Origin of the sequence: Collimonas sp. OK412, assembly GCF_900112135.1 — a bacterium.
GTDB classification, from domain to species: domain Bacteria; phylum Pseudomonadota; class Gammaproteobacteria; order Burkholderiales; family Burkholderiaceae_D; genus Collimonas; species Collimonas rhizosphaerae.
In genome coordinates this window covers 54,074-111,744 of the sequence record NZ_FOLC01000004.1, presented here as the reverse complement: position 1 = coordinate 111,744, position 57,671 = coordinate 54,074, and the positions used below count along the sequence as shown (strand labels likewise).

Annotated in this window: 49 protein-coding genes (2 of these 49 running past the window's edge); 21 read left to right on the top strand and 28 right to left on the bottom strand. The window is 60.3% G+C overall.

Annotation, left to right across the window (positions count from 1 at the left end; translation table 11 throughout):
* The 3 genes from BM062_RS06015 to BM062_RS06005 all read right to left on the bottom strand — a co-directional run.
* Positions 1-1,487, bottom strand: partial view of a glutamate synthase-related protein gene (locus tag BM062_RS06015; RefSeq protein ID WP_092394606.1) — the 5' portion only. 3,202 nt of this gene lie to the left of the window's left edge; 1,487 of the gene's 4,689 nt are visible here — the first part of the coding sequence; it begins with the start codon at positions 1,485-1,487; the stop codon falls past the left edge of the window.
* A gap of 178 nt (positions 1,488-1,665) precedes the next feature.
* The gene (locus BM062_RS06010) at positions 1,666-2,388 is read right to left on the bottom strand and encodes a transposase (RefSeq protein WP_092394603.1); all 723 of its coding nucleotides are present in this window, start codon (positions 2,386-2,388) and stop codon (positions 1,666-1,668) included.
* A 101-nt stretch (positions 2,389-2,489) separates the two neighbouring features.
* Positions 2,490-3,368, bottom strand: coding sequence for a LysR substrate-binding domain-containing protein (locus BM062_RS06005; RefSeq protein ID WP_092394600.1), 879 nt, complete (start codon positions 3,366-3,368; stop codon positions 2,490-2,492).
* A gap of 125 nt (positions 3,369-3,493) precedes the next feature.
* On the opposite strand from BM062_RS06005, the gene BM062_RS06000 reads away from it, so the two are divergent.
* Positions 3,494-4,567 (top strand): NAD(P)H-dependent flavin oxidoreductase, encoded by a 1,074-nt coding sequence (locus BM062_RS06000; RefSeq protein ID WP_092394597.1) that lies wholly within the window; start codon positions 3,494-3,496, stop codon positions 4,565-4,567.
* 17 nt (positions 4,568-4,584) lie between these two features.
* Positions 4,585-5,793, top strand: coding sequence for a YbfB/YjiJ family MFS transporter (locus BM062_RS05995; protein ID WP_092394594.1), 1,209 nt, complete (start codon positions 4,585-4,587; stop codon positions 5,791-5,793).
* 3 nt (positions 5,794-5,796) lie between these two features.
* Here BM062_RS05995 and BM062_RS05990 read toward each other — a convergent pair whose 3' ends face one another.
* From BM062_RS05990 to BM062_RS05965, 6 genes are all read right to left on the bottom strand, one after another.
* On the bottom strand, positions 5,797-6,027 hold the full coding sequence (locus BM062_RS05990) for a hypothetical protein (RefSeq protein WP_092394591.1): 231 nt from the start codon (positions 6,025-6,027) through the stop codon (positions 5,797-5,799).
* 5 nt (positions 6,028-6,032) lie between these two features.
* Entirely contained in the window at positions 6,033-7,526 is a 1,494-nt protein-coding gene (locus BM062_RS05985; protein ID WP_092394588.1) for an AMP nucleosidase, read from the bottom strand.
* 130 nt (positions 7,527-7,656) lie between these two features.
* Positions 7,657-8,328: a glutathione S-transferase gene (locus BM062_RS05980; RefSeq protein ID WP_092394585.1), complete on the bottom strand. Its 672-nt coding sequence runs from the start codon at positions 8,326-8,328 to the stop codon at positions 7,657-7,659.
* Between the two features lie 73 nt (positions 8,329-8,401).
* A complete protein-coding gene (locus tag BM062_RS05975) occupies positions 8,402-9,970 on the bottom strand; it encodes a thioredoxin family protein (RefSeq protein ID WP_092394582.1) in 1,569 nt (522 codons plus the stop codon).
* Positions 9,971-10,044: 74 nt separating this feature from the next.
* Entirely contained in the window at positions 10,045-12,768 is a 2,724-nt protein-coding gene (locus tag BM062_RS05970) for a TonB-dependent receptor domain-containing protein (RefSeq protein ID WP_092394579.1), read from the bottom strand.
* A 163-nt stretch (positions 12,769-12,931) separates the two neighbouring features.
* Positions 12,932-13,819 (bottom strand): HTH-type transcriptional regulator ArgP, encoded by an 888-nt coding sequence (locus BM062_RS05965; protein WP_092394576.1) that lies wholly within the window; start codon positions 13,817-13,819, stop codon positions 12,932-12,934.
* Between the two features lie 176 nt (positions 13,820-13,995).
* Here BM062_RS05965 and BM062_RS05960 point away from each other — a divergent pair, with 176 nt between their 5' ends.
* From BM062_RS05960 to BM062_RS05945, 4 genes are all read left to right on the top strand, one after another.
* Complete coding sequence (locus tag BM062_RS05960) at positions 13,996-16,386, top strand: penicillin-binding protein 1A (RefSeq protein WP_092394573.1); 2,391 nt, start codon at positions 13,996-13,998, stop codon at positions 16,384-16,386.
* Positions 16,387-16,390: 4 nt separating this feature from the next.
* Positions 16,391-17,014, top strand: a complete 624-nt coding sequence (locus BM062_RS05955) for a trimeric intracellular cation channel family protein (RefSeq protein WP_092394571.1) — start codon at positions 16,391-16,393, stop codon at positions 17,012-17,014.
* A gap of 147 nt (positions 17,015-17,161) precedes the next feature.
* A complete protein-coding gene (locus BM062_RS05950; RefSeq protein ID WP_092395077.1) occupies positions 17,162-17,866 on the top strand; it encodes a glutathione S-transferase N-terminal domain-containing protein in 705 nt (234 codons plus the stop codon).
* A 72-nt stretch (positions 17,867-17,938) separates the two neighbouring features.
* Positions 17,939-18,601, top strand: coding sequence for a YcbK family protein (locus tag BM062_RS05945; RefSeq protein WP_092394568.1), 663 nt, complete (start codon positions 17,939-17,941; stop codon positions 18,599-18,601).
* A gap of 43 nt (positions 18,602-18,644) precedes the next feature.
* On the opposite strand, the gene BM062_RS05940 is transcribed toward BM062_RS05945, so the two are convergent.
* Complete coding sequence (locus tag BM062_RS05940; protein WP_092394565.1) at positions 18,645-19,835, bottom strand: acetyl-CoA C-acyltransferase family protein; 1,191 nt, start codon at positions 19,833-19,835, stop codon at positions 18,645-18,647.
* A gap of 157 nt (positions 19,836-19,992) precedes the next feature.
* Between BM062_RS05940 and BM062_RS05935 the strand changes: the two genes are divergently transcribed.
* A complete protein-coding gene (locus BM062_RS05935) occupies positions 19,993-20,175 on the top strand; it encodes a hypothetical protein (RefSeq protein WP_139220003.1) in 183 nt (60 codons plus the stop codon).
* A gap of 24 nt (positions 20,176-20,199) precedes the next feature.
* Here the strand turns inward: BM062_RS05935 and BM062_RS05930 are convergent, their stop codons facing one another.
* Together BM062_RS05930 and BM062_RS24955 are read right to left on the bottom strand one after the other, a co-directional pair.
* Positions 20,200-22,413: a LamG-like jellyroll fold domain-containing protein gene (locus tag BM062_RS05930; RefSeq protein ID WP_092395074.1), complete on the bottom strand. Its 2,214-nt coding sequence runs from the start codon at positions 22,411-22,413 to the stop codon at positions 20,200-20,202.
* Positions 22,414-22,597: 184 nt separating this feature from the next.
* The gene (locus tag BM062_RS24955) at positions 22,598-22,786 is read right to left on the bottom strand and encodes a hypothetical protein (RefSeq protein WP_139220002.1); all 189 of its coding nucleotides are present in this window, start codon (positions 22,784-22,786) and stop codon (positions 22,598-22,600) included.
* A gap of 251 nt (positions 22,787-23,037) precedes the next feature.
* On the opposite strand from BM062_RS24955, the gene BM062_RS05925 reads away from it, so the two are divergent.
* From BM062_RS05925 to BM062_RS05915, 3 genes are all read left to right on the top strand, one after another.
* Positions 23,038-23,742, top strand: coding sequence for a DUF899 family protein (locus BM062_RS05925; RefSeq protein ID WP_092394559.1), 705 nt, complete (start codon positions 23,038-23,040; stop codon positions 23,740-23,742).
* 53 nt (positions 23,743-23,795) lie between these two features.
* The gene (locus tag BM062_RS05920) at positions 23,796-24,704 is read left to right on the top strand and encodes a hypothetical protein (RefSeq protein ID WP_092394556.1); all 909 of its coding nucleotides are present in this window, start codon (positions 23,796-23,798) and stop codon (positions 24,702-24,704) included.
* A 150-nt stretch (positions 24,705-24,854) separates the two neighbouring features.
* Positions 24,855-25,415 (top strand): TVP38/TMEM64 family protein, encoded by a 561-nt coding sequence (locus BM062_RS05915; protein ID WP_175500904.1) that lies wholly within the window; start codon positions 24,855-24,857, stop codon positions 25,413-25,415.
* A gap of 20 nt (positions 25,416-25,435) precedes the next feature.
* Here the strand turns inward: BM062_RS05915 and BM062_RS05910 are convergent, their stop codons facing one another.
* The 3 genes from BM062_RS05910 to BM062_RS05900 all read right to left on the bottom strand — a co-directional run bounded on the left by BM062_RS05910 (position 25,436) and on the right by BM062_RS05900 (position 28,498).
* The gene (locus tag BM062_RS05910) at positions 25,436-26,356 is read right to left on the bottom strand and encodes a glycosyl hydrolase (protein ID WP_305763964.1); all 921 of its coding nucleotides are present in this window, start codon (positions 26,354-26,356) and stop codon (positions 25,436-25,438) included.
* Positions 26,357-26,760: 404 nt separating this feature from the next.
* The gene (ssb, locus tag BM062_RS05905; protein ID WP_092394553.1) at positions 26,761-27,255 is read right to left on the bottom strand and encodes a single-stranded DNA-binding protein; all 495 of its coding nucleotides are present in this window, start codon (positions 27,253-27,255) and stop codon (positions 26,761-26,763) included.
* A 46-nt stretch (positions 27,256-27,301) separates the two neighbouring features.
* Positions 27,302-28,498, bottom strand: coding sequence for an MFS transporter (locus tag BM062_RS05900; RefSeq protein ID WP_175500912.1), 1,197 nt, complete (start codon positions 28,496-28,498; stop codon positions 27,302-27,304).
* A gap of 247 nt (positions 28,499-28,745) precedes the next feature.
* Between BM062_RS05900 and uvrA the strand changes: the two genes are divergently transcribed.
* The 3 genes from uvrA to BM062_RS05885 all read left to right on the top strand — a co-directional run bounded on the left by uvrA (position 28,746) and on the right by BM062_RS05885 (position 33,723).
* Positions 28,746-31,610: an excinuclease ABC subunit UvrA gene (gene uvrA / locus BM062_RS05895; RefSeq protein ID WP_092394547.1), complete on the top strand. Its 2,865-nt coding sequence runs from the start codon at positions 28,746-28,748 to the stop codon at positions 31,608-31,610.
* A gap of 90 nt (positions 31,611-31,700) precedes the next feature.
* Positions 31,701-32,480, top strand: a complete 780-nt coding sequence (locus BM062_RS05890; RefSeq protein WP_092394544.1) for a phytanoyl-CoA dioxygenase family protein — start codon at positions 31,701-31,703, stop codon at positions 32,478-32,480.
* Positions 32,481-32,505: 25 nt separating this feature from the next.
* Entirely contained in the window at positions 32,506-33,723 is a 1,218-nt protein-coding gene (locus tag BM062_RS05885; protein ID WP_092394541.1) for an FAD-dependent oxidoreductase, read from the top strand.
* Positions 33,724-33,744: 21 nt separating this feature from the next.
* Here BM062_RS05885 and BM062_RS05880 read toward each other — a convergent pair whose 3' ends face one another.
* Both BM062_RS05880 and BM062_RS05875 read right to left on the bottom strand, forming a co-directional pair.
* Positions 33,745-34,899, bottom strand: coding sequence for a PepSY-associated TM helix domain-containing protein (locus BM062_RS05880; RefSeq protein WP_139220001.1), 1,155 nt, complete (start codon positions 34,897-34,899; stop codon positions 33,745-33,747).
* Positions 34,900-34,964: 65 nt separating this feature from the next.
* Complete coding sequence (locus tag BM062_RS05875; RefSeq protein ID WP_092395065.1) at positions 34,965-36,989, bottom strand: monovalent cation:proton antiporter family protein; 2,025 nt, start codon at positions 36,987-36,989, stop codon at positions 34,965-34,967.
* Positions 36,990-37,123: 134 nt separating this feature from the next.
* Here BM062_RS05875 and BM062_RS05870 point away from each other — a divergent pair, with 134 nt between their 5' ends.
* The 7 genes from BM062_RS05870 to hpf all read left to right on the top strand — a co-directional run bounded on the left by BM062_RS05870 (position 37,124) and on the right by hpf (position 42,759).
* Positions 37,124-38,155: a KpsF/GutQ family sugar-phosphate isomerase gene (locus BM062_RS05870; protein WP_092394535.1), complete on the top strand. Its 1,032-nt coding sequence runs from the start codon at positions 37,124-37,126 to the stop codon at positions 38,153-38,155.
* The gene (locus tag BM062_RS05865) at positions 38,155-38,736 is read left to right on the top strand and encodes a KdsC family phosphatase (protein WP_092394532.1); all 582 of its coding nucleotides are present in this window, start codon (positions 38,155-38,157) and stop codon (positions 38,734-38,736) included. The genes BM062_RS05870 and BM062_RS05865 overlap by 1 nt, the downstream gene beginning before the upstream one ends.
* On the top strand, positions 38,733-39,326 hold the full coding sequence (lptC, locus tag BM062_RS05860; RefSeq protein ID WP_092394529.1) for an LPS export ABC transporter periplasmic protein LptC: 594 nt from the start codon (positions 38,733-38,735) through the stop codon (positions 39,324-39,326). Before BM062_RS05865 ends, lptC begins: the two co-directional genes overlap by 4 nt.
* Positions 39,327-39,382: 56 nt before the next feature.
* Entirely contained in the window at positions 39,383-39,925 is a 543-nt protein-coding gene (gene lptA, locus BM062_RS05855) for a lipopolysaccharide transport periplasmic protein LptA (protein WP_092394526.1), read from the top strand.
* Positions 39,922-40,668 (top strand): LPS export ABC transporter ATP-binding protein, encoded by a 747-nt coding sequence (lptB, locus tag BM062_RS05850; protein ID WP_092394523.1) that lies wholly within the window; start codon positions 39,922-39,924, stop codon positions 40,666-40,668. Before lptA ends, lptB begins: the two co-directional genes overlap by 4 nt.
* Before the next feature lie 103 nt (positions 40,669-40,771).
* On the top strand, positions 40,772-42,253 hold the full coding sequence (locus tag BM062_RS05845; protein ID WP_092394520.1) for an RNA polymerase factor sigma-54: 1,482 nt from the start codon (positions 40,772-40,774) through the stop codon (positions 42,251-42,253).
* A gap of 155 nt (positions 42,254-42,408) precedes the next feature.
* Positions 42,409-42,759, top strand: a complete 351-nt coding sequence (hpf, locus tag BM062_RS05840; RefSeq protein ID WP_061532045.1) for a ribosome hibernation-promoting factor, HPF/YfiA family — start codon at positions 42,409-42,411, stop codon at positions 42,757-42,759.
* Positions 42,760-42,868: 109 nt separating this feature from the next.
* Here the strand turns inward: hpf and BM062_RS05835 are convergent, their stop codons facing one another.
* The 8 genes from BM062_RS05835 to BM062_RS05800 form a co-directional block, all read right to left on the bottom strand.
* The gene (locus tag BM062_RS05835; RefSeq protein WP_254784952.1) at positions 42,869-43,558 is read right to left on the bottom strand and encodes a DUF4197 domain-containing protein; all 690 of its coding nucleotides are present in this window, start codon (positions 43,556-43,558) and stop codon (positions 42,869-42,871) included.
* Positions 43,559-43,650: 92 nt separating this feature from the next.
* Complete coding sequence (locus BM062_RS05830) at positions 43,651-44,814, bottom strand: deoxyguanosinetriphosphate triphosphohydrolase (protein ID WP_092394514.1); 1,164 nt, start codon at positions 44,812-44,814, stop codon at positions 43,651-43,653.
* Positions 44,811-46,535 (bottom strand): bifunctional shikimate kinase/3-dehydroquinate synthase AroKB, encoded by a 1,725-nt coding sequence (aroKB, locus tag BM062_RS05825; protein WP_092394511.1) that lies wholly within the window; start codon positions 46,533-46,535, stop codon positions 44,811-44,813. Before aroKB ends, BM062_RS05830 begins: the two co-directional genes overlap by 4 nt.
* Positions 46,536-46,598: 63 nt before the next feature.
* Entirely contained in the window at positions 46,599-48,695 is a 2,097-nt protein-coding gene (pilQ, locus tag BM062_RS05820; protein WP_254784967.1) for a type IV pilus secretin PilQ, read from the bottom strand.
* 68 nt (positions 48,696-48,763) lie between these two features.
* Positions 48,764-49,312, bottom strand: coding sequence for a pilus assembly protein PilP (locus BM062_RS05815; protein ID WP_092394505.1), 549 nt, complete (start codon positions 49,310-49,312; stop codon positions 48,764-48,766).
* Positions 49,309-49,965 carry a type IV pilus inner membrane component PilO gene (locus BM062_RS05810; protein ID WP_092394502.1) on the bottom strand — a complete coding sequence of 219 codons (657 nt, stop codon included), beginning with the start codon at positions 49,963-49,965 and terminating at the stop codon, positions 49,309-49,311. The genes BM062_RS05815 and BM062_RS05810 overlap by 4 nt, the downstream gene beginning before the upstream one ends.
* Complete coding sequence (locus BM062_RS05805) at positions 49,965-50,663, bottom strand: PilN domain-containing protein (RefSeq protein ID WP_092394499.1); 699 nt, start codon at positions 50,661-50,663, stop codon at positions 49,965-49,967. The genes BM062_RS05810 and BM062_RS05805 overlap by 1 nt, the downstream gene beginning before the upstream one ends.
* Complete coding sequence (locus BM062_RS05800) at positions 50,663-51,742, bottom strand: pilus assembly protein PilM (RefSeq protein WP_254784950.1); 1,080 nt, start codon at positions 51,740-51,742, stop codon at positions 50,663-50,665. Before BM062_RS05800 ends, BM062_RS05805 begins: the two co-directional genes overlap by 1 nt.
* A gap of 374 nt (positions 51,743-52,116) precedes the next feature.
* Between BM062_RS05800 and BM062_RS05795 the strand changes: the two genes are divergently transcribed.
* Positions 52,117-54,489, top strand: coding sequence for a penicillin-binding protein 1A (locus tag BM062_RS05795; protein ID WP_254784949.1), 2,373 nt, complete (start codon positions 52,117-52,119; stop codon positions 54,487-54,489).
* A gap of 62 nt (positions 54,490-54,551) precedes the next feature.
* Here BM062_RS05795 and BM062_RS05790 read toward each other — a convergent pair whose 3' ends face one another.
* The 3 genes in view from BM062_RS05790 to BM062_RS05780 are tightly spaced (at most 28 nt apart) and all read right to left on the bottom strand, a layout consistent with a single transcriptional unit that may run on beyond the window.
* On the bottom strand, positions 54,552-55,688 hold the full coding sequence (locus BM062_RS05790) for a DUF2827 domain-containing protein (protein WP_092394491.1): 1,137 nt from the start codon (positions 55,686-55,688) through the stop codon (positions 54,552-54,554).
* The gene (locus tag BM062_RS05785; RefSeq protein ID WP_092394488.1) at positions 55,685-56,830 is read right to left on the bottom strand and encodes a DUF2827 domain-containing protein; all 1,146 of its coding nucleotides are present in this window, start codon (positions 56,828-56,830) and stop codon (positions 55,685-55,687) included. The genes BM062_RS05790 and BM062_RS05785 overlap by 4 nt, the downstream gene beginning before the upstream one ends.
* 28 nt (positions 56,831-56,858) lie before the next feature.
* Positions 56,859-57,671: the 3' portion of a DUF2827 domain-containing protein gene (locus BM062_RS05780; protein WP_092394485.1), read on the bottom strand. It continues 321 nt past the right edge of the window; only the last 813 of its 1,134 coding nucleotides appear in the window; its start codon lies off the right edge, out of view; the stop codon is at positions 56,859-56,861.

Here is a 57,671-nt window from a genome sequence, read left to right as displayed (position 1 = left end):
CCCATGGAGCCGATCGCTTCTTCAGCGGCGGCCGCCATCGGCGACATCAGGAACTTGATGTCTTCCTGGGTGTAGCCGAACAGCTGCTGGCGGTCCAGCAGCGGGATGGTCGAACCGGATTCGGACGGCTCCGATTTCAGCTCGTCCAGCTTGACCCGCACCGATTCAATCCATTGCTTGTACGGTTTGGCGTTGGCGAAGGTGTCTTTCAATTCCTTGTCGTCGATGATGCGGCCGGCGTCGAGGTCGATCAGGAACATCTTGCCTGGCTGCAGGCGCCACTTCTGGATGATCTTGGATTCCGGGATCGGCAGTACGCCGGATTCCGACGCCATCACCACGAAGTCGTCGTCGGTGACGATGTAACGCGCCGGACGCAGGCCGTTGCGGTCCAGGGTGCCGCCGATATGGCGGCCGTCGGTGAACGCCATCGCCGCCGGGCCGTCCCATGGCTCCATCATCGCTGCGTGGTATTCGTAGAAAGCGCGGCGGTTGTCATCCATGGTGGCATGGTTTTCCCACGCTTCCGGGATCATCATCATCATCGCTTGCGCGATCGGGTAGCCGGACATCAGCAGCAGTTCCAGCGCGTTGTCGAAACAGGCGGTATCGGACTGGCCTTCATAGATCAGCGGGAACAGTTTCTTCAGGTCGTCGCCCAGCACATGCGACTTCATCACGCCTTCGCGGGCGCGCATCCAGTTGAAGTTGCCCTTGACGGTGTTGATTTCGCCGTTGTGCGCCAGCAGGCGGTACGGGTGGGCCAGCGGCCATTCAGGGAAAGTATTTGTGGAGAAACGCTGGTGGACCAGCGCCAGCGCCGACAGGCAGCGTGGATCCTGCAGGTCCTTGTAATAGACGCCGACCTGGTCCGCCAGCAGCAATCCTTTGTAGACCACGGTACGCGCCGACATCGACGGCACGAAGAATTCCTTGCCGTGCAACAGGTTCAGCGCCTGGATCGCGTGGCCGGAAGATTTACGGATCACATACAACTTGCGCTCGAGCGCATCGGTCACCATGATGTCCGGGCCGCGGCCGATGAAAATCTGGCGGATCACCGGTTCCTTGTCGCGCACCGTAGGCGACATCGGCATCTCGATATCCACCGGCACATCGCGCCAGCCCAGCACGACCTGGCCTTCAGCCAGCACCGCGCGTTCGATTTCCTGCTCGCAGGCGATGCGCGAAGCATTCTCTTTTGGCAAAAACACCATGCCGACACCGAATTCGCCCGGCGGCGGCAAGATCACGCCCAGCTTCGCCATCTCTTCACGGTAGAACTGGTCGGGCACCTGGATCAGGATCCCGGCGCCATCACCCATCAGCTTATCCGCCCCGACCGCGCCCCGATGATCAAGATTCTTCAGGATCAGCAGACCCTGCTCAATGATCGAGTGACTCTTGTTGCCCTTGATGTGAGCAATAAACCCGACGCCACAGGCATCATGTTCATTAGCCGGATCGTATAAACCTTGCGCATGCATAACGTTGCTCCACCACTTTGAGAGTAAGGATATTAAGAATAGTGCAGACAGATCCAGACTTCAATCAAAACAATTAGGGTCAGAGTCAAATTATTCAGGTTAAATTTTGCACCAAAATTAAATAGGGACAGAGTCAAATTGGTGCATTTGATGGTTTTGTTGCCCTGCAGGTCATTTTTTATTTGCGCCCGGCCTGCGGATCAGCGACGTCGGCCAGAGTCTTGAAGGGACGCCCGCGCTTGGCCGGGCGCACCCTGAGAGTGCCCTGTTTTTCCAGGCTTGACTTGAATTTTTCCGTACCCAGCGGCCAACCCTTGTTGGTAGCATCAGCCAGTTGGCGCGCCTGGTCGGATGTGAGTGCTTGCTCTGCCATTTGCTTATAAGCAGCTTCGCGATCGAAGGGTGTGTTGCCTAGTGCCCAGTACAGGGCATGGTCCACCACCAGGGGATCCGCCTTGACGCCGACATGGTGTAGATAGCTCGACCACGGATACTCGCCAGCCGTTGCAACGATGCCTGCGCGCACCGGATTCTGGTCGATGTAGCAGCTGCACAACATGAAATAAGGCTCCGAATCGATCACCGTGGCCCTGTAGCGTCCTTGCCACAAAGTCCCGACACGTCCGTATTTTTGATTGAAATAAGGCACATAGAAGCGCCCTACCCACTGCATCATCCTGGCCAAACCCTCCGCATCGGAAGGCGTTGCCAGCAAATGCACATGATTGGTCATCAGCACGTAAGCGTGGATAGCCACCTTGTATTGCTTGGCCGCTTCGCGCAGGCGGGCAAGGAAATTCACATAATCTTCCGTCTCGCGGAAGATTGCCTGGCGATCAACGCCACGCTGGATCAGGTGATGCGGCTGGTTGGGAATGACGAGTCGGGGCAGGCGAGCCATGGCAGAAAGGGGTTATCTGATGATGTCCGCATTTTATCGAATAATTCGACTCTGACCCTATTTGATTTGCCTTAAACAATTTGACTCTGACCCTAATTGTTCTAATTGTTGGCGATGGCTTCGGTTTGCAGGATCTGGCTTAGGGCGTCGAAGGCTGGGGAGGTGTAGTCGTGGCGGCGGATCAGGTAGGTGGTGACTTGGCCTGCGGGGCCGATTGGGTAGGTGGCCAGGCTTTGGGTGTTGTTGTGCAATTCCAGGACGGACCGGGGGGCCAGGGCGATGCCGGCGCCGGCGGCGACGCAGGCTAGCATGGCGTGGTAGGAGCCTAGTTCCAGGATGCGGTCCGGGCGGCGGCCGGGGATGCTGCCGGAGGCTAGCCAGTTTTCGGCGTGGCGGCGGTAGGCACAGCCGTGTTCGAAGGCGACCAGGGTGCGGCTTTGCACATCGTCGGGACTGGCGATCGGCGGATGGTTGCGGGCGGCCAGCACGACCAGTTCTTCTGCGTACAGGGGCAGCATCTCGAACAAGGGGTCATCCAGCGGGCCTGCGACCAAGGCGGCGTCCAGGGTAAATGCACGGACCCGGTCTATCAGCTGCTGGGTGGCGCCGGTGCTGAGTTCCAGTTGCACTGCCGGCCATTCCTGGTGGAAACGCGCCAGCGGCAGCGGCAAACGGCTGGCGGCGGTGCTTTCCATCGAGCCGATGCGCAGGCGTCCTTGCGGCACCGCGGGCTGGACCGCCTCGCGCGCTTCGCCGGCCAGGTTCAGCAGGCGCTCGGCATAACCGAGCAAGGTCTCGCCGGCCGGCGTCAGCACCAGGCGTTTGTTATTGCGTGAAAACAGAGGCACGCCCAATGAAGTTTCGAGCTGGCGTATGCGTGTCGTCACATTCGACTGCACCCGGTGCAATTGCTCGGCCGCGCGCGTGATGCCGCCTTCCCGCACTACGGTGCGAAAAATTTCAAGAGATAGCAAATCCATAATTCATCTCATTTTAAGATGGGTAATATTTTTATTATTCATTTTTCAGAATGATCCTGTCAAGGTAGCATGCGCCATACCGGCTGTAAGCAATGCCACCTTTATCAGTTACCAGGAATATCGACATGACTGCCACCAAGAGAAATCCGGAAGCATTCGCGGCTGCGCTCGGCATCCGTTACCCGATCGTGCAAGGGCCGATGAACGGCGGTTCGCCGATTGAACTGGCGACGGCCGTCAGCAATGCCGGCGGCCTGGGTTCGTTCGCGGCCGCCCTGCTGTCGCCGGCGGCGATCATTGAAGCCGTGAAAAAAATCCGCACGCTGACTCAACAGCCGTTCAACGTCAATTTGTTCATCCTCGAACCGGTCCAGCCAAGCCATGCCGAAATCGAAGCGGCGCAAGCCCTGCTGCTGCCGTTCCGCACCGCGCTCGGCCTTGGTCCGGCGGCAACGCCGCAAAAATTCAGCGAAAACTTCCAAGACCAGCTGGCGGCGCTGCTGGAAGCGGCGCCGCCGGTGGTCAGCTTTACCTTCGGCATACTCGATGCCTCAACGGTGGCGCGGTTCCAGCGCAAGGGCTGCAAAGTCATCGGCACCGCCACCAGCGTCGCCGAAGCACAAGCCTGGGAACAGGCCGGCGCCGATTTCGTCTGTGTCCAGGGCGGCGAAGCCGGCGGCCACCGCGCGACTTTCCTGGGCGATGTCGAGCAATCCTGCATCGGCCTGATGACCTTGATTCCGCAAGTCGCTGCTGCAATCAAAACACCCGTGATCGCAGCCGGCGGCATCATGGACGGCAAAGGCATCGCTGCGGCCCTGCTGCTGGGCGCGCAAGCGGCGCAGCTTGGCACGGCCTTCCTGGCGAGTCCGGAATCCGGCATCGCGCCGGCCTGGCGCGAACAGCTGGCGAACGCCAAAGACGACAGCACGCGCATGACCCGCAGTTTCTCCGGCAGGTACGCGCGCGGCATCGTCAATACGTTCATGGAACAGATGCGGCCGCATGAAAGTACGTTGCCGGCTTACCCGGTCCAGAATGCACTGAGCGGCGAAATCCGCCAGGCTGCAGCCAAACAAGGCCGTCCGGAATTCATGTCGCTGTGGGCTGGCCAGGGAGTAGCGATGACGCGCCCCATGCCGGCAGCGCAATTGGTGGCTACACTGGCCGCTGAACTGCAAGCGGCAGGCGATCGCTAACCGCGGAAAGAAATCACTTGAGTAAAGACCTGCAAGCCACGGCAACCGAGACAGACCAGGGACGAGCGGCCTGGCGCATAGCGCTGGCCGGATTGCTGGCCCTGGCGGTAGCGATGGGCATCGGCCGCTTCGCCTTCACGCCGCTGCTGCCGATGATGCTGCACGACGGTATGATCAACCTGGCTGCCGGCGGCTGGCTGGCCACCGCCAACTATATCGGCTACCTGATCGGCGCCCTGCTGTGCATGGTGCTGCGGATCGACGCCACCCGCGGCATCAAGATCGGGCTCGCCAGCACGGTGCTGCTGACATTGGCAATGGGATTGCTGCAGTCGCCCATGCTATGGCTGCTGCTGCGCACGCTGGCGGGCATTGCCAGCGCCTGTGTGTTCGTGTTCGCATCCGGCTGGTGTTTGCAACGCCTGGCGCAATTGCACGCGCCGGCTTTGGGCGGCGTCATTTATTGCGGTCCCGGCCTCGGCATCCTGATCACCGGGCTGGCGACCAGCGCCATGGTGAACCTGCACTGGCGCGCTGAACACGGCTGGCTGCTGTATGGATTGCTGGCCTTGATATTGACCGCGCTGGTATGGTCCACCTTCTCGGGATCGACGGCTACGGCGGGCGCGCCGTCGCCGGCAGCGCATGGGCTGGAGCCGGCCCAGGTGGTGCGCCAGACGCGCGGCCTGATCCTCGCTTATGCGCTGGCCGGCTTCGGCTACATCATCACCGCCACCTTCCTGCCGGTGATCGCACGCCAGGCGCTGCCGGGCTCGAACTGGCCGGATCTGTTCTGGCCGCTGTTCGGCATCTGCGTCTCCATCGGCGCCTTGCTGGCGACCCGGCTGCCGACGCACTGGGACAATCGTTTGCTGCTCGCCGCTTGTTACCTGCTGCAAGCATGCGGCATCCTGATCGGCCTGGTCTCTCCGAGCGTGGCCGGTTTTGCGCTGGGCAGCATCTTGCTCGGCTTGCCGTTCACCGCGATTACCTTATTTGCGATGCGCGACGCCCGCCGCCTACGCGGCGATCACGCACGCAGCCTGATGGGATTGCTGACCGCAACCTATGGCGTAGGACAAATCATCGGGCCGCCGCTGGCGACGCGCCTGGTGCAAGGCAGCGGCAACTTCAGCTCGTCGCTGGCCACGGCGGCGCTGGCGCTGCTGGCCGGCGCCGCCTTGCTGGGCGCGATGTACAGGTACCGCGGCAAACCGGCCGCCTGACGCCTACTCCCCGGAAAATTCGGCGGCGGCCTTGGCTGTCCAGAGCGCCTTGTTATAGCTAGGGAACGGCTCATCGTAACTATCCACTGCACCGTCCTCGCCGACGAAATGCGTCCACCAGTCGGCGTCGTCCTGCACCAGGGCAATATCGCCGGGGCTGCAATGGTCGGCGATTGACTCGCCTGCAGCCAGCGTCACTATCCTGGTCCTCCTGTGCTTGATGACGGTAGGCACGACGATCAGCGGAACGCAGGTTCGCTGAAGCTGCGTAGCTTGCGGCTGTGCAGCTGCTCGACGCCTTGATTGCGCAGCAGTTCGAGCGCCTTGATGCCGATCTTCAGATGCTGGTTGACGCGCTGTTCATAGAAGCGGTTGGCCATGCCGGGCAGTTTGATTTCGCCATGCAAGGGCTTGTCAGAGACGCATAGCAAGGTGCCGTAAGGAACCCGGAAGCGGAAACCGTTGGCGGCCACTGTCGCGCTTTCCATGTCCAGCGCAATCGCCCGGCTTTGATTGAAGCGCAGCAGAGGCTTGCGATGGTCGCGCAGCTCCCAGTTGCGGTCATCGATAGACGCAACCGTTCCGGTACGCATGATGCGCTTGAGTTCATATCCTTCCAGCTGGGTGATGGTAGCCACTGCATCCTGCAAGGCCAGCTGCACCTCGGCCAGCGCCGGCACCGGCACCCACAGGGGCAAGTCGTCGTCCAGCACGTGATCGTCGCGCACATAAGCGTGCGCCAGGACGTAGTCGCCCATGCGCTGCGACGTCGACAGGCCGGCGCAATGGCCCAGCATGATCCAGCCGTGCGGACGCAGCACTGCCACATGGTCAGTGATGGTCTTGGCGTTCGAGGGACCGACGCCGATGTTGATCAGCGTGATGCCGGAGCCGTCGGCCCGCTGCAAATGATAGGCCGGCATCTGCGGCTGGCGCGCCGGCGCAACGCCGGTAAGCGCACGGTCGGCAGGCAGGTCGTCGAGGTTGGCGTTCCAGGTGGTCAGGTCGCCCGGTTCGACGAAGGCCGTGTATTGCTGGCGGTAGGCGCGCAGCTCGGGATCGCTGCTGGCTTGCATCAGCTCGCGCCCCATGCGGATGAATTCGTCGACGTAGAACGCGTAGTTGGTAAACAGCACATAGCGCTGGAAACGATCGGGCGAGGTCGCCGTATAGTGCTTCAGCCGGTGCAGGGAATAATCGATGCGCGGCGCGGTAAACAAAGCCAGCGGATGCGGATCGCCCGGCAATTCTTCCAACGTGCCGTTGACGATGCGGTCGTCCATGGTCGCCAGGTTCGGCAGGTCGAATACATCCGGCAACGTCCGCAAGTGGTCAGGATCGAGATTGCCCTCGACATGGATGCCTTCCGGGAAGGCGAAATGCACCGGGATCGGCATGTCGCTGACGCCGATTTCCAGCGGCACATCGTGGTTGTCGCGCAGCAGCTTGAACTGGCTGACCAGGTAATTGGTGTACAGCGACGGCCGCGTCAGCGTAGTCTGGTAGACGCCGGGGCCGTACACGAAACCGAAGGAATGGCGGGTATCGGCGCGGGTGTTGAATTCGGTCGTCACCCGTACAAACGGATAGCAGGCGCGCACCCGTTCGGTCATCACTTCGCCGTTGGCAAAGCGCTTGAAAGCCTCGCGCAGCAAGGCGGTGTGATGCTCATAGATTTCATGCACGCGGGCGACGGCGGCATGGGGGTCGGTGAATTGCTCAGTCGGGAACATTGAATCTCCGTAGCGATATCTGTACGCCAGGATCGCTGGCGTCATGGTCCGGACATATTTATCCGGACCTTACAGTTCAATTCTACTGGGATTGGAGCGAGATTGCGAAACTAAAGCCAAGCCGATGCCACTACTTGAGCAAATCGTACTTGCCGCCCTTTTCTATCGCACGCTGATAAGCCGGCCGCGCATGGATGCGCTGCAGGAAAGCGGACAACCTGGGCCGGCTGGCGTCCAGGCCGCCGCGCGATTGCGACGCTTCCAGCGGGAAGCTCATCTGGATATCGGCGGCGCTGAATTCTTCACCGGCAAACCAGGTTGATTTGCCCAGTTCGGCTTCCAGGAAATCCAGGTGCGTCTTGAGTTGCGGATCGATGTAGTTGCGCTGCACGCCGTTCGCAATGGAACGCGCCAGAGGCCGCAGCAAGGCCGGCATGGGCGGCCGGTCCAGGCGGCCGAAGATCAGCTTCATCAGCAAAGGCGGCATGGCCGAACCTTCAGCGTAATGCAGCCAATACGTGTAGCGCAGGCGGTCCTTGCCGCCGGCGGCCGGCACCAGGCGACCGGCGCCGTATTGCTGCACCAGGTATTCGATGATCGCGCCGGATTCGGCAATCGTGTTGTCGCCGTCGGTGATCACCGGCGATTTTCCCAAGGGATGGACCGCTTTGAGCGAAGGCGGCGCCAGCATGGTTTTCGGATCGCGCTGGTAAGGCTTGATTTCATAATCCAGCCCCAGCTCTTCGAGCAGCCACAACACGCGCTGCGAACGGGAATTGTTGAGATGGTGAACGATGATCATGGTCGGCAAGCCCCGGTCAGGTAAAAGGGAAAAACTGCAATCCCGCTAGCGTAACCGATTTGCTGCCGATGATCTAAACCCGCGTCGGATTCAGCAAACCCTGGCATGTCGCGCGCTGCGCATCTGCCGCAGGCAGCTTGGCGCACACCGTATCGAGCTGCTGGCGCAGGCGTCCCAGCACCGCCTGGTGCTTGCCATCGCCATTCCAGGCATTGAGTTTTTGCCCGAGGCGCTCCAGCACCGAACGGTTACGCTCGTAAAATGCATTCTGGGTGCCGCCCAGTTCTTGCAGCACGCCATGCGCGACCTTTTCTATGCGTCCTTCTTCTTGCGGCGCCAGCTCCAGCAAACCCGACAGATACGCTACGCCCCATTGCAGGCGCGTCGCCGGCCCCTGCGCCGCCTGGTAAGCCTGTTCATACCAGTTGACGGCGCCGCTCTTGTCGCCACGCTTCTTGGCGTTCGACGCCAGGCTCAGCATGAAGTAATACGGCGCGTGCGAACGCTTCAGTTCAGCCTTGAGCAGGTTGTCTGAATCGTCCAGCAGACCGGCATCGCTCAGGGCATGGGCGCCGGCGTTGATCACCGATTGCCGTTCATAGGCGTCGGTAGTAGCGCTATCGGCTTGCGCCACCCGTTGCCGCACGTCTTTCAGCAAAGCCGGCGCCAATGCGCCTTCCGGGGTGTCGATGCGCGCCAGCGACACTTGCACCGCCAGCGCGCCCAGGCGATCGGTCTTGGACAGTGTGCTGTCGTCGGACAAGCGCTGTGCAGCGCTGTTCCAGGCGGCGATCAGCTTGGCCCGGGACGGCGATTTCGGCACTGTCGCAAGCTGTACCAGCTCAGCCGGATAATTGGTCAGGATATCCATGTTCTCGCGCGCGGTATGGACATCGCTCACCGCCTTGGTCAGGCGCGCTGCCGCCGCCGTCTTGTCGACGCCGGCCGCGGCATCGCCAGGCTTGGTCGCAGCCGCCACCAGTGCACTCAAGGCCAGCCGGTTGGCGCTGTCGCCGGGAGGACAGGCTGCCGCCAGCTTGTTCAAGGCGGGCACCAGTTCCTTGCCGCTGACCAGCTGCTGTTCGTCGGTATCCCAGGAATAGAAAGCCAGCAGGCGCCATTCGTCCGCCGTCAGCTTGCCGCCGCTGAGCGCGGCCTGCAAGGTTTGCTTGACCGGGCGGTTGGCGCTGATGCCGAGCGTCAGCGTCTGCAGGTAGCGGTCGGCGTCGACTTCGCCCGGCAAACGGGTAATTTCGGTGCCGTCCGGCTTGAACAGGATCATGGTCGGATAACCGCGCACCTTGAAGCGCTCGCCGAGTTTCTGGGCGCCGGCGCTATCGCCGTCGATATGCACCGGTACAAAAAACCGCGAGCGTTCGATGAATCCGTGCCGGTTGAAAATCGTGGCCTTGACCTGGTTGCATGGCGGGCACCAGCCTGCGCCCCAATACAGAAACAAGGGCTTGTTATGCGCTTTGGCAAAAGCAAAAGCGGCATCGACGTCGCCGTCGTACCAGCCGATGCCGTCGGCAGCTGCCGCAGCGACGGGCTTGGATTCAGCGGCCGCCAGCGCCATGGCCGGGGCGGCACACATCAGCGTGGCGAATAGTGCGGCAGCGGCGGAAGCGGATAAGGTCTTCATCTTGTACTCAAATGGATAGTTGAAGCCGCATGGGGCCAGGCCAAACCTGCCCTTATGCGGCCATGAACGCTATATCACGAACCAAAGTGGTAATTGAATTCCAGCCATCCCTGGCGGCCATAGGGATTGTAGTTACCGGTAGGATAATACGGCCAACCGGCGGTATTGTCCTGCTTCACCGAATTGAACACATTGTTGACGATCAGCGCCACCGACGCCCGCGGCGTGATCTGGTAGCTGGCGCTCAGGTTGACCAGCGCGAACGGCGAGATGCGGCGGGTCTGGTCGGCGCTGGGCAAGCTGCCGTAGCGCGTGACTTGCACGGTGCCGGTCCATTTATCGCGCAGCCAGGTGACGCTGGCGTTGACCTTGGAGCCCCAGTCCGGATTGGTCAGCGAATTCAGCAAGTCCTGGTCAGGATCGCTGGCAAACTGCCGGTAGTGGTGGCTGAGCACCTTGGTGTAATTCGCCTTCAGCAGGAAATCGCCGGCGCCGCCCGCCTTGATGCGCCATTTGCCGCTCACATCCAGGCCGCTGGTGCGCTCCTGCGCCGCATTGATCGGATTGACCAGGATATTCTGGATAGCGTTAGGATTGAAAATCGCGTTGGCCGGGTTGCGCTGCACCCGCCTCAGCGCATCGACGCAGGTCGGCGAGTTGATGTCCAGCTGTCCTGCACGGCAATTCGCTTCATTGCGCAAGATGATGTCGGGGTCAAGGTTGGTGACCAGGTTGTCGATCTGGATGCGCCAGAAATCGGCCGATATGTCGAAGCTCGAGCTTGGCGACCACACCACGCCATAACTCCACGATTTGCCGTTCTCGGATTTCAGGTCCTTGCTGCCGGTCTGGACATAGTTCGCGCCCGGCGAATAATTATTGAATTCGCAGCCGGCCAACGGCTGTCCGGCCTGCTGGCAGCGGTAATAATCGGTAGTCGACGAATAGTAGCCGCGGGTGGTGGACGAATAGATGTAATTCATGTCCGGCGCGCGGAAGCTGGTGGCGTAGTTCCCGCGGAACAGCAGTGTCTTCACCGGACGGAATTCAAGCCCGGCGTTATAGGTGAACTTGCCATCGTTGCGGCCGGCAAAATTGTATTCGTCGTAACGGCCGGCGACGGTGGCGACCAATTCCTTGATAACCGGTATGTTCAGCTCCGTGCCCAGCGCATAGCGCTTGCGCGAACCGCTGGCGCCGTTCGCAGCTGCCTGGTTGTAGAACACGCCTTGGTTGATCTGCGGATCGGGCGTGTTGCTGAACCCCTGGCTGCCGAACTCGGTCACCGCCGCCAGGCGCACCGGCCCCGCCGGCAAATTGAACAGTTCGCCGTTGGCGCTCAGGCTCAAGGTCTGGGTCCAGGATTTATCGCGGCTGGTTGCCTTGCCGGTGATCGAATTGAACTGCTCCGGGGTCAAGGGCTGCGACAGCCTGCCAGGATCCGGCGCATAAATGGCGACGCCGTCAGCGTCGTAGCCGAGCCGCGGGCCGAGGAAAAAGCTGTCGACATTATTCAGCAGCAAAGGCGTGGTCTTGCGGCTGGTATAGGCGGAGATGTTGTAGGCCGCTTCATAGTTCCAGCTGCTGGTCGATGGAATATCGCCGCGTATGCCCACCGTCAGGTTGCCCGCGACGTCGTTCCAGCGACGGTTGAAGCGGGTCGCTCCGCCGATTTCTTCCGGCGAAATCCGGCGCGACCAGCTTTCGTTGGCGCCGCTGTTCTGATTGAAGAAATAACTGTTGCCGACCGCTTCCGAAGTCCAGCTCGGGCCGCGCGTATTATTTTGCGTCGAGTTAAAGCCCAGCATCAGGTCGCTGAATATTTCTGTCTTGGGAGTCAGCTGGTAACTCAGGCTGCCGTACAGGTTTTCGCTCTCGTTCTGGGTCATGGTAGTCCAGTAGGCGGGCTGAGCCTTGCCGCTGCCGCAATACGCACCGGATTTCGACTGCACCCTGACTACGCTGTCGTAGAACAGATTGCCGAGCTGGCTGCAGGTCGCGCCCGGATCGACATATTTTCCCGTGTCGACGTTCTGCCGCGACAGGATGCGGGTCGGGGAGGTGCCGCCGGCCGTGGTGGACGACATGAAATCGCGCTGGCGGCTCCAGATCGGATCGGTGCGGCTCAGCTCCACGCCGAACACCCCGCTCAGGTTGCCGCTGCCGCCGCCGCCGGTAAGCTGGATGCGCTGGTTGGCGCCGCCGCCGTCCTTGGTGCCGCCGGCCTTGATGTTGAAATCGAAACCGCTGACCTGCTTTTTGGTGATGATGTTGACCACGCCGGCAATCGCATCCGATCCGTAGATGGCCGAAGCGCCGCTGTTCAATATCTCGATGCGGTCCACCAGCGCCGACGGGATATTCGCCAGGTTGACGAAGTTGACCGAGCCGTCGTAGGCCACCGGATAGTCGGCGATGCGCCTGCCGTTGAACAGGATCAGCGTATGGTTCGGCCCCAGCCCGCGCAGGCTGATGGTATTCGCAGCCGGAGTGAAGGTGTTGCCGAAGTCGGCGCCCTGCGTCATGCCGGTATTCTGGGTCTGCGAACTGAGGGCGTCGAACACGTTGCGGTAGCCTTGCTTCTCGATGTCCTCGCCGGTGATCACCGTGACGCTGGTCGGACCCTCCTTGCTGGCGCGCGGAATGCGGGAGCCGGTGACCAGCACCGGTTTCGTGCCGCCGGCTGCCGCATCGCCGTCCGCGGCCTGGGCAAAGGCTGTCAGATAAGAATTCGGTATTGCATACGCGATCAGCAGCGCCAGCGCGGTTTGCGCCGGCAGGGTTTTGAATCTGTGCATGTATTGCTATTCCTTCCCATGTATTCTTTTGTAAAGAACTGTTGCGTTCTTTAATGGGAGACGAGAATATAGTAGACGGACGGCAATACAAACTGATGGTTTTACATATCCATATGCGCTGTGCGTCGATAGCGCGGTGCGCCGGAAGAATCGCGCGGACGGATTACTTCAGGACTTTTCTGGCAGCGGCGATGATCTGCCGCGACAGGTTTTCCATGCGCGGCGACTGCACCTTCCAGGTATGCCAGTACAACGCCAGTTCAAGCGGCCTGGACGGCGCCAGATGGGCCATTTCATTTTTGCCGGCGCTAGCCTTGAGCAGCAGTTCCGGCACCATGCCGTAACCAAGGCCGTAGCGGATCGCATTGAAATGCGATGCGGCGCCGGGCACGTAATGGCAAGGGTACGCTCCCTCCGGCAAGCCCAGCCGGTCCAGCAGGAAGGAAGACTGCAAAGTGTCTTTATGGGTATAGGCCACCACCGGCGCGCTGCGCGCCGCCTTGCGCGTCAGGCCGTCGGCGAACCATCGCTCGCGAAACGCCTCGGCCGCCACCAGCCAGTAGCGCATCACTCCCAATAATTCCGCCGTACAGCCGCGCATCGGTTTCGGTTCGGTGCTGATGCAGCCTATGGCCAGGCCGGTCTCCAGCAAGGTGTAAGTGTGGTCCTGGTCTTCCACGGTCAGGTCGAGCAGCACTTTTTCGCGTATCAGCACATCCGACAAGGCCGGGAAAAACCATGTGCCGATCGAATCGGCATTCAACGCCAGCACCAGTGTCAGCGGCGCATCCTGCTCCACCGCCAGCTCTGCCGCCAGGTCAGCTTCCAGCAATTGCGCGCGCTTCAGGTATTGCATCAGCCGCTGTCCCGTGCGAGTGGCGCGCGCGGGACGGCTGCGCACGATCAAGGCATTGCCCAGCATGCTTTCCAGCGCGTGCACGCGCTGCGATATCGCCGGCGACGTCAGGTGCAGCCGCAATGCCGCTTGCTCGAAGCTGCCGGTTTCGATCACCGCGCGAAAAGCTTCAGTGTGTTTCGGATTCAAGTTCATTCGATATTTCCTTTATTTCCCTTATTTCCATTAATAAGAAATATTTATCATTCATTAATAATACTTAATTTTATTAAACCCATGTTTTATTGAATGCACAATCCCCGCTCCCATCCAATCCGCAGCTGCCGACGATCCGTGATCGGCGGCGCCGGCGCCAAGTCACAGGAGCATCCATGAGGCAGCTTGCCGAACAACCGAAATCGGGCCTGGTCCGCCGTCTCAAATTCATGCTGGGCCTGGTTCTCGGGTTAACGCTGGCCGCCAGCCTCGCGCTTGGCTATTGGCTGCGGCAGGCGTGGCAGCAGCTTCCGGCCGTCGATCACCTGGCGCAATACAGTCCGGCATTGCCATTGCGGATCTACTCCAGCGAAGGCGTGCTGCTGGCGGAATACGGCGAGGAGCGTCGCGAATTCCTGCCTATCGCCCAGATTCCCTTGCGCATGCGCCAGGCGCTGCTGGCCATCGAAGACGCACGCTTCTACCAGCACGGCGCAGTCGATTTCACCGGCCTGCTGCGCGCCACGCTGGCCAATGCCGTCAGCGGCCAGCATGGACAGGGCGCCAGCACGATCACCATGCAAGTGGCGCGCGGTTTCTTTTTGACGCGCGAAAAAACCGTGCAGCGCAAGCTGATGGAAATACTGCTGGCATACAAACTGGAACAGCAGTACAGCAAGGACAAGCTGCTGGAGCTGTACATGAACCAGATCTACCTGGGTGAACGGTCTTACGGTTTTGCCGCCGCATCCAATATCTATTTCGACAAACCGCTGGAACAGTTGAGCACAGCCGAGGCGGCAATGCTGGCCGGCTTGCCCAAGGCGCCGTCCGCCTACAATCCGGTAGCCAATCCACAGCGGGCGCAGCTGCGCCAGCAATATATTCTGCAGCGCATGCTGGCGCTCGGCGATATCACGCAAGAAGAATTCCAGCAAGCCATGGCAGAGAAACTGGTGCTCAACGCCAGCCGCAACAGCTCCATCCGGGAAGCGGCCTACGTCGTGGAAGAAGCCAGGCAGATGGTGGTGCAGGCCTACCAGGATCGCGCTTACACCATGGGACTGGATGTCATCACCACGATCCAGATGGCGCCGCAACTGGCCGCCGACAAGCATCTGCGCAAGGGATTGCTGGACGCCCAGGCGCGCAGGGGATATCGCGGCCCTGAAGCACGGCTGTCCGCAGCGGAAAACCATGGCTGGCAAGACAACGCCCGCGCATTGCTGGCGCCGTATCCCGACAGCGGCGAGTTGCGTGCGGCAATCGTTACCGCCGTGGCGCCGAAGCAGATTACGGCGGTGCTGCGCGACGGCCGGCCGCTGCAAACAAGCTTGCTTGATCCGCGCATCGCCGGCGGCTGGGCCAAGCTGCCGGCTGACGGCAAACGCAGCATCGCCGCGGGTGCGGTGATCAGGGTTTACCAGGACGGCTCGCAGCGCTGGCTGCTCAGCCAACTGCCGGAAATGGAAGGCGCGCTGGTCTCGCTCGACGCGCAGACCGGCGATATCCTGGCGCTTGCCGGCGGTTTCGATTTTTTCCGCAATCCCTTCGACCACGCGCTGCAGGCGTTCCGCCAGCCGGGGTCGAGTTTCAAACCCTTTGTCTATTCCGCGGCATTGGAAAAAGGATATTTCCCCGGCACCATGGTGGACGATACCCAGCGCCTCCTGCTGCCCCAGGAAACCGGCGCCCGCGCCTGGCGGCCGCGCAATTACGGCAACAACTATGAGGGCTTCATTACCGTCAGGCGCGGCCTGATGCGCTCCAAGAACCTGGTCGCAGTCAGCCTGATGCAAGCTGCCGGCGCCGACTATGTACAGGGCTTCGCGACACAGTTCGGTTTCCTGCCGGAACGCAATCCTGCCTCCCTGCCGCTGGCGCTGGGGGCCGGCGCCGTGACGCCGCTGCAGCTGGCCCAGTCTTATGCGGTGTTCGCCAACGGCGGTTATCACCTGGCTCCCAGGCTGATCAAGGAAATCCGCAACCGCTCCGGCCACGTGTTCTATGCCGACACCTCGCGCAAAGACGGGAATTCCGTCCGCCAGGCAGGCAAAAGAGTGATTTCCGCGCGCAACGCCTATCTCATGGACAGCATGCTGCAAGACGTGGTCAAGTCCGGCACCGGCCATGGCGCCAAGGTGCTGGCGCGCGGCGACACCGCAGGAAAAACCGGCACCTCGAACAATGCCTACGACGCCTGGTTCGCCGGTTATTCCTCCGGTGTGGTGTCGGTAGTGTGGCTAGGTTATGATCAGCCGAAAACGCTCGGCAACACGACCGGCGGCGCATTGGCGCTGCCGGTCTGGAGCCGCTACATGCAGGTGGCGGTCAAGGACCGGCAGGAACGGATAGCGCTGGAGCCGGCTGGACTAACCCTGGCCGATGGCGACTATATCTATTCCGAATACCTGGACCGCAGCTGCCTGGCCGACAGCAACCCGTTCATCCACAGCAAACTGAAGTGCGAACCCGGCCCTGCTGAAAACCTTGCGGCCGAAGCGGGAACCTTGAGCGCGGCGCAAGAGCGCGCGCAGATCCTGAAAATGTTTTCTTCCGGAGACTGAGCTTATGCTGCTACATACCATCTACCTGGTTGCGATCGTCGCCGAAGCCATGTCCGGCGCCATCATGGGCATGCGGCGCGACATGGACCTGTTCGGCATCTGCGTGGTCGGCACCATTACCGCATTGGGCGGCGGCACCATGCGCGACATCTTGCTGGGCAATTATCCGCTGGGCTGGATCGCCCATCCCGAATACCTGCTGTTTACCATCGGCGCCGCCGCCGTCACTGCCCTGGTGGCGCGTTTTCTGCATCACTTGCGCAATGTATTCCTGGTGGTCGACGGCCTCGGCCTGGTGGCGTTCAGCGTGATCGGTTGCGATATCGCCCGCGCCAACGGCATGTCGCCCGGCATCGTGATCCTGGCGGGCATGATCACCGGCGTCTTCGGCGGCCTGCTGCGGGATGTGCTGTGCAACCAGATTCCGCTGGTATTGCAGCGCGAAATCTACGCTACCGTGGCGCTGTTCACCGGCGCGCTGTATGTCGGCCTGCTCTGGTTCGAGGTCGACCCGACGATTGCCCCGCTGGCTGCAATCGGCGCGGGTTTCGTGTTCCGCCTGCTGGCCATGCGTTTCCATTGGAAACTGCCGAGCTTTAACGGCAACGGCATCCGCGGTTTTGAATAGCCGGCGTCACGCTTTCCGCAAACTTGAATGCAACAGCCGTACCGCGGCCGCGCTCAAAGCATCTTTGCCCGGCTTGCTTTAGACTAGCTGTTTTCCGTGCCCGAGGCCGGCGAATTTTTCAAGCAGACCAAAAAACAAGGAACTTCCATGACCGACCTTTCTTCCTTCCCCATCACAAAAAAATGGCCAGCCCGGCATCCTGAGCGGATCCAGCTGTATTCCCTGCCGACTCCCAATGGCGTCAAGATTTCGATCATGCTGGAGGAAACCGGCCTGCCTTACGAGCCGCACCTGGTCAGCTTCGAGAGCAGCGACCAGACCTCGCCGGAATTCCTGTCGCTCAATCCGAACAACAAGATCCCTGCGATCCTCGATCCCGACGGCCCGGGCGGCAAGCCGCTGCCGCTGTTCGAGTCCGGCGCGATCCTGATCTACCTGGCGGACAAGAGCGGCCGGTTCATGCCGCAAGACCTCGCTGGCCGCTATGAGACGATCCAGTGGCTGATGTTCCAGATGGGCGGCATCGGACCGATGTTCGGCCAGCTCGGATTCTTCAACAAATTCGCCGGCAAGGATTATGAAGACAAGCGCCCGCGCGACCGCTACGTGGCGGAATCGAAGCGCTTGCTGGCGGTACTCAACCAGCGCCTGGCCGAGCGCAGCTGGATCATGGGCGATGAGTACACCATCGCCGACATCGCTACCTTCCCCTGGGTGCGCAACCTGCTCGGTTTCTACGAAGCGGGCGACCTGGTAGGCATCGCCGATTTTCCGCATGTCACGCGGGCGCTCGCGGCATTCGTGGCGCGGCCGGCGGTGGCCAAGGGCCTGACGATTCCGCAGCGCGGCTGAGCGCAGCCCTGGCGGCTACTCAAAGCGGGGATGGTGCGCTAAAATTGCCCATCCCATCACATTTGGACCGCCATGCCATCGCGCCGAAAATTCCTGCAAAAGAGCTTGTTCCTGACCGCCTCCGGGCTCTTTTCCAGCCAGCTGCCGTTTGCCGCTCCGGCAGCTTTCGCAAAAGATATCCCTAGCGCTCCGGCCGACGCGCCGCCGATGGACCCGCCGCCAGACATCTTCGACGCGCAGCTGGTCGATATGGAATTCTGGCTCAAGCCGCGAGTGCTGGAAGTAACCCGCCCGGCCAGCGGCGAACGCGCCAAGCTGCTCTACTGGAAAGACGGCGAAATCCAGGAATCGGCCTACCAGCAGCTGTGCCACCTGCTGCGCGACGTCCAGGGCAAGCAGGTAGCGCCGATAGATCCCAAGCTGCTTGAGACCTTGTGGGGCACCCAGGCTTTCATCGCGCGCTATGGCATCAGCCAGCCGCTGGAAATCCTGTCGGGATTCCGCACAGCGGCCACCAACAAACACCTGATCGAAACCGGCGTGCCGGCAGCGCGCAAATCGTTGCACCTGGAAGGCCGCGCGGCCGACATCCGCCTCACGCAGCTGGATGCCGACGTGCTGGGCGGCTTGATACGCAGCTTCCGCCAGGGCGGCGTCGGTTTCTATTACCGGCCGGGGAAAAACGGCGGCTGGATCCACGCCGACACAGGACTGCAGCGCACCTGGAAAGGCTGACCGCCGGCAGTCCCGCCGCGATTATCCAGCCGGGAAAACCGGTTCAGATACGTTCGATGACCAGCGCAATGCCTTGGCCGCCGCCGATGCACATGGTGATCAAGCCGTAGCGTTTCTCGGTGCGTATCAGCTCATACAGGCACTTGACCGCGATGATCGTTCCGCTCGCGCCCAACGGATGGCCGAGCGCGATAGCGCCGCCATTGACATTGGTCAGCTTCGGATCCAGACCCAGCCCTTTGCACACACCCAGCGACTGCGCAGCGAACGCTTCGTTCGACTCGATCACCGCCATGTCCTGCAGGCCAAGGCCGGCGCGTTTCAAGGCAAGCTGGACGGCCGGGATCGGACCGGTGCCCATGATCGACGGATCCACCCCCGCCACGCCGTAGGAAACCAGGCGCGCCAGCGGCTTCAGGCCGGCGCGGACGGCGGCGCCCGCTTCCATCAGGACGCAGGCGGCGGCGCCGTCGTTGATGCCGGAAGCATTGCCGGCGGTGACGGTGCCGCCCTCTTTCTTGAATGCCGGCTTGAGCTTGGCCAGCGATTCCATGGTGGCGTCGGCCTTCGGATATTCGTCCGTATCGAATAGCGTGACGCCCTTGCGCGTCTTGATTTCGACCGGCGCGATCTGCGACTTGAAGTAGCCGGCGGCGATGGCTGCCGTCGCCCGCTTCTGGCTTTCCAGCGCGAACGCATCCTGTTCTTCACGCGTGATGCCGTATTTCTCCGCCACGTTTTCCGCGGTGATGCCCATATGGCCGCCGCCGAAAGGGTCGGACAGCGCACCGATCATCATGTCGATCATCTTGACGTCGCCCATGCGCGCGCCCCAGCGCGCGGCTTGCGTCGCATGCAGCGAGCGGCTCATGCTTTCAACGCCGCCGCCGACGGCGACATCGGTCTCGTCCAGCTGGATGGCGTTGGCGGCCGTGATGATGGCTTGCAAGCCCGAGCCGCACAGCCGGTTCAGCGTCAGCGCCGTGGATTCCTTGCCCATGCCGGCGTTCAAGCCCACCACGCGCGACACGTACATGTCGCGCGCCTCGGTGTGGATGACATTGCCGAAGACGATCTGGCCTGCCTGCAGCGGATCGACGCCGGCGCGCGCAAATGCTTCCTTGACGGCAACCGCGCCCAGTTCGCCCGGCGCCAGGTCCTTCAATGCTCCGCCATATGCCCCGATAGCGGTACGGGCGGCGCCGACGATGACGACTTCTCTTGTATTGGCCATGTTTATCTCCTTGTTGGTTTGACGATGCTACTGCAATGCTTGCTGCCTTGTTAACGTAAAGCGGCAGATCAAGCCTACAACGCTACTCTAGCAGGCATCCGCTGCTTCAGCCGTGGCCTGCTGCCGGAATTGCTTGGGTGTCATGCCGGCATGCCGCTTGAAGGCGCGGCTGGCGTGCAAGAATGAGGGGACGCTGAAGGAAGGAAAGATATTCCAGAAAACCATAACGGCTGCAGGCATCGCTTTTGGCGTCGGCTCCGCCAACGGCAGCGAAGTCGCCGCAGCCAGTGCGGGCGCCGATCCGAGCGCCCTCATCTTCGGCTTACGCCACAAATTCTGACCAGGATGGGGATTGCGGAGCAGGCTACATCAGCGCGGCAATCTCGGCTGCGCTCAAGGCGCCGCGATAGATACGGAACTCGTCCACCAGGCCGTTGAAGTATGGGTCGCTGGCGTACTGAGAGCGCCCGATCCAGTTCTGGCTGGTGCTGCCCAGGCGGAACGGCGCCAGGACCATTGCGGGATTGCTGCCTACCGGGTTGCCGTCCAGGTACAAGGTTCCGGTTTTGCCCGACAGGGTGACGGCGACGTGGACCCATTGCCCGAGCGGCAATGCCGTGTTGCTGTCGATTCCCTGCTCGCCGCTGCCGCCATTGACGGTCATGGCAAAACGCGGAAACCCGCTGCTGCCGCGGGCCGCCAGCATCATGTAATGACCGGCGCCAGAACCGAAATCGAACACGCGCGCCCATGTGCCGGAAGCATTCCAGAACACCCATGCCGCGACCGTGATATCCGCCACATCGCTCACGATATCGGCCGGCAGGCTGAGGTAGCCGTTGCTGCCGTTCAGCGACACCGCCCCGCCCTTCTTGCCGCTGGCCCAGCTGGCGCCGTTGACCAGCGTCCCGGCGTGCCCCTTGCCGCTGGAATCGGCGGCTGTGACGCCGCTGCCGTCATCCAGCGCCAGGTAGGCCAGCAATTGCACTGCCGTGACCGCGGTCGCCTCGTTCGATGCCGCGCTGGTTCCAGACGGCGTCTGCGCGGTGACGACATAATGATAGGTGCCTGCGGCGAGTCCGCTGTCGGTATAAGTCAGCAAATCGCTGATGCCGGTTGCGATGGTTGTATACGGTCCACCGGCGACCGTGCTGCGTTTGACGCTATAACTGTTTGCATACGCGCTGCCCCACCACGACAGCTGCACCTGTCCCTGGCTCGCAATCGCGGTCAGGCCGCTCGGCGCCGCGCCGCTTGCTATTGCGTCGCGCGTGCAGGTCAGCGTGCCATAGCCCAGCTGATCGTAGCCGCCGCTGTTGGGGCCGTAATTGCCGCCACCGCCTTCCGGCTGGATCAAGGCCGCGAATTTCCGCGAATAAGGCGCGGCCAATCCCTTGCGGTTGACGTAATGGTTATAGACCAGCGCCCATCCAGGCCGCACTGTGCCTTGCCCGGCGGTCGACAAGGCAGTCTGGTTGACATGGTCGACGTTGTTGTAAGTGACATAGGGCACCGTATAAAACGCGCTGCCCGATTCAATCAGGTTGGCTTTGGCGACGTATTCGGCGCCGGCAAGAAAGCGGTTGTTGTCGTAACCGTACAAGTCGACTCCCTGGTTCCAGGCCATCTCGCAGATCGGTCCCATCAATGCGATGCCGAGCGTGTTGTGGCCCTGGTCGCGGCCGGTTTCCTGCCACTGCCCCAGGTAACCGGGATGCATGTAATAGACGGCTTGTGAAACGGCGCCGTTGCCTGCGCCGTTCTTGAAATAATCGACCGCTTCGTTGAACATGGCGTGGTCGTCGCATAACACGCCGATAGCCATGATCGAAGCCATGTTGCACAAGTCCCAGTTGGCCCAGTAGTGGGTCACTTCCGTATTGTTGTGGCGAATCAGGAAATCATGGTTGATGGGGTAAAAGACGGTCCGCATCATGTTCTGGAAACGGGCAAGGTCGGCAGCAGCCCAACCGCTGTAGGAGCGCATGATTTCGGCCGCGTTGGCGAATTCGTAGCCGTAGATGCCGGCGGCCAGGGCGGCATTCGAATTGCCGCCCAATAGCGTGAGCGTCGACGACCAGGCATTCAGGATTGCCACCGCCTTGTCGGCATAAGCGGTATCGCCTGAAATTTTCCAGCGCAATGCGCAAGCGTAGGTAGCGGCAATGTCGTTATAGAGAAGCGTGTAGTTCTCCGCATGCACGCCGTCGCTGCCGCGATAAATCGCCGCTTGCGGACGAGGCGTGTAGCTCAGCCGGGCATGGCTGTTGGCGATCAGTACATTCCAGCCGTCGACCCACGGCGCCGCGTTCGCTTTTACTTTCTGGCTCATGCGGTCAAAGTCGGCTTGCGTGTGCAGCAGGCCCGGATGAACAAACGTACTGCTGGCAGGAGCGGATGCGGTTTCCGTTGTCGTCGTGGCAGGTATCTGGCCGGCGCTTGCAGGCGCAGCTGGCGCCGTTGCAGAAGTGGCCGCCGGCGCGGCGGCCGCGGCAGGCGAACTGCCGCCAGCTGCGGACGCCGTATCGCTGCCGCCGCTGCCGCAACCAGTCAGCAGCAGGATGCCGATACTGGACATGAAATTGCGACGCGACATGCCGTCAACATGCTGTTCAACGGCGGATTCTTTATTTGCCGCTGCTGCCGTAGACACTTCGCCGCTGGCGGCGGTAACTGGATTTTTCACGCTCTTGTCCTTCAAAGATATATTTTCCGAAGGCATCAAAGGCAGGATCCGTGCCACATCCAGCCTGCTGCTGGCCTCAAACGATCTGTGAATAAAAAGCTATCGACACTTGTCGCAAATGGATGTTAGCGCTAACAATTTTCGTCAGTTTCCTGCCCGGCGAGGCAAATTTTGTCCAATCGAACAAGGCATCGGGATCGATGCGGCACGGCGCTTCGGCAGCACCGCCCACAGTGCGTACATAGGGCACGCCATCAATTGCCATCCCGGCATGGCCTTGGGAAGAATCATTGTTTCGCACGGCAACACGCGGAAAAATCTGCTGTTTTGGTTTAACCTGTAAAACATCGCGCCTGCGATTATTCCTGTGACGCGCTGGGCCAAGAAAAACGCGGCCATTGCGCTGTTGTTCGTTCGTAAATAACGAGCAGCGAGGCGCGGTCTTATCGCCGTCTCTCGTGTTCGGCCGCCTGAGCGTGGCTGGACAGATGGATGCCAGGCAATCGGAGGATAACCATGAGCACACAACAGCAACTCAAGCCGGCAAGCGAACTGGCCCAAAAAAATGGCGTTCGCTTTCCGAACGAGAACGAAGAATACCGGCGTGCGCGCGACTTGCTTCTCGCGCAAGAAATCGAACTCAGGCGCCACATCGAGCGGGTCGCAGAACAGCGCCGCGCACTGCCGCCGGGCGGCCTGGTCGCCAAGGACTACCGCTTCGAAGGTGAAGATGGCGCGGCCAGCTTCGCCAGCCTGTTTGGCGACAAGCAAACGCTCGCGGTCTACAGCTACATGTACGGACCGAAGCGCGAACGGCCTTGCCCGATGTGCACTTCGCTGCTCTCTGCCTGGGACGGCGAAGCGGCCGATGTCGGGCAGCGTATTGCACTGGTGATCGTCGCGCGCTCGCCGATTGAACGCTTGCTGGCATTCAAGAAGGAACGCGGATGGCGCCACCTTAAGCTGTATGCCGATGTCAGCGGCGATTACACCCGCGACTATGTCAGCGCGGACGACGCCGACATCCCGGCTTTCAATGTCTTCACCCGGCGCGACGGCGCCATCCGCCATTTCTGGAGCGGCGAAATGGGCCCAGAGACGGCAGACCCCGGCCAGGACCCGCGCGGCGCTCCCGACCTGATGCCGCTCTGGACCATCCTTGACAGCACGCCCGAAGGACGCGGAACCGACTGGTATCCGAAACTGAGCTATCCGGCATAAACAGCGGCACCAGGCAGCGCCGTCCACCCGGTTCTTTTGCGAAAGGCATCGCCATGTCCCATCCGGTTTTTTTGAACGGCTGCAAGCAGCCGGCGATGCCCAGCGGCGAACGCAATGAATGGCGCGCATTCTGGGGCGATGCAGGAATTGAACTGGAAGCAAATGGCGGCCCGCCGCTACTATGGTGGTGCATCTATGGCGAGGCCGACCTGAAATTCGCCAGCATGATCGACGATTTCGATATCGACGATCCGGAGGGAGAACGCGCCGAATTCCAGGCAGACACGGAAAATCCCGCTGCCCTCTATCCCTACTTCGTCACCGGCAAGAAACAGGCGCTGGAACGGCTGGCGCAGCGCAAAGAAAAAGTGATGGCAGCCCTTGGCGAACCATACCGCGCCGTCTATGAAGCGTTTGAGAAGCTGGTCGCCACGCAGTTTGACGGCTTCGTCCTGCTGCGCACCGCCGGCCTGCCGGATATCGCCGATGGCGAACAATGGATGCGGACGAGCGCGCAGAGCATGGACCGCCTGGACAACAATCATCCGCCAGAAGCGGGCGACCATTTTGCCGGCATGGCGGCAGACTTCCTGAAGTGGAAAAACAGCGGCAGCGCGGCGCGCATGCTTGGCGGTTCCGGCCCGCCAGGCGTCTGGCCCGATGCAGCGTTAAGCGCAGCCTTTCCCGAGACCGGAAGGCGCAAGCGCACGGCCCTGGAGGATACCGATCCAGGCGAACCGCAAGCGCCGCCGCCCAATGCCCGCAGCCGCTCCGGCCAGCGCAAGTCATCCCTGCTGGAGGAATGGCTGGCGCCCTTGTTTGTCGGGCTTGTCACGGCCTACGCCTACATCTCGAGCCACTCTATTTTCCTGGCAGTGCTGGCGTTTGCAGGAGCGACGGCGCTTGCAGTCTGGCTGTCCATGAAATGGCGCAACCGCGGCAGCGATAAAGACCCCACGTGACGCAATGCTTGCATCCGGTTGCCCGTGGGCGTAGCGCTTCGCGCCGGCGCAGCTTTCCCGGAACTCAGGTAAACCGGTTAGTATCCAACCGCCGATACGATCGACACCGAGGGCCCGTGGCCTGGTCACCTTAACTTGCGAGACTTTGCCATGCGCCCTTACAAACGGCTGTTGATCGTTGTTCTTTTCCTGTTGCTGCTGCTCGCCTTGTTTCAATTTTCCGGTTTGCGAGAACATTTCAATTTGACGTTCCTTCGTCAACAGATCGCTGACAATGAGGTTAGCGGTTTGCTGATCTTTGTTTTGCTGTTTTGCCTGGGCAACCTGATCCAGATACCCGGCTGGATATTTCTCGCCGCCGCGGTGCTGGCCCTGGGCAAGACCTGGGGCGGCCTTGCAACCTATCTCGCCGCAGTCATCTCCTGCGTGTTTACTTTCCTGACGATCCGTTTCATCGGCGGCGACGCATTCCGGGAATTGAAGAACCGCCATGCGCTGAAGATACTCCGCGGCCTGGATGCGCATCCGGTTGCAAGCATCGCGTTGCTAAGGGTATTGTTTCAGACCGTTCCCGCGCTGAATTACGCGCTGGCTTTGTCCGGCGTGAAATTCTACAAGTACCTGGTCGGCACCATGCTCGGTTTGCCGTTGCCGATCATGCTGTATTGCCTATTCTTTGACTATATCGGCCAGGCGCTGCATGTACATTGAAGCGCGCCTGGCCGCTGCCATCAATGCGGAAGCGACAGATACAGCCGGCCCAGGCCGGTAAGCTGCCCGGGAGCGCCCAGCAAGCTGGTGAAATGGCTGTCGTTATTCCAGCGGCCGGTAAACCACGCATAGCGGAATACGTCGGCGCGCGCCTCGCAGGTCGCCACCATGTCGGTCATCTGCGCCTCCTGCTTGGCAAGCGTGTCGATCTGCGCGCCGTCGGCTTGCGCATGCCAGTTGGCGAATTCGGTGACCCAGAACGGTTTGCCATACTTGGCGAGACGGTCGAGCTGCGCTGCCAGGCCGTAGTCGTACCAATGAAAGGCCAGGTAGTCGATTTGCGGATCGCGGTTGCCGTTGGCGCTGCGATAGGCGGTATAGAAGGCATCCAGCCACACCACCGGATCGGCATAACCCGGCATGGTGCCCCAGCTTATCGCCGGCCCGACTATCTTGACGCCGGTGTGTGCGGCAATCGCCTCGAAGCCGGGCCACAGGCTTGCGGCCTGCTGCGGGGTCAGATTGGACTGGTCGGACTGGTTGGGTTCGTTCAATACCAGCAGATACTTGATTTGAGGATTTTGCTTCAGGGACGCTTCGATGCTGGCCGCGTCGTAATTGCCATTCCATAGCATGGGATAAAAATCCATCTGGTACTGTGCGCGGTAGTCAGCGGGGACCTGGGCATTCGGCTGCGAACTCCAGTTGTACCACCAGCTCACGCCAGGCGCGAGCGCAGCAAGGTCAAGCGGATTCGCCAGGTCATAGGCGACGCCGCGCTTGGCGCTCTTCGCAGTTACCGTCCCGGCTGGCGGCGTAGCGCCGGCCGGCGCAGCGGGACTGGCTGGATTCGGCGAAGTCGCCGCAGGTGCGGTGGCGGAATTCGAAGATTCTGACGCCGCCGTGGAACCGCTGTCGCCGCCGCCTCCGCAGCCGCTCAAGGCCATGCAGCCGGCGAGGACCAGGGACCACGCGGCGCAGTGTCGGCGCGGCCGCGAGAAATGCGTGTAAATGCATGCCAGGTACATAAAGGAATTTTCTTAAGATTATTTTCAGAGCACTGCGGACGGACCATCTCCGCAGCGATGCGTAAAGCAATATGACGGCTTCGCGTATCACACCGCAAATAACATACCATCAAGCAATATTGTTTAATGGCTCATGCGGAAACAGCTGATAAATCTGCTTAAACGGCTTCATCTCGTGGCGCCAGGCGCCAATCCGAAGCTGCCCAGCTTTGTCGTTAAGTGACAAGTAATGTCATCCGAAAAACATGCGGTCAACAAAAAACCCCGCATCTTTCAGGAATGCGGGGTTTTGTTTACTTCTTGCTGCGAAGCGGATCTCAGAACGGAATATCGTCATCCATATCCGAAAAATTCGGCGCCGGACGCGAAGCCGGAGCCTGGCGGGCTGGAGCCGCCGGCGCGCTGGTGTTTTGCTGGCGTGCCGGCGGCGCGCTGCTGTAGTCGCCGCCGTCCATCGGCGCGCTGCCGCCCGCACCCTGGCGGCTGCCCAGCATCTGCATGGTGTCGGCGATGATTTCGGTGGTGTAGCGCTCAGCGCCGTCCTTGTCTTGCCACTTGCGCGTCTGCAGGCGGCCTTCGACGTAGATCTGCGAACCTTTTTTCAGGTACTGGCCGGCGATCTCCGCCAGCTTGCGGTAGAAGGTGATGCGGTGCCACTCGGTTAATTCTTTTTTCTCGCCGCTATTCTTGTCTTTCCAGCTTTCCGTGGTGGCAACGGCAATGTTGGTGACCGCTTCGCCGTTCGGCATGTAGCGTGTTTCCGGGTCGCGGCCGAGATTGCCGACGATGATGACTTTGTTGACCGATGCCATGTGATGCTCTCCTAAATACGAATATCTTGAAAAAATGCCTTGGAAATCATGCCGCCGCGGTGGTGGCCGTCCGGCCACGGCGCGGCAGATTTTTCATGCTGGATGCGATTATAAGCCAGCCGAGGGTCGCCGCCCCTCCTAAAATGAAAACCGCGGGGGCGCCGGCATGCTGTTTAAGCAATCCGCCTAGGGCGCCGCCACAGAACAAACCCAGCGCCTGCATGGTGTTGTACACGCCCAGCGCAGCGCCCTTGGCGGCCGGCGGCGCGATGCGCGACACCAGCGACGGCTGGCTGGCTTCCAGCACGTTGAAAGCGATGAAAAACCCCAGCAGCAGCACGACCAGCCACTGCCAGTGGATAGTTGCCATGGAGAATGTCAGCAGCAACCCGAGTTGCACGGCAAACAACAAAGCCACCGCAGCCACCATCACTTGCTTCATCTTGCCCTGCTTCTCGCCGGCAAATACCGGCGGCAGCATCAGCACGAAAGAAGCCAGCACCACCGGCAGGTAGATTTTCCAGTGCGACTCCAGCGGCAGGCCGGCGTATTTGACCAGCGCCGCCGGCATCACCACGAACATCGCCATTTGCGTCATGTGCAAGGCGAATACCCCGTAATTGAGCCGCATCAGCTCGCCATTGCGCAGGATCTCCGACCAGGCCACGCGCCTGGCCTTGACCAGCGGCGCCGCAGGCACCAGCCATACCACCACGGCGATTGCTGCCACCGACAGGATGCCGGTCATGGCGAAAATGCCGCCCATGCCCACCCATTCGTACAGCAGCGGCGAAATGATCAGCGACAAGGCAAAGGTGAGGCCGATGGAACCGCCGACCATGGCCATGGCCTTGGTGCGGTGTTCTTCCCTGGTGGAATCGGCGATGAAGGCGGTTACCGCCGCCGAAATGGCGCCCGCGCCCTGGATCGCGCGGCCGATGATGACCCAGTAGATATTGCCGGCAGCGGCGGCGATGAAAGAGCCCAGTGCAAACAGGATCAGTCCGATGACGATGATTTTCTTGCGGCCGTATTTGTCGGACGCGACGCCGAACGGAATCTGCCCGAATGATTGCGCCAGGCCGTAGATGCCCATGGCGAGGCCGACCAGGGCGGCGCTGTCGCCGCCGGGCAGGGTTTTGGCGTGCACCGCGAATACCGGCAGGATCAGGAACAGGCCCAGCATGCGCAAGGCAAATATCGACGCCAGGGCGCCGCTGGCCTTGACTTCCGCGCGGCTCATGGCGCTGCCGGCATCGTTATCGAGAGAGGAGGACGAACTATTCATATGAGGCATTACCGGATGGCGCTGTTAAGGCTGCACAACGACGAAGATCGAAACCCGTTATAGTATCAGGTTGATCCGTTTGATATGGCATGGCCGCGCCCGGCAGCGATTCCCGCCAGGGGCCTCGCGGCAAGCCTTTCAGACGTGAAAATTGCAATTCCAACAAGCCAACACGGCCTTAAACTCACGCTGAAAGCTGTAGATGGACAAAAATCGGGAAGAGATCCGCATCCGGGGTGCGCGTACGCATAACCTCAAGAACATCAATCTGGATTTACCGCGCAACAAACTGATCGTGATCACCGGCCTGTCCGGCTCCGGCAAGTCGTCGCTGGCGTTTGACACGCTGTATGCGGAAGGCCAGCGGCGCTATGTCGAATCGCTGTCTTCCTACGCCAGGCAATTCCTGCAGTTGATGGAGAAGCCGGATGTTGACCTGATCGAAGGCTTGTCGCCGGCGATTTCGATCGAACAGAAAGCCACCTCGCACAATCCGCGCTCCACCGTCGGCACCGTGACCGAGATTCACGACTACCTGCGCTTGCTGTACGCGCGGGTCGGCACGCCGTACTGCCCGGACCATCCAGAGAAGCCGCTGGCGGCGCAATCCGTGTCGCAGATGGTCGATGCGGTGCTGGCGATGCCGGACGACACCAAGCTGATGATCCTGGCGCCGGTGGTGGCCAACCGCAAGGGCGAGCACGTCGACCTGTTCGAACAGATGCAGGCCCAGGGTTTTGTGCGCTTCCGCATCCAGAGCGGCACCGGCACCGCCAAGATTTACGAAGTCGACGACCTGCCCAAGCTGAAGAAAACCGAGAAGCACACCATCGACGTGGTGATCGACCGCCTGAAAGTCAAAGCCGACACCAAGCAGCGCCTGGCGGAAAGCTTCGAGACTGCATTGCGGCTGGCCGAAGGCCGCGCGATTGCGCTGGAAATGGACAGCGGCACCGAACACATGTATTCCAACAAGTTCGCTTGCCCGATCTGCGGTTATTCACTGCAGGAACTGGAACCGCGCCTGTTCTCTTTCAACAACCCGATGGGCGCCTGCCCGGAATGCGACGGCCTGGGCCATATCGAATTTTTCGATCCAAAACGCATCGTCGCCTTCCCTAACCTGTCGCTGGCCAGCGGCGCGGTCAAGGGCTGGGACCGGCGCAACCAGTTCTATTTCCAGATGCTGACCAGCATCGCGGCGCACTATGATTTCGACATCGACGTGCCGTTTGAAAAACTGCCGGAAAAGGCCCAGCAAGCCGTGCTGTACGGCTCCGGCCGGGAAACCATTCCGTTCAGCTACGTCAACGAACGCGGCCGCACGGTGATCAAGGAACACACCTTTGAAGGCGTGGTCAACAACCTGCAGCGCCGTTATCGCGAAACCGATTCGATGGCGGTCAAGGAAGAGCTGGCCAAGTTCATCAACGAAAAAGAATGCCCGTCCTGCCACGGCGCGCGGCTGCGGGTCGAAGCACGCTTCGTCAAGGTCGGCAACGGCAAGCAGGAAAGAGCCATCTATGAAATCGCGGCGACGCCGCTGCGCGAAACCCTGGCGTTCTTTGAGAAGCTCAAGCTGACCGGCGCCAAGAAGGAAATCGCCGACCGCATCATCAAGGAAATCGTCTCGCGCCTGACCTTCCTGAATAATGTCGGCCTCGATTACCTGTCGCTGGAACGCAGCGCCGACACCTTGTCCGGCGGCGAAGCGCAGCGGATCCGGCTGGCTTCGCAGATCGGCTCCGGCCTGACCGGCGTGATGTACGTGCTGGACGAGCCGTCGATCGGTTTGCACCAGCGCGACAACGACCGCCTGATCGAAACCCTGCGCCATCTGCGCGACATCGGCAACAGCGTGCTGGTGGTGGAGCACGATGAAGATGCGATCCGCACTGCCGACTATGTGGTCGACATGGGCTTGGGCGCGGGCGTGCATGGCGGCGAGGTGATTGCCGAAGGCACGCTGGAGCAGATCCTCAAGAACAAGAAGTCGCTGACCGCAAAATACCTGAACGGCACGCTCAAGATCGCCGTGCCGAAAACCCGTACGCCGGCCGATCCCGACCGCCAGTTCATCATCACCGGCGCCACCGGCAACAACCTGAAAAACGTCACGATGAACTTGCCGGTCGGCTTGCTGACCTGCGTCACCGGCGTTTCCGGTTCGGGCAAGTCGACCCTGGTCAACGATACGCTGTACCACGCCGCCGCTCGCCACCTGTACGGCTCCCAAGCCGAGCCGGCGGCGCACGAATCGATCGGCGGCCTGGAACATTTCGACAAGGTGATTTCGGTCGACCAGGCTCCTATCGGCCGCACGCCGCGTTCCAATCCTGCGACCTACACCGGCTTGTTTACACCGATCCGCGATCTGTTCTCGACCGTGCCGATGGCCAAGGAACGCGGCTACAACGCCGGCCGTTTCTCGTTCAACGTCAAGGGCGGCCGTTGCGAAGCCTGCCAGGGCGACGGCGTGATCAAGGTCGAGATGCACTTCCTGCCGGATGTGTATGTGCCTTGCGACGTGTGCCACGGCAAGCGCTATAACCGTGAAACGCTGGAAGTGCATTACAAGGGCAAGAGCATCACCGAGGTGCTGGGCATGACGGTGGAAGAAGCCTATGAATTCTTCAAGCCGGTGCCGGTCATCGCCCGCAAGCTGCATACGCTGCTCGATGTCGGCCTCGGCTACATCCGCCTTGGCCAGAGCGCGACCACCTTGTCCGGCGGCGAAGCGCAGCGGGTCAAGCTGTCGCTGGAGCTGTCGAAGCGCGACACCGGCCGCACCTTGTATATCCTGGACGAACCGACCACCGGCTTGCACTTCCATGACATCGACCTGCTGCTGAAGGTGATCCATCGCCTGCGCAACCAGGGCAATACCGTGGTCATCATCGAACACAACCTGGATGTCATCAAGACCGCGGACTGGCTGATCGACCTCGGGCCGGAAGGCGGCGCCGGCGGCGGCCGCATCATCGCTACCGGCACGCCGGAGCAGGTGGCGGCAAACCCGGCCAGCGTTACCGGCAAATACCTGGGACCTTTACTGCAAAAAAAATAAACAGCCATTTCATATCGACGGCCGCCTTGGCCTGGGAGCAGCAGCACCCGGGCCCGCGCTTCGTCAATGGATGCGATAAACGAGATAACCATGTCTACCCACACCACTCCGGCGCTGTCCGCAGCGCAAATCGACGCCTTTGAAAAAGACGGTTACCTGATCCTGCCGCGCATGGTGCCGGCTGCGGATTGCCAACTGATGATCGCCACCGCCAATGCACACCTGGCGCAGGCGATAGCGCCGCTGGAATACGAAGCTGAAGTCGGTTATGCCGGCGCGCCGAAATCGCTCGACAGCGCCGGCGGCCGCACCGCGCGCCGCTTGCGCAATGCCTACCAGCGCCATGACAGCTATCGCGCCTGGGCCGGCAATCCGCAGCTGGTGGCGATGCTGGAACTGCTGCTCGGCGAGCCGGCATGCCTCACCTTGTCGCACCATAACTGCGTGATGACCAAGCACCCGCATTTCGGCACCGCCACCGGCTGGCATCGCGATATCCGCTACTGGTCGTTCCCGCGCAACGAGCTGATCTCGGTCTGGCTGGCGCTCGACAGCGAGAACCAGGACAACGGCGGCCTGCGCTTCATTCCCGGTTCGCACCGCTTCGATATCAAGCCCGAGCAAATGGATGAGCTCGATTTCCTGCGCCCGGAAGTGGCGGCAAACCAGGCCTTGTTTGCGCAAGGGAAAGCAGTGGAACTGCAGCAAGGCGACGTGGTGTTTTTCCATAGCGGCCTGTTCCATGCCGCCGGACGGAACAATACCGAAGCGGTCAAGCAATCGGTGGTGTTTGCCTATCACGGGCAAAGCAACCAGCCGCTGCCCGGCAGCCGCTCCGCCGCTTCCGAAAATATCCTGCTGAGCCATTGAAGCTCGCCTTCAGCGTGCAGCCGCCATGCTGCGCATAGCCATCGTCGGCGGCGGCACCGCGGGCGCCGCCAGCGCCCTGTTCCTGGCCCGCGCCGGCCACCAGGTCACCTTGTTCGAACGCGTGGCGCAACCCACCGCGGTAGGCGCCGGCATCTTGCTGCAGCCGACCGGCATGCACGTGCTGGCGGCGCTTGGCCTGCTTGACACCATCCTGGAACACGGCGCCCGCAACGACCGCCTGTTCGGCACCACGGCCGGCGGCCGCACCGTGCTGGATGTGCGCTATCGCCACCATGATCCGCAATCGTTCGGCCTCGGCCTGCATCGCGGCGCCTTGTTTTCCGTGTTGTGGCAAGCGGTGCAGACAGCGGGAATCGCAGTCCGCAGCGCAACCGACATCACCCGCATCCAGCAGTCGGGCGGCAAGACCTTGCTGTTTTCCCGCGATCCTGCACCAGGCAGCGTTGAGGCTGCCGCCGGCGAATTCGATTGCGCCGTCATCGCCGACGGCACCCGTTCGCAACTGCGGGCGGCGCTGGCGATTCCGCAAAAGGTCACGCCTTATCCCTGGGGTGCACTATGGGCGCTGGTGCCTGACGATGGCCTGACGCAGGGCGGACTGCGCCAATGGTTCCGCCATGCGCACCAGATGCTGGGCCTGATGCCTACCGGCTTTGCGTATAAGCAAATGGAAAGACCGATACTCAGCCTGTTCTGGAGCCTGCGCGCGGACCGCCTGCAGCATTGGCAAGAGCAAGGACTGGAGGCTTGGAAGAAATCGGTGCTGGAGCTGGCTCCGGTTGCCACGGTCCTGCAACATATACAAAGCCAGGAGCAACTGACCTTTGCGCGTTATGCCGATGTGCAGATGCGGCACTGGCACGATGCGCGGGTAGTCTGCATCGGCGACTGCGCCCACGCCACCAGTCCGCAGCTGGGGCAAGGCGCCAACCTGGCGCTGGTCGATGCGATGACGCTGGCGGCCTGTTTTGCCGAGGCGCCGGTGGTGGAGCAAGCGCTGGCCCTGTATTCGCAGCGGCGGCGCACGCATCTGCGTTATTACCAGGGCGCCAGCAAGTTGCTGACGCCCTTTTTCCAATCCGATTCGCGCATCGCCAGCACCTTGCGCGACATCGCCCTGGGCCCGCTATGCGGCATGCCTATCGCGCGCCAGCAGATGGCGATGACGCTCAGCGGCAGCAAGACCGGCTGGTTGTTCGGCAAGCTGCGGCAACCGAAGTAGCTATCGCGGCCTCGGCCGCTGTCAGGCCGGGTGCAGGTGGCGCGCTCTCACCAGCGCTTCCGATTTGCGCTTTTTCAGCCAGATGGCGATGCCGGTAATCATGAACAATAGCGGCAGGAAACCGAGAAAGGCGACCAGCATCTTGCCCGGCAAACCCATGATCTGGCCGGTATGCAAACCGTATTGCACGCCGATGAAGGTATCGCCGGCCGAGCCTTTCAACGGATCCAGCGAGCGCAGCACACGGCCGTCGGCAGAGTCGACAAATACGCGTACGCTGCCGCTGTCCTGGATATCGTCCGGCTTGCGCAGGCGGACCTGGTAAATGCCGTGTTTTTCGTCACGCGCGATGCGTGCCGGGGTGGCAAGCGGCAGGCTGGCTTGCGCCGAAGCCAGCGCCTGCTGCCAGCTGATCTGCCGCTTGTTCTCGGTAGCCAGCGATTTGGCGACTTCCTTGGGCGGCGGCGTCAGCGGCGACAGGCTGGAGACCAGCGGACGGGCAACGTCCGGCAGGTTCATCACGGCGCCGGTAAAAGCGGTGATCACCAGAAGCACCCCGGCGACCAGGCCGACCGTACGATGCAAGTCATACATCAGGCGAAAACTGCCGGCGCCGCGCTTGATCGACAGCGCCTTGCCCCAGCCCTTGCGATGCCTGGGCCAGGCCAGCGCGAAGCCGATCAGCAGCGTCGCCAGCCATAACAGGCCGAGGCTGCCGGAAATGATGGCGCCGGGCTTGTCCAGCAGCAGGTAGCGATGCAGGCGGAACAGGAAAGGCATCAGGTTTTGCGGGGCCAGGCTGACTGCCTTGGTATTGCGCTCGCCGACCACGGCCGCCGTGACCGGATCGATAAACACCGTATCCACCGCCAGCTCATCGCTCGGCTTGCGCGGCCGCAGTTTTGCCTCGAGCGGCGCGTTGGCGTCCTGCCCCATCGAGAAAAAGGCCAGCCGCGCGTGCGGATAATCCTGCTCAACCCGGGCCGCCAAGGCATCGATCGGCTGCCTGCCGCCGCTGGAGCCGAGATGGTAGAACTGCGGATTGAGCCAGGCGTCGATGTCGTCGTTGAACGCCAGCGCGGCGCCGGTCAGGCCTGCCATGACAATATACAAAGACAGCAGCAAGCCGCTGTAGCGGTGCAGCTTGACCAACCAATGACGTATTTCTTTTTTCACAATCACAAACCCGCTTACTCAAAGTTCGTATTGTAAATGTCGATTGAATGAGAATGGGTATTATTTCAAAAATCTTCGTCGCTGTGCTGGCTGGCGCTGCTCCAGGCTTGCAGTAAACGCCCTTCGGCGCGGGAGATGGCGTCGGCGGCGCCGCGCAAGACGACGATGTCTCCTGCCTGCAACACTGCTTCCGGCGTCGGCGCAATGCCGCTGCGGCCGCGCCGCAAGGCGGCGATCTCGGCGCCCATTTCCGGCAAGCCTAACCAGGCCAGCGAACGGCCGATGGCGCGCGCGCCTTCCGGCAAAGCCACCGAGTGCAGGCGCACCTGCAGGTGGTCGGCGGTATCCTGCGCATCGTCGATGCCGTGGAAAAAACCGCGCAGCGCGGCATAACGTTCGTCGCGCGTCGCCTGTACCCGGTGCACCACCCGGCGCAAGGGCACTCCCAGCATGACCAGTGCATGCGAGGCCAGCATCAGGCTGCCCTCCAGCGCTTCCGGCACCACTTCAGTGGCGCCGGCGGCGCGCAGCTGGTCGAGATCGGTGTCGTCGTAGCTGCGGACGATTACCGGCAGGGCCGGCGCCAGTTCGCTGACATGGTGCAATACCTTCAAGGCCGAGGGCGTGCTGGCGTAGGTGATCACCAGGGCGGCGGCGCGATGGACGCCGGCCGCCACCAGGCTTTCGCGGCGCGAGGCGTCGCCGTAGGAGACATGCGCGCCGGCAGAGCGGGCGTCGCGCACGCGGTCGGGGTCGAGATCGAGCGCGTGGTAATCGATGCCCTCTTCTTCCAGCAGCTTGGCCAGGCTCTGGCCGCTGCGGCCGAAGCCGGCAATGATCACGTGCTTCTTGGTGGCCATGGTGCGCGTCGCGATCTGGGTCAAGGCCAGCGACTGCATCATCCATTCGCTGGAAGACAGTTTCATCACGATGGCGTCGGATTTGGCCAGGATGAATGGCGCCGCCAGCATCGACAACACCATCGACGCCAGGATCAGCTGGATCAGCAAGGGATCAACCAGCTGCAGGCCGCCGGCCTGGTTCAGCAGCACGAAACCGAACTCCCCGGCCTGCGCCAGCGCCAGGCCGGTGCGCAGCGCGACGCCGGTGGATGAGCGAAAGATTTTCGCCAGCGCCGCGATCAGCACGAACTTGAGGAACACCGGGCCGATCAGCAGCAGCAATACCAGCCACCAGTGTTCAATCACCAGGCGCAGGTTGAGCAGCATGCCGACGGTGATGAAGAACAGCCCCAGCAGCACGTCCCGGAACGATTTGATGTCTTCTTCCACCTGGTGCTTGTATTCGGTTTCCGAAATCAGCATGCCGGCAATGAACGCGCCCAGCGCCAGCGACAGGCCGGCGCGCTCGGTAATCCAGGCTGCGGCCAGCGTGATCAGCAGCAGGTTCAGCATGAACAGCTCCTGCGAACGGCGCCGCACCACGATCTGGAACCAGCGCCGCATCAGCTTCTGGCCAAAGAACAGCAGCAGCGCCAGCACCAGCACCGCCTTGCCGCTGGCCCAGGCCAGCGTCGCCAGCAGGTTGCCGTTATGCTCGGCAAGGGCCGGCACCACGATCAGCAAAGGCACCAGCGCCAGGTCCTGGAACAGCAGGATGCCGATGATGCGGCGGCCGTGTTCGCTTTCCAGCTCCATGCGTTCGGTCAGCAGCTTGGACACGATAGCCGTGGAAGACATGGTCAGCGCGCCGCCCAGGGCGAACGCAGCCTGCCAGCTGATATTGGTGAGCTGCGGCAGGATGACCGCCATCAGCCAGCTGAACAGCATGGTGGCGCCGATGGTCAATCCAACCTGCGCCATGCCCAGGCCGAACACGATATGCCGCATCGCCGTCAGTTTCGGCAGCGAAAACTCGAGGCCGATCGAAAACATCAGGAACACCACGCCGAATTCCGCCAGCGCGTGGGTGGTGGCGTTGTCTTCGGCAAAACCCAGCGCATGCGGGCCGATCAGGATACCCACCGCCAGGTAGCCCAGCATCGGCGGCAAATGAAAGCTGCGAAAAGCCACCACGCCCAGTACGGCGGAGCCAAGCAGCAAGATTGTCAGTTCTAGTCCGGTAAGCATCATTGGTAATTAATTATTTCAATATCAACACATTGTTGCAGCAACGCTAATGCGGGCAGAACTAGGGACAGATTAATTGAAGCCGATCGAGACTGGCAAGTTTTTTGCTTTAGGATTTCGTTTATACTTTCGGGATGAGTCTAACCGATACTAAAATTTTGTCCCAAACCCTGCCCAAGTCATTCGACGCCGGCCGTGCGCTGAAACTTGCTCGGAGCACCCTGCAAATCGAAGCCGATGCCATCATCGCTCTGAAGAACCGGGTTTCCGACGACGTCAACGATCCTTTTGCACAGGCGATTGCCTTGCTGCTCAACTGCAGCGGCCGGGTGGTGGTCTCTGGAATAGGGAAATCCGGCCATATCGCCCGCAAGATCGCTGCCACGCTGGCCTCTACCGGCACCCCGGCCTTGTTCATCCATCCGGCCGAAGCGGCGCATGGCGACCTCGGCATGGTGACCGAGGACGATGCGTTCATCGCCATTTCGAATTCCGGCGAAACCGCGGAGCTGATGGCGATCGTGCCGATCATCAAACGCATGGGCGCCAGCCTGATCGCGATGACCGGCAACCAGGACTCGGCGCTGGCGCAACTGGCCAATGTGCACCTGGATGTCCGGGTCGACCAGGAAGCCTGTCCGCTGAACCTGGCGCCGACCGCCAGCACCACCGCGACGCTGGCGATGGGCGACGCCCTGGCGGTGGCGCTGCTGGACGCGCGCGGCTTCCGCGAAGAAGATTTCGCCCGCTCCCATCCCGGCGGCGCGCTCGGACGGCGCCTGCTGACCCACGTGCGCGACGTCATGCGCAGCGGCGAAGCGATTCCGGCCGTGACCGCGGACGTATCGCTGTCGCTGGCGCTGCTGGAAATCACCCGCAAGGGCATCGCCATGACCGCCGTGGTGGATGAAAAATTCCATGCCATCGGCGTCTTTACCGATGGCGACCTGCGGCGGCTGATCGAACAGGTGCAGGATTTCACCAAGCTCACGATCGCCGACGTCATGCACGCCAACCCGCGCTCCATCGGCCCGGACCAGCTGGCGGTCGACGCGGTGCACATGATGGAGCAATTCCGCATCAACCAGCTGCTGGTCACCGACGCCACTGGCATGCTGGTCGGCGCGCTGCATATCCATGACCTGACGCGCGCCAAGGTAATCTGATGAATATCCAGGCCAAGCACGGCGACAGCACCAACCTCGCCGACCTGACAGCGCGCGCAGCGCGGGTGCGCCTGATGATTTTCGACGTCGACGGCATCCTGACTGACGGCGGCCTGCTGTACGGCGCCGACGGCGAACAGCTCAAGCGCTTTAACGCGCTCGACGGCCACGGCATCAAGCAGTTGCAGCAGAGCGGCGTCGCCACCGCCATCATCAGCGCGCGGCAGTCGGCGATCGTCAGCCGCCGCGCCAGCGACCTTGGCATCGCTCATGTGCAGCAAGGCGTACATGACAAGCACGCGGCATTTGTCAAATTGCTTGCACAGCTGGGACTGGCGCCGGATGCCTGCGGCTTTATCGGCGACGATGTGATCGACTTGCCGATCCTGTCGCAGGTCGGTTTTGCGGTCAGCGTTCCCAACGGCCATCCCGATGTCCGCAGCCGCGTGCACTATGTCACCCAGGCCAGCGGCGGCCACGGCGCCGCGCGTGAAATCTGCGACCTGATCATGCAGGCGCAAAATACCTACGCAGCGACGCTGGCGTCGTACCTGCGCACCACACCGCAGGGCATTGCATGAAAAACCTGCGCTCCACCTACCGCTTCCGCTTCCTGCTGCTGCTGATATTGTTCATCTTGCTGGCGCTCGGCAGTTTCTGGCTGGTGCAGGTGATGCACCAGAATACCGAAGACCTGCTGCCGAAGGCGGCGCGCACCGAACCCGATTATTTCGTCGAGCATTTCAATTACGTGCAGATGTCGCCCACCGGGCAGCCGCGCTACAACATCTCGGGCGACCGGCTGACACATAATCCAGGCGATGATTCGTTCGATGTGCAAAAGCCGCTGATCCACAGCCTTGACAAGGAAAAGCCGCCGATGAACCTGCGCGCCGACCGCGGCAAGATCGAAGACAACAACAGCAAGGTGCATCTGTACGGCGACGTCAATGCGGACCGGCCGAAGACGCCGCAGGCCGACAATTTCCACCTGAAATCCGAATACCTGCTGCTGCTGCCCGACGACGACGTCATGCAGTCCGACAAACCGGTGGAGCTCACGCTGGGACAATCGGTATTGCATGGCACCGGCATGGATTTCAATAATTCCACGCGTGTACTGAAACTGTTCAGCAAGGTCCACGGCGTGTTTCCGCCCAAACCTCGCTGATCCAGGCAAACAGGCCATTTTATGCACACCGTTCTATCCTTTATCCAGGATTTTTCATGAAACGACTATTTTTCATATCCCTGCTGTTGCTTAGCGCCATAGGCGTGGCGCATGCAGAAAAAGCAGATTCCGAAAAACCGACGCTGATCGATTCCGACCAGCTCACCTATGACGACGTCAAGCAGGTCAATGTCGCTACCGGCAACGTGGTGCTGACGCGCGGTACGCTGCTGATGAAAGCCGACCGCGTGGTGGTGACTACCGATCCGTCCGGCTACCAGTTCGCCACCCTGTACGCAGATCCCGGCAAGCTCGCCACGTTCAAGCAAAAACGCGACGGCGGCCCCGACCTGTGGATCGACGGCCATGCCGAACGCATCGAATACGACGGCAAGACAGAAATCACCAAGCTGTTTTCCAAGGCGCAGATGCGCCGCCTGCAAGGCGACAAGCCGACCGACGAAGTGAACGGCGAATTCATTTCCTACGACAGCCGCACCGAATTCTATTCGGTCAACAATACCGTCAACGGCAATAGCCAGGCTGGCGCCGGACGCATACGCGCTGTCATCCAGCCGCGCCCGAAAGCTCCGCAATGACCGCTCCCAGCACCCTGATCGTCAAAGGCCTGCAGAAAAGCTACGGCGCGCGCCAGGTAGTCCACGACGTGTCGCTGACAGTGCATTGCGGCGAAGTGGTCGGCCTGCTGGGGCCCAACGGCGCCGGCAAGACTACTTCTTTCTACATGATCGTCGGCCTGGTGCCGTCGGACGGCGGCGAGATCGACCTCGACGGCGTCGACATTTCACGCTTGCCTATCCACCGGCGTGCAGTGCTTGGCCTGTCGTACCTGCCGCAAGAGGCATCGGTGTTCCGCAAGCTGACGGTGGAAGACAATATCCGCGCCGTGCTGGAACTGCAGCGTCCCAACGGCAAGCCGCTCACCAAGGTTCAAATCGACGAGCAGCTGCAGAAGCTGCTGCACGAGCTGCAAATCGAAAAACTGCGTGAAAACCAGGCGCTGTCGTTGTCGGGCGGTGAACGCCGGCGGGTCGAAATCGCCCGCGCGCTGGCCACCAATCCCCGCTTCGTCCTGCTGGATGAACCGTTTGCCGGGATCGATCCGATCGCCGTGATCGAGATCCAGCGCATCGTCCGCTTCCTCAAGGAACGCGGCATAGGCGTGCTGATCACCGACCACAATGTGCGCGAAACACTGGGCATCTGCGATCGCGCCTACATCATCAACCAGGGCAGCGTGCTGGCCAGCGGCAGTCCGGACGACATCATCGCCGACGAGTCGGTGCGGCGCGTATACCTGGGCGAGCATTTCCGCATGTAGCTTCATCGAGATATGCCCGAACGGTCGGGGGCAAGGGAATGCGCCGCGCTGCGGCAGCCTGCCCCGAATAAAGAAATACCAGTGAATTGTCTGCACGGAAGCCATGAAACAATCACTCCAGCTACGCACCTCGCAGCATCTTGCGCTGACACCTCAGTTGCAGCAGTCTATCCGGCTGCTGCAATTGTCCACGCTCGAACTGCACCAGGAGCTGGAACAGATCCTGTCGGACAATCCCCTGCTGGAGCGGGTCGACGACCCGCTCGACAATTCCGTACGCTTGCTGGCGGACGGCGCCATCAGCGGCACCGCGTCGACCATGGATGCCCCGGTGGGCGACAGCGAAGTGAGCAGCTCGCCGAGCGAAAGCGAAACCGGGCTGGACACGCCGCCGGCCGCCGAGAGCGGCCCGGAAAGCGGCGACAGCGAATGGAGTTTCGACGATGTCGCGCGCAGTTCAAAAACCCCGGATGACGAAGATGCGCGGCCGCAGCTGGAAGCCCACGAATCCACCTTGCGCGAACATCTGCTGCAGCAGATGCGCGAAACGCTGCACGACTTGCGTGACCGCGCCCTGGTCGAGCTGACCATCGATGCGCTGGACGACAACGGCTACCTGGAAGAATCGCTGGAAGAAATCCTGGAGCGGCTGCCGCCGGAACTGGAAATCGCCATCGAGGAATTATCGACGGCGCTGAAGATGGTGCAGAGTTTCGACCCGGCAGGCGTCGGCGCCCGCAATGCGGCGGAATGCCTGAGCTTGCAGATCAGGCGTTTTATCAAAGTGCCATTTGTCACGCGCCGGCTTGCATTGGCGATCGTGCAAGATCACCTGATGCTTTTTGCGCAACGCGATTTCAATAAAATCAAGAAGGCGCTCGATTGCGACGACGAAGACCTGCGCGAAGCGCAGGCAGTCATCAAGCAGTGCAATCCGCACCCCGGCGCGCCGTTCGCCGCCAACACTTCCGACTACGTCGTGCCCGACGTGATCGTCAGGCGCAGCAAGCAGGGCTGGCAGGTCATGCTCAACAATGACGTCATGCCAAGGCTCAGGGTGAATGTCCTGTATGCCAACATTCTGAAGCAAAGCAAGGGCGACGGCGCGCTCACTTCGCAGCTGCAGGAAGCCAAGTGGCTGATCAAGAATATGCGGCAGCGCTTCGACACCATCCTGCGCGTGGCGCAAGCCATCGTGGAACGCCAGAGGAATTTCTTTTCGCACGGCGCGGTGGCCATGCGGCCGCTTGTGTTGCGTGAAATAGCTGATACACTGGGACTACACGAGAGTACTATTTCTCGTGTAACCACTCAGAAATACATGCTCACTCCCCACGGGATGTTTGAACTGAAGTATTTCTTCGGCAGCCATGTTGCTACTGAGGCAGGTGGAGAGGCTTCCTCAACGGCAATCAGGGCACTCATTAAGCAATTGATAGGAGCGGAAGATACAAAAAATCCTTTCTCTGACAGCAAGATTGCCGACATGCTTGCGGAACAAGGTATGGTGGTAGCCCGCCGCACCGTCGCAAAATATCGCGAAGCACTGAAAATTCCGTCTGTTAATTTACGCAAGGCCTTGTAGTTCTTCTGGTTTGATTGTAAAGCTTACCCTTGCTGTGTCCAGACGAAGCGGGTTTCATTGGTTCTTGCCAGGACTGTCTGTTTTCGGACCGTCCGCCTAAAGATCCTGCGTATCCGGCTCCGGACCGCCAGCAATATTCTTGATAGGAGCGCTGTATGAACTTCACCATCAGTGGGCATCACCTCGAGTTAACCCCTGCCATTCGCGAATACGTACAAAGCAAACTAGAGCGTATCAAACGCCATTTCGACCAGGTCATCGATATCAGCGTGATCCTGACGGTCGACAAGATTACTGAAAAAGAAAAACGCCAAAAAGCGGAAATCAACCTGCGCGTAAAAGGAAAAGATTTGCATGCCGAAAGCATTGCCCACGATCTTTACGCCGCCATCGACGCCCTGATCGACAAGCTCGATCGCCAGGTGATCAAATACAAGGACAAGATGCAAGACCACCAGCACGATGCCATCAAGCACCTGCCGGAAGAACTCCCCGCCGCGACCTGATCCGGCCTGCGCGAGCTGTGTGGCTCGCGCCAATAAATGAACAAGGGCGCAGTCAATGCGCCCTTTGTTATTGTCAAACCATATTATTGTTTATCGCTGCGGCGCGTCCTTATTTCAATGCGCCGAACACCTTGCCGATAATCGCGCTGCCGGCGCCGACCGGATCCTGCCGTATCGCTTTCTCTTCGTCGCCGATGATGGTGTACAGGCCGTCCAGCGCACGCTGCGTGACGTAACCTTCAACGGTGCTTTGCTGGGCTGGCACCATGCCGGTCTTGCCGACTTGCCCCATGACCGAATTGTATTGCGCCGACAAGCCGTTGCGGTCGGTCACGCCTTTGACAATAGGCAGGAATTTCTGGCCCAGTTGCGCCGAAGTCTTCGCCTTGAAGAAGTCTGTCACCGAAGTATCGCCGCCGGTCAGGATGTTTTTTGCATCCGTCACCGACATCGATTTCACTGCATTCAACAGCAGCGGCTTGGCCAACGGCACTGCCTGTTCCGCGGCATGGTTCATCGACACCACCAGGTCGTCCAGTTTCTGTCCCTGGCCGGTCATCCTCAAGAGCGGCATGGCTTTATCGAGCACGCTGGGCAAGCCGATCTTGACCTTGTCGTTGTTCAGGAAGCCATTCTCGACGCCCAGTTTGGACACCGCGACATCCGCGCCTTTTTGCAGCGCAGCTTTCAGGCCGCTGCTGGCGTCCTGGTTGCTCAAGTCGCTTAAGGACAAGGCAAGCGCGGCGGAAGCGGTTACTGCCAGGGTCAGGGTCACTGCTGTTTGGTATACGCGGCGCATAACGATCCTCATGAAATGATTGGAAAACGACAAAGTCTACCCTAACTTGTTGCGTTTAGAGCAAGGGACCGGAAATCCCTGTGGTACGCATGTCAGAGATGGCCTTCGTCTACCAGGAACAAACGCCTGTGCTCGCGTATCGCGTAACGGTCGGTCATGCCGGCGATGTAATCGGCGATCGCGCGCGCCTGCGGGCTTGCTCCGGCCGTGCCGGGCTGGCCCAGCTGATAGTCGGGCGGCAGCAAGGTCGGCTCGGCGCTGAAACAGGCATACAGTTCGGCGACGATGCGGCGCGCCTTGGCCGTCATGCGATTGACCAGGTAGTGGCGGTACAGGTTTTCGCGCAAGAAGCGCTTCAGCAGCGCTGCCTGTTGCGCCATGCCGTCGGAAAATGCAATCAGGGGCGGCGCATTGCGCACCTCGTCGACGCTCTGCAGGCGGGCATCCAGGATGCGCTGCTGCGAGGTCTGGATCAGGTCGGTGATCAAGGCGTTGATCATGCGCCGCACCGTTTCATTGATCGCGCGGCGCCCGCCGAGGCCAGGGTACAGCCGCTCGACCTCGCGGCTGTGGGTTGCATAAAAATCTATCTGGTTCATCTGCTCCAGCGTCAGCAGGCCCGAACGCAATCCGTCGTCGACATCGTGGTTGTTGTAGGCAATCTCATCGGCCAGGTTGGCGACTTGCGCCTCCAGGCTCGGCTGCTTGCGCTGGATGAAGCGCTCGCCGATATCGCCCAGCTTCCTGGCGTTGGCCAGCGAACAGTGCTTCAGGATGCCCTCGCGGGTCTCGAACATCAGGTTCAGGCCGTCAAAAGCGCCGTAGCGCTGCTCCAGCTTGTCGACCACCCGCAGGCTCTGCAGGTTGTGTTCGAAGCCGCCATGCGCCTCCATGCAGTCATTCAGGGCATCCTGGCCGGCATGGCCGAATGGCGTATGCCCCAGGTCGTGGGCCAGTGAAATCGCCTCGACCAGATCTTCGTTCAGTTGCAGGTTGCGCGCAATCGAACGGGCGATTTGCGCCACTTCAATGCTGTGCGTCAGGCGCGTGCGGAACAGGTCGCCCTCATGGTTGACGAAAACCTGGGTCTTGTATTCCAGGCGGCGGAATGCGGTGCAATGGATGATGCGGTCGCGGTCGCGCTGGAACTCGCTGCGGGCGCTAGGTGGCGTTTCCTCGAACAGGCGTCCTCGCGACAGCCCAGAATGTGCGGCATAGGGGGCGAGAGGTTGAGCGAGAAGCGCTTCCGGGTTCATCGCGGCAAATCTCCCGAGGCTAGCTGCTGCAGCGTCGCCAGCAGCGCTTCTTGCGGCACGCCGGTGACCAGATGGCCGCCCAAGGGGTTCATCAGGATGAACTTGATCTGGCCGTCTTCGTTCTTTTTGTCGACCTGCATCAGCTCCAGCCAGCGCTGAGCGCCGAGGTTGGGCGCCTCGGTCGGCAGGCCGGCGGCGCGCACCAGCGCACTGACGCGTTCCTTGTCGACGGCGCTGATGTGCCCAAGCCGGTGCGACAGGTCAGCCGCCATCACCATGCCGCAACCGACCGCTTCACCATGCAGCCATTTGCCGTAGCCCAGGCCGGACTCGATCGCATGGCCGAAGGTATGGCCGAAATTCAGGATGGCGCGCAAGCCGCCTTCGCGTTCGTCTTGCCTGACCACGTCGGCTTTCAGCTCGCAGGAGCGGCGGATGGCGTAAGCCAGGGCAACGTTATCGCGCGCCATCAGCTTGCCGATATTGCTCTCTATCCATTTGAAGAATTCGGCGTCGATCACCGCGCCGTATTTGATCACTTCCGCCAGCCCGGCCGACAGCTCGCGCTCAGGCAGGCTGTGCAAGGTCATGGTATCGGCGATCACTGCCTGCGGCTGGTAGAAGGCGCCGATCATGTTTTTGCCGAGCGGATGGTTGATGCCGGTCTTGCCGCCCACCGAGGAATCGACCTGCGCCAGCAGGGTGGTCGGGATCTGCACGAACGGCACGCCGCGCATGTAGGCCGAAGCAGCGAAACCGGTAAGGTCGCCGATAACGCCGCCGCCCAGGGCGATCAAGGTCGTCTTGCGGCCGCATTTTGCGCTCAGCAGCCGATCGAAGATCTGCATCAGGCTGGCCCAGTTCTTTTCTTCTTCGCCGTCCGGCAATATGATTTCCAGCACGCTCTTGCCGGCGTCTTTCAACGCCTGGCTAAACCCTTGCAGGTACAGCGGCGCGACGGTAGTGTTGGTCACCACGGCGACCTGCTTGCCGATGATCAGGCGCGCAATCCGCTCACGGTCGTTCAGCAGCGACGGTCCGATCTCGATCGGGTAGCTGCGCTCGCCCAGTTCTACCTGGAGCGTGATGGTCGGCGCCGGGGCCGGAGGGGGCGACTGCTGGTTCATGGAAGAATTTGCTGAAATAGGGGTGATAGCGCCAGCCTGGCTAACCGTGCCCGATCCTGCTTCAGGCTCGTCGGGCAGCAGTTCCAGCTGGCTCAGGATACTGTGTACCAGGAATTGTACGTTAGGTCGGCCGGTGTCGATGACAATGTCGGCCACGTCGCGATAATACGGCTCTCGCTGCCGAGACAGTTCTTCCAGGCGCCGGCGCGGATCGGCTGTTTGCAACAGTGGCCGGTTCTTGTCGCGGCTGGTGCGCTGCAGGATGTTGTGGATGCTGGCACGCAAGTAAATCACGGTGCCGCGGTTTTTCAGGTATTCGCGGTTTTCCGGCCGCATGACAGCGCCGCCGCCGGTGGCCAGCACGATGCCGCGCCTGCCGCTGAGGTCGCGTATCACTTCCGTCTCGCGCTGGCGGAAGCTCTCTTCGCCTTCTATCTCGAAAATCAAAGGAATCGAGACGCCGGTACGCGCCTCGATTTCGTGATCCGAATCAATGAATAGCTTGTTGAGTTTTTTTGCCAGAGCGCGGCCAACCGTAGTCTTGCCCGCGCCCATCAGGCCTACCAGAAAGATATTGCCTGTGTACCGCACCATTTCACCACTCAACCTTTTGCTCAAAATACAGACACCGGCGCCAGGCCGGTGTCTTCTGTGCAATTAATGCCCAGCGAGCCGGTCGATGACGATTTTCGGTGTCAGGAAAATCAATAATTCAGTTCGTTTGTTAACAACTGCCGTTTGTTTGAAAAGATAACCCAGAACCGGAATATCTCCAAGCAGTGGCACTTTAGTAATATCGTTTGAAATCGTCTGGGTATAAATACCGCCAATCACCACCGTCCCGCCATTTTCAACCTGGACCTGGGTCTGGACATGCTTGGTATTGATAGCCACACCGCCTGGAACCGTGGCGCCGACGCTGTCATTCGTCACATCTACTGTCAAAATGACATTGCCGTCAGGAGTGATTTGCGGCACAACTTCCAGTTTCAGGTTGGCTTTCTTGAACTCAACCGATGTGGCTCCGCTGCTGGTGGCGTTTTGGTATGGAATTTCAACACCTTGTTCAATCAGAGCCTTCTGCTGGTCAGCCGTGACAACGCGCGGACTGGAAATGATCTTGCCTTGCCCGTCCGCTTCCAGCGCCGACAACTCCAGGCTGATGAATTTCGATGCAGCGGAATTGAACAGGGTCAAAGCCAGCGAACCTGCCGTGCCAGTGCTAGGATTGGCCGGCAAATTCACCGAATTTCCTCCTATGATTGGAAGCGTGCCAGTCGACGCCGTCGCGGTTTGAGTGCCGCCTGCAGTGACATTTTTGCCATTAAAGCCAAAACCAAGCTTGGCGCCCAGATTACGGCTAAAGCCATCATTCGCTTCCACCATGCGGGCTTCGATCAAGACCTGTCTCGATGCGATATCGATCTTTTGCACCAGATTGCGGATATTCTGCAGAATGGTCGGCGTGTCGGTAACGAACAATTGGTTAGTGCGAGGATCAATCACAGCGCTGCCACGATTTGACAGAATGCTATTTTTCTTGCCCCCACTGCCGGCATCATCAATCCCGAACACTTTCTTGAAGGCTTCAGCTTTCTGATAATTCAATTGGAAGGACTCTGTGCGCAGAGGCTCCAGTTCGGCGATTTGCGAACGCTGCTCAAGTTCCAGTTTTTCTTTAGTCAGCAATTCGTCTTTCGGTGCGATCCAGATGACAGAACCGTTCTTGCGCATGTCCAGACCCTTGGCCTGCATCACGATATCCAAAGCCTGGTCCCAAGGAACATCTTTAAGACGCAGGGTCAGGTTGCCGCCGACGGTATCGCTGGTAATGATGTTCAGGCCGGTAAAGTCAGCAATCACCTGCAGCACCGAACGCACTTCCACGTTCTGGAAATTCAGGGAAAGCTTGTCGCCGCGATATCCCTGCGCGCCCTGTGCCAGCTTGTTCGGGTCTTCCTTGATTGGCTTGACTTCGATCACCAGCTGGCTGTCGCTTTGGTAAGCGCTTTGCTCCCAAAGACCTTTCGGCTCGATGATCATGCGTACATTTTCACCTTGCGTGACGGTCGTGATGGTTTTGACCGGAGTGCCAAAATCACCGACATCGAGCTTGCGGCGCAAGACATCCGGCAAGCTGGTTTTCAGGAAATCCACCACGATTGTCTGGCCTTGCTGGCGGACGTCGACACCAACCTGGGTATTCGGCAGGTCAATCACAACTCGGCCTTCACCCGCGGTGCCGCGACGGAAATCGATATCGCGCAGGGCGGGTTTCCCGTTCAGCAATGCTGCAGGGGCTGGCGCCGCGGCCACAGGTGCAGCTGCGGCTGCCGCGGGACGTACCGGCATGCCGGCAGCATTGACCGGCGTCGCCAGGCCGCCAGAGCCGTCGATGGTGACGATCAGGGAATTGCCGTCCATGGCGGTAGCGTACGACAAAGAACGTTTCAGGTTGAACACCAGGCGTGAGCGGTCGTCAGCTTGCGCCACCACCACATTGCGCACGTCGCCCATGCTGATATCTTGCGATGTTTTTCCGGTAGCGTTGCCAATCCCGATGAAATCGAAAGCAATGCGCGCCGGGCTGATCACGGTAAACGCAGTCGGCTGCGTACTCAGAGGACGCTTGAAATTGATCTTGACAATGACATTGGCGCCTTGCTGGTTGGCGTTGATCGAGGTGATCGCATTATCTTCCGCCGCCATTACCGGCGCTCCTGATACCAGCAAACACAGCAGCGCACCTAACATCAAGGCTTTTTGCCGAACCACGCTCAGCCGGCTCACGCTCAGGTTAACGAATTTTTTTCCTGCTGCAATCATTTTGTGCTCTCCTGCAACGCTAACTTGGCTTCGCGCTCGACCCATTCGCCGGACGCATCTTGTACGATTTCTTTCAAAATTACCTCGGACTCAGTGATGCCGGTGACCATGCCGAAATTCTGCCCTATGTAATTCCCCACTTTGGCCTGGAACACGGTCTTGTCGACTTGCAGCAAGACATAGCTCAAACCCACTTTTTGCAACGTCCCCACCATCTTGATGGTGTCCAGCGGATAGTTTTCCAGCGTTTCACGGCGCCGGTCCATATTCGGCTTCAGGCCGTTAGACTTGCCTTGCAGCTTGGCCAGCGCCACCAGCAGCTTGCTGGGATTGTAGGGATCGATGCTGGTCGCGCCGGCATAAGTAAAGGGAATGAATTTCTTCGGTTCGGTCAGCTTCGGGATTCCTACTTTGGTATGGCTCTTGACGTCAGCCATCCACTCCTTCAGCTCCTGCACGCCGCTGTCACCACAACCTGACAAAGTTGAGATAAATACGACAAAAAATGTCACCTGGGTCAGACGCCCAATGCGAAAAAACGTCATTTTTGACCTTTCTGCTTAGCTGTATCGGCGACCTTGCGCTGTGCCGCCACTTCGTCCTTGTCCAGATAGCGGAAGGTCTTGGCAATCGCGTCCAGGCTCAGCGCTCCATCCTTGCCGGCTGTCAGATTCATGTTGTTCAAGGTCACGATGCGCGGCAGGTTAGCGATGTCGCTGGCAAATGAGCCGACATCGTGATAATTGCCGGTTACCTTGATATTGATCGGCAACTCGGCGTAGTAATCCTTCACCACCACCTGGCCTGGCTTGAACAATTCAAACTGCAGGCCGCGCCCCAGGCCGGCCTGGTTGATATCGGACAGCAAGGCATCCATTTCGGCTTTGCTAGGCAGTTGCTTCTCCAGCGTAGCGACATAATCCGCCACCTGCAGTTTTTGCTTTTGCAAAGCATCCAGGTTGATCGCTTGCTGGATCTTGGATTTGTACTGCTCTTTCAGCTGCACTTCCTTCTGTTCACCGGCGTTCAGCTCATCCTGCTGGTCGCTCCAGTAAAAATACCAGCCCACCAGCAGCACCAGCAGGAACACTGCCACGCCAGACAGCACGCGAGGAACTATCGGCCATTGGCCGGGATGGCGGCCATTCAGTCCGCGGAATTGCGCGCTCAGCGAGGCGCTCAAATTATTCATATCCATCACTTGGCGTCTTTCAAGGTTGCTTTGGGCGCGACTGCGGCGCCGGCGCCGGTTGCAGCAGCTGCCGCCGTTTTTGGCGTTCCTGCGGCAGGAACGCCTGCCGCAGGAACGCCTGCCGCATCTTTGGCGTCCTTGTCAGACGGTCGCTTGATGCCGACATTGACAGTGAAAGCGAAAACACGCTTGCTGTCGCGGCCAGTACCACCGATATTGGCGGAACGGATTTCAATCAGGTCAGGGCGTTCCAGCCAGGCCGAATTGTTACCCAGGTTACGCAGCAGCTCCGACACCCGCTCATTCGATTGGGCATAACCATTCAACGCTACCCGCTGGCCTTCCTGCTTGAGGGAGTTCAGGTACACGCCTTCCGGCACCTGCTTGACCAGCTCATCCATCAGGTACACGGGCTGGTTGCGATCGCTTTGCAAATCCTCGACGGCTTGCTGGCGCGCCTTCAACGCTTCGATTTCCTGCTTGAGGGTGGCGACTTCCTTGATTTCTCCATCAAGACGGGTGTTCTCCGCCGTAATGAAACGATTGCGTTCGGTCTGGTTGGAGATGCTGTTGGCGAAGAATGCGCCGACCAGCAACACCACTACCAGGCCCACGATTGCCGACAGCAGCAACATGGCGAAATAAGTATTCTTGCGCTGCTTGCGCTTGGCTTCGCGGTGCGGCAGTAGATTAATCTTGATCATCAGCCAAACCTCCGCATGGCCAGGCCGCAGGCAACCAGGTAAGACGGTGCATCCATGCGTAATTGTTTTTCCCGCACATTCGGCCCCAGTTGCATGCCGGTGAAAGGACTGACCACCGAAGTGGAAATCTTGGCGCGCCCGGCCACCACTTCAACCAGGCCCGGAATAGTGGCGCATCCGCCGGCCAGGAACAGCTGGTCGAGGCGGGTATATGGCGTCGAGGTAAAGAAGAACTGGATCGCCCGCGTGACTTCCAGCGCAGCGCTCTCCAGGAACGGATTGAGAATCTCGCGCTCGTAGCCTTCAGGCAGGTCATTGTTGCGTTTTTTTGTTTCCGCCTCTTCATACGAGAGGCCGTAGGCGCGCACGATGTCCTGGGTCAGCTGGTTGCCGCCAAACGGCTGCTCGCGCTCATAAATCAGCTGGCCATCCAGCAAGGCCGACACATGCGTGGTTTGCGTGCCGATCTGGAACAGGCCGACAATCTGCCCCTGCCCGGCTTTCGGCAACTGCCCGATGATGCGGTTGATCGCGGCACGCGCCGCGTAGGACTCGATGTCCATCACGGTCGGCTTGAGGCCGGCAGCCTCCGCCACCGCCACCCGGTCTTCGACCTTTTCCTTGCGGGTCGCCGCCAGCAGCACTTCAACATCCTCCGGCGAATGCTGCGCCGGGCCGATCACGTCAAAATCAAGGCTGACTTCATCCAAAGCAAATGGAATATATTGGCTGGCCTCGGATTCGACCTGCATCTCCAGCTCTTCTTCCAGCATGCCGCTGGCCAGGATGATCTTTTTGGTAATCACCGACGCCGGCGGCATGCCCAGAGCCACCAGCCTGGTGCTCGAGCCGCTTTTTTTCCACAGCCGCCGCACCACTTCCGTGACTTGCTCGATGTTTTCAATATTGCCATCCACCACCGCGCCACGCGGCAACGGTTCCGAGGCATAGCGCTCCAGGCGCAATTGATCCTTGCCCGTCTCCGACAGCTCAACCAGCCTGACGCCCGACGTGCTTATATCAATCCCCACCAGAGGCGGGTTCTTTTTACCGATCAGCGATCCAAGATCTAATGCCAAGAGCATTTCTCCCGAGTATGTATTATTTGGGGAACATTCTGCCTGCAAGGCGGTCGCATTAGCGGGATACCGTCTCGAAGTTAGGAAAAACCTGTAAAACAGGGCTTACAGCAATGTTAAATTTTGTAACGTGAAATCGTAGCAATAAGAGGGGCCTACTGTAAAGAAATTTTCCACAGGGAAATTGTTCAAGTAGTGCAAAAAACCGCTCCATAGCGCCCTCACCGGTCCAAATTTGGTTTTTATCGACAATTTCTGTCTGAATTTCGCAACGTAGTTTGCGGTTCATCAAGAACGCATGATGCAGAGCAAGTTTTGAGCCAAGGGCTGTGCCGTTATAATGCGTGGCATCCATCTTTCATAAAACGCATCGAATGACGCCTCCAGACACAGCCAGCGACACCCAGCAGTACCCCTCTCCTTCGCGCCGTCGCTTGCCGCTGCTGCTACGGCTCCTGCTTGGCTTTTTTGGCATCGTTGTCGGCCTGGCTGTTATCGGCTGCCTAACTTTTTTCCTGATGCTGGCGATGGCTTATCCGAATTTGCCGGAACTCGATTCGCTCACCGACTACAAACCCAAGATTCCTCTGCGCATTTTTTCGGCCGACGGCGTGCTGATTGGCGAATTCGGTGAAGAGCGGCGCAGCCTGGTTCACATCAACGAAATTCCCGATGTCATGAAAAAAGCCGTACTGGCGATTGAAGATGATCGTTTTTACCAGCATGGCGGAGTTGACTACCAGGGTATCTTGCGCGCCAGTTTTTCCAACCTGACCGGCGGCGGCGGCGGCGCCAGCACGATCACCCAGCAGGTCGCCCGCAATTTTTTCCTGACCAGCAACGAGCCGACCTTCTTCCAGAAAGCATCGCGCAAATTCCTGTATGAAATCCCGCTGGCGTGGAAAATCGAGCGCAACCTGAGCAAGGACCAGATCCTCGAGGTCTACATGAACCAGATTTACCTGGGCCAGCGTGCCTACGGTTTTGCCTCTGCCGCGCAAATCTATTTTGGCAAGCGGCTGCAAGACATCACCACCGCGGAAGCGGCGATGCTGGCCGGCCTGCCGAAGGCGCCGTCGGCCAACAATCCGGTCGTCAATCCGAAACGGGCCACGGTGCGCCAGCAGTACATCCTGCTGCGCATGCTGCAGCTGGGCTACATCAGCACGACGCAGTATGAACAAGCCAAGAATGAAGCCTTGCACATCAAGACCGGCGCCAGCGAATTCGGCATCCATGCCGAATTCGTCGCTGAAATGGCGCGGCAGCTGGTGTACGAACAATTTAAGGAAAATACTTATACGCTTGGGCTCAACGTCTTCACCACCATCACCAAGGCGGACCAGGATGCAGCGTATATAGCGCTGCGCCGTGGCGTCATGGATTACGAAAAGCGGCGCGGCTACCGCGGCCCCGAGGGTTATATGGAAATCCCCGACGGCACCAAGGAAGAAGCTGAAGACGCGATCGAAGTGGAGCTGGCCGACCATCCCGACAGCGATGAAATCGTCGCTGCGGTGGTGCTGGAGGCAAATCCGAAACTGGTGCGCGCGGTGCTGTCATCGGGCCAGGAAATCAGCATCAGCGGCGCCGGCCTGGGCATCGCCACCAACCTGCTGAGCGACAAAGCGCCGCCGCAACGCAAGGTCAAGCGCGGCGCCATCATCCGCGTCATGCTGGACGGTAAAAACTGGACCATTACCCAGATGCCGGCGGTGGAATCGGCCTTTGTCGCGGCCGACACCAAGGATGGCGCCATCCGCGCCCTGATCGGCGGCTTCGATTTCAACCGCAACAAATTCAACCACGTCACCCAGGCCTGGCGCCAGCCGGGCTCGTCGTTCAAACCCTTCATTTATTCCGCCTCGCTGGAAAAGGGCTTGTCGCCGGCCACCATCATCAATGATGCGCCGCTCAGCTATGGCGGCGGCCAGACCGGCGGCCAGATCTGGCAGCCGAAGAACTACGGCAACAAATATGAGGGTCCGATGAGCATGCGCAAGGCGCTGACCAAGTCGAAGAACGTGGTCTCGGTGCGCATCCTGGACAAGATCGGCGCCAAATACGGACAGGAATATGTGACGCGTTTCGGCTTTGATGCTGATAAAAATCCGCCCTACCTGACCCTGGCCCTGGGCGCCGGCGCGGTGACGCCGCTGCAAATGGTGGGCGGCTATGCGGTATTTGCCAATGGCGGCTACAAGGTCAGTCCCTACATCATCAGCAAGATTACCGACGCCAACGGCAACGTATTGTCGCAGGTGCATCCGGAAACCGCAGGCGATGAAGCCAACCGCATCATCGACCCGCGCAATGCCTTCATGATGGACAGCATGATGCGCGACGTGGTGCGCTACGGCACCGCAGTCAAGGCGCTGTCGCTCAATCGTACCGACCTGGCCGGCAAGACCGGCACCACCAACGACTCGCTGGACGCCTGGTTTGCCGGCTACCAGCCGTCGCTGGTGGCGGTCGGCTGGATGGGTTACGACCAGCCGCGCACCTTGGGCGACAAGGAAACCGGCGGCGGCCTGGCGCTGCCGATCTGGATCAGCTTCATGCAGCAGGCATTGAAAGGTGTGCCGACAGAAGAGCGCGCGGTGCCGGAAGGCCTGGTCCATTCCGGCGGCGAATATTATTACGCAGAATACCCGCCTGGCATCGCCACCCAAAGCCTCGGCGTCGGCACCACAGCGCCGACGGAAGAGGAAAAAGCCAGGGACGAAGTCAAGAACGAATTGTTCTGATCAAACCGGGCAGGCGGCCGGACAGACAACAAGGCTTCCCTGGCAATCCAGGGAAGCCTTTTTCAATTTGAATACAGGTCCAGCAAGCGACGGGTATAGATTTCAATATTCTCCGGCAAGCTCACATCCAGCGTACGCAGCAAAGTCTGCGCATGGCGCCTGTAATCCTCCAGCTGGGCGTCATGCGTGGCAAACGCCTGCAGTACCGCCTGGCCGCCGGCAAAAGAATCGAACTCCGGATAATAGTAGCCGTAGTCCTTGATGAATTCCGAATTGTGGATCAGCGGATAGGCGCCGTACAAAGCTTCGTAGTACAGGTAGTTCTGGCCGTTTTCCCAGTGATGCGAAATGATGCAGTCGCCATAATTGGCCATGAACTCGTACACCGCGAAGCGCCCTTCGAACGACGCCAGGCCGTGATTCACCACATCCAATGCACGCGCGAACTGCGAGAACTTCAGGTGCTCTTTCAGATGCAAGGTGTTGCAAACGCTCAGGTGCTGCAGGAATCCCGGTTGCGCACGATATGCCTCTTCGCAGGCCAGCATCGGCAGCAGTGAGGTTTTCACCATGCAGACGTTTGGCTCGAAGCTGCACACCCGCCAGCGCGGCTTGCCAGGCTGGTAGCCATAGCTGAGATGGCTGGGCAAGGTAGCGATGCCTTTTGCAAAGAACAGCGGCGTCCACAGGTGCGGCACGATGTGCACCGGCGCCCGCGCCGTCAGGCTGAAATAATCCTTGCAGCTGCGCAGGTACTCCGGCAAGGTCCACACCGCGTCGTAGGGCTTGTCGCTGCACAGGCCGCCATGCGGCTTGTCGAATATCGCGCGTTCAACGTCGATCACGTAGTCATTGCCGACCCGCATCCAGGCGTAACGCCCGCCGCGCTCGCGGAATCTCCTGACCCAGTCTTCGTTCAGCTGGGCGCTCATTTCAATCACGACGTCCAGGGTTTCCATGGCCTGCTCCAGGCCGATCATGTCGATTCCCAGGTCGCCCATCATCATGGCGTCGTTGACCTGGTCGGTCTGGCCGTCCAGCACCAGCACTGCGCGTTCGACTGCAGGCGACTGGTTGAACAGCTGCACCAGGAATGCGCAGTTCTGGAAGATACCGTTTTCCCAGATCGATTGCGGTCCGGGACGTACATACAACGTCACTCCGACGCGCAGCTTGCGTTGTGGCAGAGGGTGGTTCATGACTGGCCCTCCGTGGTGTGCTGTAGTCTTTTCACAAATGCGTCCACGTTCTCGGGGCGTACCGGATCGAGCTTGCTCAGGTAAGCCGCTCCCGCTTTTTTATAGTCGTCCCAGAATTCAGGCTCTTGGTTCCAGGCGTCGAGCAAGGCATGGCCGCCGGCGCTGGCTTCGAAATCCGGATAAAAGATGCCGACGCCGCCGGCCTTCAGGTATTCCGAATTATGTATCAGTGGATAGCCCCCGTAGAGCGCGTCGTAATACAGGTAATTCAAGCCCCACTCCCAATGATGCGAGACCACGGCGTCCATCTTCTGCTGCGCCATGCATTCGACAAACGCCACGCGCGGCTCATAACTGGCCTTATGATGCCTGGTCAGATCGAGATTGATGGCGAAACGGTTGAAGGTTGGATGCTCTTTCATATGCACCGTGTTCATGACCATCATCATGCTCACCGAGCGCTGGTCCAGGCGGTAAGCCTGCTCGCATACCAGCATCGGGATAAAGCAGTTTTTGCCGACCGATATATTCGGCTCGAAAATCGCCGTGCGCCAGCCAGGGCGGTCGGCGCCGGTCCTGGCCTGGTAACCGAATTGATGGCCGCCTTTTTCAACCACATCGACATGCTGCTGGATAAACAGCGGCGACCAGATGTGCGGTATGGAAAACACCGGCACCCGCGACACGGTGCGCAGCAATGGCCCGCTGCTTTTCATGAATTGCGGCAGCGTCCATATCTCATGCCAAGGCGTACCGTTGAAGATCTGGCCGCTGGGGCGGTCGAACATCGGCGCTTCGGCATTGTCGGCATAAGTGTGGCCGACAAAAAAAGTGATGATCTTGACGCCCAGCGCGCGCACGTGACGCAACCATTCCAGCGGCAATTGCGCCCCCATTTCGATCACGACATCAAGTTCGAAGGTGACATCCTCCGGTTTCACCAGGGGCGCTTCCAGCCCATTCAATCCCATCGCCTCAGGCATATGGTCAAGCGCGCCGCCGTTCAATAAAAACACCCGGCCGACTTGCGGACTCTGCTGCAACAGCAGCACCAGGAACGCCAGGTTCTGGTTGAGGCCGTTGGACCAAAGCTGCGCGCCCTGGACGGGAAAGATGGAGATGCCTACGTTGATTTTTTTCATGAATTAGGAAAGATTGAAAATCATTGGTTCATACAATCGGCTGTTCCAGCAATGCGGCCAGTAAGCGCTCATATTCCGCCGTGACTTGCGAACTGCCGGGCAGGTAACGGTTCAACACCTGCCGTTGGCGCGCCAGATAATCCTGCCAGCTGCCGTCATGCGTACCCAATACTTCGAGCAACCTGCGACTGCCGTCTTTCACGTTATTGCCTTCGTAGTAGTAGCCGAGGTCGCTGCACATATAAGCGTTATGCACCAGTGGATAACCTTGCCAGCAGACGTCGAAATAAAAATAATTCAGCGCATTCTCGATCTGGTGGGAAATCACTACATCGGTCATCTGGCTCAGGAACTGCGGTGTATCGAAACGCCCCAGGAACACTGCCTTGTGCTGGCGCACGATATCGAGCTGGTTCATCACTGCAATGAACTCCTTGCTCTCGCGCGCCAGGCGCTCGGCATTGGTGACCTGCAGAATCTCGATATCTTGCGGCCGCTGCCGATAAGCTTCTTCGGCAATGAATGCCGGATACATGCAGAATTTCACGATATCGTTATTCGGCTCCATCACGGTCAGCCGCTTGGGGCCGGGACGCGGGCGATATTCGCCGTGATGGTCAAAATCCTGGCTGCGCTGGTTGACGAAAATCGGGTCCCACACAAACGGCACCACTTGCGCCGGCCGCCGGCGCAGGGTTTCGAAGTAAGACTGGCTGTTGGTGGCGACCTGAGGCACCATCCAGATCGCATCGTAGCGCTGGTTGACGAACAGGTCGTAACCCCACATCGGCCGGTTGAACAATACCGATTGCATCACATGCACATACTCGAATCCGCAGCA

Coding starts and splice junctions, on each gene's coding strand:
- BM062_RS05940 (WP_092394565.1), bottom strand. CDS start 19,835: ATGGCCAATACAAGAGAAGTCGTCATCGTCGGCGCCGCCCGTACCGCT.
- BM062_RS05885 (WP_092394541.1), top strand. CDS start 32,506: ATGCTGCGCATAGCCATCGTCGGCGGCGGCACCGCGGGCGCCGCCAGC.
- BM062_RS05970 (WP_092394579.1), bottom strand. CDS start 12,768: ATGCACAGATTCAAAACCCTGCCGGCGCAAACCGCGCTGGCGCTGCTG.
- BM062_RS05870 (WP_092394535.1), top strand. CDS start 37,124: ATGAGTCTAACCGATACTAAAATTTTGTCCCAAACCCTGCCCAAGTCA.
- BM062_RS05980 (WP_092394585.1), bottom strand. CDS start 8,328: ATGATCATCGTTCACCATCTCAACAATTCCCGTTCGCAGCGCGTGTTG.
- BM062_RS05900 (WP_175500912.1), bottom strand. CDS start 28,498: ATGAGCCGCGCGGAAGTCAAGGCCAGCGGCGCCCTGGCGTCGATATTT.
- BM062_RS05945 (WP_092394568.1), top strand. CDS start 17,939: ATGCCATCGCGCCGAAAATTCCTGCAAAAGAGCTTGTTCCTGACCGCC.
- BM062_RS05835 (WP_254784952.1), bottom strand. CDS start 43,558: ATGCGCCGCGTATACCAAACAGCAGTGACCCTGACCCTGGCAGTAACC.
- hpf (WP_061532045.1), top strand. CDS start 42,409: ATGAACTTCACCATCAGTGGGCATCACCTCGAGTTAACCCCTGCCATT.
- BM062_RS24955 (WP_139220002.1), bottom strand. CDS start 22,786: ATGGCAATTGATGGCGTGCCCTATGTACGCACTGTGGGCGGTGCTGCC.
- pilQ (WP_254784967.1), bottom strand. CDS start 48,695: ATGTTAGGTGCGCTGCTGTGTTTGCTGGTATCAGGAGCGCCGGTAATG.
- BM062_RS05955 (WP_092394571.1), top strand. CDS start 16,391: ATGCTGCTACATACCATCTACCTGGTTGCGATCGTCGCCGAAGCCATG.
- BM062_RS06010 (WP_092394603.1), bottom strand. CDS start 2,388: ATGGCTCGCCTGCCCCGACTCGTCATTCCCAACCAGCCGCATCACCTG.
- BM062_RS05830 (WP_092394514.1), bottom strand. CDS start 44,814: ATGAACCCGGAAGCGCTTCTCGCTCAACCTCTCGCCCCCTATGCCGCA.
- BM062_RS05960 (WP_092394573.1), top strand. CDS start 13,996: ATGAGGCAGCTTGCCGAACAACCGAAATCGGGCCTGGTCCGCCGTCTC.
- BM062_RS05890 (WP_092394544.1), top strand. CDS start 31,701: ATGTCTACCCACACCACTCCGGCGCTGTCCGCAGCGCAAATCGACGCC.
- BM062_RS06000 (WP_092394597.1), top strand. CDS start 3,494: ATGACTGCCACCAAGAGAAATCCGGAAGCATTCGCGGCTGCGCTCGGC.
- aroKB (WP_092394511.1), bottom strand. CDS start 46,535: ATGGTGCGGTACACAGGCAATATCTTTCTGGTAGGCCTGATGGGCGCG.
- BM062_RS05965 (WP_092394576.1), bottom strand. CDS start 13,819: ATGAACTTGAATCCGAAACACACTGAAGCTTTTCGCGCGGTGATCGAA.
- BM062_RS05845 (WP_092394520.1), top strand. CDS start 40,772: ATGAAACAATCACTCCAGCTACGCACCTCGCAGCATCTTGCGCTGACA.
- BM062_RS05805 (WP_092394499.1), bottom strand. CDS start 50,663: ATGATCAAGATTAATCTACTGCCGCACCGCGAAGCCAAGCGCAAGCAG.
- BM062_RS05975 (WP_092394582.1), bottom strand. CDS start 9,970: ATGAAGACCTTATCCGCTTCCGCCGCTGCCGCACTATTCGCCACGCTG.
- BM062_RS05865 (WP_092394532.1), top strand. CDS start 38,155: ATGAATATCCAGGCCAAGCACGGCGACAGCACCAACCTCGCCGACCTG.
- BM062_RS05785 (WP_092394488.1), bottom strand. CDS start 56,830: ATGAAAAAAATCAACGTAGGCATCTCCATCTTTCCCGTCCAGGGCGCG.
- BM062_RS05915 (WP_175500904.1), top strand. CDS start 24,855: ATGCGCCCTTACAAACGGCTGTTGATCGTTGTTCTTTTCCTGTTGCTG.
- BM062_RS05930 (WP_092395074.1), bottom strand. CDS start 22,413: ATGTCCAGTATCGGCATCCTGCTGCTGACTGGTTGCGGCAGCGGCGGC.
- BM062_RS06005 (WP_092394600.1), bottom strand. CDS start 3,368: ATGGATTTGCTATCTCTTGAAATTTTTCGCACCGTAGTGCGGGAAGGC.
- uvrA (WP_092394547.1), top strand. CDS start 28,746: ATGGACAAAAATCGGGAAGAGATCCGCATCCGGGGTGCGCGTACGCAT.
- lptA (WP_092394526.1), top strand. CDS start 39,383: ATGAAACGACTATTTTTCATATCCCTGCTGTTGCTTAGCGCCATAGGC.
- BM062_RS05950 (WP_092395077.1), top strand. CDS start 17,162: ATGACCGACCTTTCTTCCTTCCCCATCACAAAAAAATGGCCAGCCCGG.
- BM062_RS05920 (WP_092394556.1), top strand. CDS start 23,796: ATGTCCCATCCGGTTTTTTTGAACGGCTGCAAGCAGCCGGCGATGCCC.
- BM062_RS05795 (WP_254784949.1), top strand. CDS start 52,117: ATGACGCCTCCAGACACAGCCAGCGACACCCAGCAGTACCCCTCTCCT.
- lptB (WP_092394523.1), top strand. CDS start 39,922: ATGACCGCTCCCAGCACCCTGATCGTCAAAGGCCTGCAGAAAAGCTAC.
- ssb (WP_092394553.1), bottom strand. CDS start 27,255: ATGGCATCGGTCAACAAAGTCATCATCGTCGGCAATCTCGGCCGCGAC.
- BM062_RS05875 (WP_092395065.1), bottom strand. CDS start 36,989: ATGCTTACCGGACTAGAACTGACAATCTTGCTGCTTGGCTCCGCCGTA.
- BM062_RS05925 (WP_092394559.1), top strand. CDS start 23,038: ATGAGCACACAACAGCAACTCAAGCCGGCAAGCGAACTGGCCCAAAAA.
- lptC (WP_092394529.1), top strand. CDS start 38,733: ATGAAAAACCTGCGCTCCACCTACCGCTTCCGCTTCCTGCTGCTGCTG.
- BM062_RS05815 (WP_092394505.1), bottom strand. CDS start 49,312: ATGACGTTTTTTCGCATTGGGCGTCTGACCCAGGTGACATTTTTTGTC.
- BM062_RS05790 (WP_092394491.1), bottom strand. CDS start 55,688: ATGAACCACCCTCTGCCACAACGCAAGCTGCGCGTCGGAGTGACGTTG.
- BM062_RS05810 (WP_092394502.1), bottom strand. CDS start 49,965: ATGGATATGAATAATTTGAGCGCCTCGCTGAGCGCGCAATTCCGCGGA.
- BM062_RS05985 (WP_092394588.1), bottom strand. CDS start 7,526: ATGTTCCCGACTGAGCAATTCACCGACCCCCATGCCGCCGTCGCCCGC.